The sequence below is a fragment of the Stenotrophomonas sp. PI_27 genome (assembly GCF_027854495.1).
GTDB lineage: Bacteria > Pseudomonadota > Gammaproteobacteria > Xanthomonadales > Xanthomonadaceae > Stenotrophomonas > Stenotrophomonas pavanii.
Map to the genome: position 1 here is coordinate 1 of NZ_JAJNOF010000009.1, position 57,671 is coordinate 57,671.

The window sequence follows — 57,671 nt, forward strand, 5'->3', positions numbered from 1 at the left end:
TGTGCGCAGAACATGCGGGTAGTGCCGGCCGCTGGCCGGCAACCCCATGGCCCAGCATCGTCCCGGGAGATTCACGCGATGCGTGGAGGGGCTCCACGCGCAACCACGGTGCCAACCAAGGTTGGCGGCTACCGAGGGCAGGCGGATCAAGAGTAGAACCACGTCATGCGTGCATGGGTTGTTCCTGCGACAAGCCTAAGCAATAAAAAAACGGCGCCCTGCGGGCGCCGTTTTCCTCAACGCGCGACGCAGGACCTCATCACGCCGCCCGCGACACTCCGTGCAGTTCCTGCTGGCGGAACACCGACACCGCCTCGGTGAGCGTGCCTGCCTGCGACTGCAGCTCGCGTGCGGCGGCGGTCGCTTCCTCCACCAGCGCGGCATTCTGCTGCGTAGCCTGGTCCATCTGCACGACGGTCTGGTTGATCTGCTCGATGCCGATCGACTGCTCCTGCGAGGCCGCGGAGATCTCATGCATCAAGTGGCTGACATTCTCCACGCCGCCGACAATGCCCTGCATGCGCAGGCCGGCATCGGCCACCAGCTGGGCACCCTCGCCGACCTGGCGGCCGGCCTCATCGATCAGCTTCTTGATCTCCTGTGCCGCGGCGGCCGATCGCTGCGCCAGCACGCGCACCTCACTGGCGACCACCGCGAAGCCGCGGCCCTGCTCACCGGCGCGTGCGGCCTCGACCGCTGCGTTGAGTGCGAGGACGTTGGTCTGGAACGCGATGCCATCGATGACGCCGGTGATGTCGCCGATCCGCTTCGAGGCGCCTTCGATCGCCTGCATGGTGTCGACCACCCGCTGCATGGCGACATTGCCGTCGCTGGCGGCGGCCTGGGTAGTGACCGCCAGCTGGCTGGCCTCGCGTGCATGGGCGGCATTCTGGCGCACGGTGGCGGTCAGCTCTTCCATCGACGCCGCGGTCTCCTGCAGATGCGCGGCCTGGCGCTCGCTGCGCTCGGACAATGCGCCGTTGCCGGCGGCAATCTCGCTGGCAGCGGTGCTGATCGACGCCGCGCATTCCTGGATGCGACCGACCATGCGTGCCAACTGGCCGGCGGTGGCGTTGGCATCACGCTGGATCGCGGCGAACGCACCGTGATACTCGCCATGCATGCGCCGATCAAGATCGCCGCTGGCCAGCGCCGAGAGCATCTGCCGCACTTCGTCGACAGTGCTGCCCAGCGTATCCAGCAGCTGGTTGATGCCACCGGTCAGGCCATCGAGAAAGCTGGCGCCCTCGGCTGGCTGCAGGCGCTGGTCAAGGTCGCCAGCGGCGGCGGCGGCGACGATGCCCGCGACGGCATTCTCCAGCTTGAGCTCCTGGGTGCGGTCATGCCACTCCACGGCAAAGCCCAGGCGCGTCCCCTGCGCGTCGAAGACCGGCGTAACGACCTGCGCGAAGTGCACCGGGCCGATCTGCACCTTGCCGTTGTGCGCGACCTGCAGGCCGTTGAGGATCGCGCGGATGCGGTCCGGGTTGGCGTGGAAGCGATGGATGCTGCTGCCGACCAGGCGCTCGGCGTCGAAATCAGGAAAGGCCTGGCGCAACGTCGCCTGCTGGTTGCGCAGCAGTGCCACCACCGAGCGGTTCACGTAGCGGATCACATGCTCATTGTCGGCAATCATCATCGCGGTGCGCGACGCATCCAGCGCCTGGCGGATCTGCGCGTTCTCGGCATGCGACGCGGCTTCCCGTCCCCGCTGGGCCTGCACGTGGCGCGCAGTGTCGGCCAGCGCGTGGGCCAGCGAACCCGGTGCATAGGCGCCGGTATCGGCATGTGCCCCAAGATCGGCACCCGTGGCGATATCGCGTGCGAGTGCGGCAAGCCGACGCGGGCCATGGCCCAGTGCTTCGGTCTGCTGGCGCAGCCGTAGCGCGACCTGGCCGAGGAACAGGGTCAGCCCCGCGAGCATCGCGGCCTGCAGCAGCGTCGGCCACAGCGCAGCACCCGCCTGCGGCGCTACCAGCAGCGCGAGCGTGCCGACGCTGCCGGCCAGCCACACCGGCCAACGATCGCGATGGCCGAGCAGCACCCCCAGCAGCACGGCGATCGGCAACGCCGGCGACAGGCCGACGATGGCGCATGCCAGGGCCAACTGCAGCGCGACCAGGACCGCCAGGCCGTTGCGGGCGATGCTGCGGCCGGCCAATGGACCTGCCAGCCACAGCGCCGGCAGCACCGCAGCCGCCATGCATGTAGCGGCCACGACCTGCGGGCCACGCAGGGCCAACGCCAGGCCTGCGACGGCCAGTGTCGCGCTGCCGATCAACAGTCGACGGTCAGCGCCGCGGGCGAGTTGCTGCAGATGCGGCAGGCGGGCGGCATCGGGGGGACGGGAGGATGCAATGGACATCGGAGGCTCCTGGATCAGCAGACGACAACGACCACGCCGCAGCGCACGCAGCAGGGCGTGACCGGGGCATGTGTCGGGAATTCGAGGAATGCGGCGCGATCAGCGACGCGGAGACGGGACACCGTGGCCACATCCTGTGGGTGACGGTGCAGCAGAGCGGGCATGCGGACTTCCTTGCAGAACCAGACACACGCCGCAGGCCCGACCGGGCCCGCGTGCAGCGGGCGCAAGGGCCCGCAACTGGTGTATCGGCCGCGAACGCGCAGAGTGAAGCGCGTGCTCGCCTGCGCTCAGCCGGCGTTGTCGTTGCTGAAGAAGCGCAGGATCACTTCGGCGACCCGCGCCGGATCTTCCATGTGCAGGTGATGGTTGCCGGGAAACACCGCCAGCCGTCCATCGCGCAGGTGCCGCAGGCGATCGCTGCGCATCGGTTCGGGATAGTAGGGCTGTGCGGGAGTGGCGTAGATCACCTGCGTCGGGCAGGTGATCGCCTGCAGCAGGTTGTCGATCTGGCCCTCGCTGAGGCGGATCGCCGTGGGCAGCATCAACCGTGGATCACTGCACCAGCGATAGCCACCCTCGACGGGCTCCACGCCACGCTCGACCAGCAGCCGTGCGCAGTGTTCGCTGAGCTGGTTGGTCATCATCCGCGCGCGGATCGGCGCGGCGAGGTCGGGGAACACGCGCAGCTGCTTGCGTGCCAGCGCCCGCGTCGCGTTCACGTGTTCGCGCAGGCGATGCGCGGTGTCCTCTTCGGGGCCACGCAGGCCACCGAGTGCTTCGATCGCCACCAGGCGCTCGATGCGATCACTGACGGCGGCGGTGAGGCTGGCGATGCCGGCGCCCATCGAATGGCCGAGCAGGCTGAAGCGGTCCCAACCCAACGCGTCGGCGACGTCGAGTACGTGGCAGATGGCAGCGGCCGTGGTGTAGCTTGCGCCGGCCGGAAGATGGGCGCTGTGGCCGTGGCCAGGCAGGTCGACCGCCACCAGCTGCAACGACGGGAGGTGCGGGGCCAGCGGCACGAAGCTGGCGGCGTTGTCGAGCCAGCCATGCAGGGCCAGCACGCGCGGGCCGTCACCGGCGGTGCGCAGGCCGGCGACGCGTGCGCCCCCGACCTGGAGTTCAAACGGTTGCAGACTCATGCCAGCGAGGACACGGCCAGCCGCGCCAGCGCACGCGCGTGCGCCGGATCGGCGTTGAGGCAAGGAATGTAGCGCATCGTTGCGCCGCGCTCGGCCAGCGTTTCGGTGAAGCCCAGCGCGACCTCCTCCAGCGTTTCCAGGCAGTCGGTGGCGAATCCGGGGCAGACCACATCGATCTGCTTCACGCCGGATTCGGCCAGCGCCCACAGGCTGGGTTCGGCATACGGCTGTAGCCAGCGCTCGCGGCCGAAGCGCGACTGGTAACCCATCTGCCAGTCGTCCTTGCCCAGGCCCAGTGCATGGGCGATGGCCTGCGCGCTGGCCGCGCAGCGCTGCGGATACGGATCACCCGCGTCGGCCAGGCGCTGCGGGATGCCGTGGAAGGAGAACATCAGTTTCTGGCCGCGGCCGTGCTGTTCCCAGTAGCGGCGGATCGAGCCGGCAACGGCCTCGACCCAGCCCGGGTCGACCGAGTAGTCGCGTATCAGGCTGACGGTCACGCCCGGGTTGCGCCGCTGCCAGGCATCGACCCGGTCCTCGACCGAGGCGGTGGTGGTGGTGGAGTACTGCGGGTACAGCGGCAGCACTACGATGCGGCGTGCGCCTTCGGCGGCGAGGCGGTCGAGCTCGCCGGCCAGTGCCGGTTCGCCGTAGCGCATCGCATGGCGGACCTTCAGCGTCGGCAGCAGGGACTGCATCGCCTCCGCCAGTTGACGGGTATGAACCATCAACGGCGACCCGTCCGGTAGCCAGACCTGCGCATACTTGGCCGCGGACCGGCCGCTGCGCAGCGGCAGGATCAGGCCGCGCAGCAGCGGCTGCCACAGCAGCGCCGGAATCGCGACCACACGGGGATCGGACAGGAATTCGGCCAAGTAACGACGTACGGCGGGGGCCGTCGGCGTCTCGGGCGTGCCTAGGTTGACCGCCAGCACGGCGGTATCGGGTGCGTCGAGCATGGGAGCATTGTCGCCGATCCGGCGCCGCGCCGGGATGCAGGGTTCGGATGGCCGGCATAGGCCGCGTCAATGCGGGCAGGCAACGCTCATTGGCGATTCATGACAACGCCACTAATTTCAGTCACTTGCTATATCTTCCTATGGACTGACTTCTGGAGCCTGCCATGCGTCGCCCGATCCAAGCCCTGCTGATCGCCGCCAGCCTGCTGTCCAGCCAGGCCATGGCCGGACCGCAGGAAGACCAGCGCGCCCGCAACGCCGTGCGCGTCCTGGCCGAAATCCAGGAAATCCCTGAACAGGGTATTCCGGACAAATTGCTCGACGAAGGCCGCGCAGTCATCGTCATTCCCGACACGATCAAGGCCGGCCTGGTCATTGGCGGTCGTCGCGGCCACGGGCTGATGTCGGTGCGCATGCCCAATGGCGCGTGGTCGAGCCCGGTGTTCGTCAAGCTGACCGGTGGCAGCATCGGCTTCCAGGCCGGCGTCCAGTCTTCGGACGTGGTGCTGGTGTTCCGCAACGACCGCAGCCTGGACAACCTGGTCAACGGTAAATTCACCCTCGGTGCCGATGCCGGCGTTGCCGCCGGTCCGGTGGGCCGCAATGCCGCGGCGGCCACCGACGGCCAACTGAAGGCCGAGATCTGGTCGTGGTCGCGCGCCCGCGGCCTGTTCGCCGGTGTCGCCCTGGATGGCGCGGTGCTGCAGATCGACGATGCCGCCAACCTGGAGGCCTACGGCAGCAACACCACGCCGCGGATGATCTTCGAAGGGCGGGTTGCCGGTTCGCCGTCGATGGACGTGGTCGCCTTCCGCGATCGCCTGGAGGAGGCCACCTACGCCGCGCGCAACAACCGCAACGGCACTGCTGGCACTGCGCCGCGTCCGGCCCCGGCGGCGGCTCCTGTGCCTGTTCAGGCAGCCCCTGCGGCCCCGGCCGAAGCGACCACTGCGCCGCTGCAGAACGTGCCGCAGACGCCGCCGCCGCAGCAGCAGGGCTTCCAGCCGGTCAACGACGGCGAAATCCGCACGGAAACGCTGGGCGGGAACTGACTTTCGTCACGCGCGCCGGCTAACAGCCGGTGCGCTATGCTCGACAGCCTGATCACTAACGTAACGAGCGTCTTTATGGGCAGTTTCAGCATCTGGCATTGGTTGGTCGTGCTGGCCATCGTCCTGCTGGTGTTCGGCACCAAGCGCCTGACCAGCGGCGCCAAGGACCTCGGTTCGGCGGTCAAGGAATTCAAGAAGGGCATGCGCGACGACGACAAGCCGAACGCGCAGCTGGGCGATGAATCGCGCAGCCAGGACGCCTCGCGCACCGCGCAGGACGAGCACGACCGCAGCCCTCGCTGATCCGGAGCGGTCGCGGTGTTTGATATCGGCTTCAGCGAACTGCTGGTGATCGCGGTGGTCGCCCTGGTGGTGCTCGGTCCCGAGCGCCTGCCCAAGGCGGCCCGCTTCGCCGGCCTGTGGGTACGGCGTGCCCGCAACCAGTGGGATTCGGTGAAACAGGAACTGGAACGCGAACTGCAGGCCGAAGAGATCAAGCGGCAGATGCAGGACGTGCGCCAGGGCATGCAGGACACCGAGAACCAGTTGCGTGCCAGCGGCGAGGCACTGCGTCGCGAAGCCCAGCAGGCGCAGCGGCAGGGCGATGAGCTGGTACAGGAAGTACGCGCACCCGCGCAGGCGGACGTTCCGCCGCACCTGGGCGGGCCTGCCGCGGAGGCACCCGCACAGGAGCCTGCAGCACCCGACGCGACCACCGCCGCTGACGCCGGTGCGGCGGCGCCGACGCAGCGCACGGAGCGCCAGCCATGAGCGAACAGGATTTCGGCGAGAGCTCGCTGGTCGAGCATCTGGTGGAACTGCGCGGCCGTCTGGTGCGCGCCCTGCTCGGTCTGGGCGTGGTGCTGCTGGCGCTGCTGCCGTTCACCCAGAAGCTCTACAACGCCCTGGCCGAACCTCTGGTCTCGCAGCTGCCCAATGGGCAGACGATGATCGCGACCAATCCGGCCGGCGCCTTCTTCGCGCCCTTGAAGCTGACGTTCTTCGTGGCCCTGTTCGTGGCGGTGCCGTGGCTGCTGTACCAGCTGTGGGCCTTCGTCGCCCCGGGGCTGTATGCGCGTGAGAAGCGCCTGGCGGTGCCGCTGCTGGTGTCTTCGGTACTGCTGTTCTACACCGGCTGTGCCTTCGCCTACTTCCTGGTGCTGCCGGCGGTGTTCCATTTCCTGACCACCTTCAGCCCGGACGTGATCGCGATCACCCCGGATGCGAACGCCTACCTGGATTTCGTGCTGGCGATCTTCTTCGCCTTCGGTGGCAGTTTCGAACTGCCGGTGGCGATGGTGATCCTGGTCCTGCTGGGCTGGGTGACGCCGCAGCAGTTCAAGGAAGGCCGCGGCTACGCGATCGTCGGCATCTTCGTGCTGGCAGCGGTGCTGACCCCGCCGGACGTGGTCTCGCAGCTGATGCTGGCGATCCCGATGTGCCTGCTCTACGAGCTGGGCATCCACGCCGCACGCTGGCTGGTGCCGTCATCGGCAGTCAAGAAGCCCGCCGCCTGAAAAGCCAAAAGGGGACGGAGGGGATTAAGTCGTTAGCTGCACACACTGGGCATAAACGACTTAATCCCCTCCGTCCCCTTTTTTCCGTCAGGCGTGGAAGATGTCGCTCGAGGTCGGGGTGGTCGGGATCGGCGGTGCGGCGCGGCTGCCACGGTGTACGAACATCTGCTTCCACGCGGCATAGACCGCGCCGACATACAGCGGCATCAGCACCGTGGTCAGCACCAGCTGCGCGATGAAGGCGGCCGCCAGCGGGCCACCGATCAGCATCGCGATCTGGATCACGATCACGAACAGGATGTAGATGCAGAACGCGGCGATCAGGCCAAGCACGGCGAACACGATCATCGCGCCGATGTTCTCGATGCAGCCCTGCAGGCTCAGGCGCAGCGCGTGCATGCCGCTCTGCTTGTCGAACACCACCAGCGCCGGCTGGGTGAACATTGCCAGCGACAGTGCGACCGCGCTCAGGAACACCAGCAGCATCCACAGCGCGATGCGCTTGGCCGGCAGGTTGGCCACCAGCGCCGCGGCATCGTCCGGCTTGATCTGCTGGCCACTGCGGCTGATCTCTTCCATCTTGGTCATGACCTCGCTGAAGGCGGTGAAGCCTTCGCGGCCGATCATCAGGAACAGCAGCGCGCCCAGCAGCAGCACCGCCAGCACCTGGATCGCCAGCGGCACCAGCAGGTGGCTGACGCGGTGGTCGCGGATCGGCTGCAGCAGGTGCGAGGACAGGCCCGGGCGGCCTTCGTCGATCTCACCCACGGCGTACAGCATGCCGCCGAACATGATCGGCGAGATGGCCAGGGTCATCAGCTGCACGGCCATGCCGGCGGCGCCGGGAATCAGCGTCGACAACAGCGTGACCACCCAGCTCACCAGCAGCCAGGCCAGGCCGATCCGGGCCAGCTGCAGCGGCGCACGCCGGTACAGCGAGAACGTATCCAGCAACCACTGGGCGCCCGCCGAGGCCGGCAGCTTGCGAATCTCTTTCATGGACATCCGGGAAGGACAGGAGGGGCCGGGCGCTTGCCCGTGCCGCCGATTATCCCTGTTTTGCCGCCGGCTGGGCTGAAGACAGCCGCGCCTGGCGAACGAAGCGGCGCAGCAGCTGGCGGGCCAGCGGTGCGGCGCTGACCGCGCGCTCGATGCTGCGGGCGCAGCCGCCATGGCGGCCAATGCAGTCGGCGCGGGCACGCACGTAGCCGCGCATGTGGTGGGTGGCGAACTCGGGGTGGAACTGTACGCCCCAGGCCTGGCGCCCCCAGCGGAAGGCATGGCAGCCATCCAGCGGCGAGCGTGCCAGCACTTCGGCGCCGTCCGGCGCGCGCAGCACGGTCTGCAGGTGGGTGGCGTGGGCGGCAAAGTGCTGCGGCAGGCCCTGGAACAGCGGGTCCTGCGCCGCCTGCGGCTGCAGCTCCAGTTCGATCGTGCCGGACTCGCGCCCGGCCGGGTTGTAGGCCACTTCCCCGCCCAGCGCGTGCGCCAGCAGCTGGTGGCCATAGCAGATGCCGAACACCGGCAGGCCGGCGTGGGCGGTCTGGCGCAGCCATGCGGCGCTGCGCTCACTCCACTCGGCGTGGTCGGTGACGAAGGCGGCCGAGCCAGTCACCAGCACGCCGGCGAAGGCGTGCGGATCGGGCAGTGCGCCGCCGTGTTCGACGTCGACCACCACGGTCTGGTGTTCTTCCAGCCCGGCGGCCACGCGGATCCAGTGCGGAAAGCGCCCGTAGCGGCGCAGCGACGGCACCGGGCGGCCGGTTTCAAGGATCAGGAACGGGGCTGGGTTCATCCGGGGGCGGCAGGACTGACAGGACTTCCTCGATTGTAGTCAGCCCCTGCGCCACCTTTTCAAGCCCGGCCTGGCGCAGGGTTCGCAGCCCTTCAGCCCGCGCGGCACGGGTGAAACTGGCCAGATCCATGTCGGCGCGGATCTGCCCACGCAGCCGCGAGCCCAATGGCAGCAACTCATACAGGCCGATGCGGCCGAGGAATCCGGTGCGCCGGCACTCCAGGCAACCGACCGGACGACAGGGCGTGGCGGCATCTGGATATGCAGCTTGGCTATCAGCCAGCACCGCCCAGTCGGCAGCACCAAGGGTGTGCGGCTGCTTGCAGTGCGGGCACAGCGTGCGCACCAGGCGCTGGGCCAGGATGCCGTTGAGGGTGCTGGCCAGCAGGTAGTGCGGCACGCCCAGGTCGAGCAGGCGGGTGACCGCCGACGGCGCGTCGTTGGTATGCAGCGTAGACAGCACCAGGTGGCCGGTCAGCGAGGCCTGCACCGCCATCTGCGCGGTTTCCAGGTCGCGGATCTCGCCGATCATGATGATGTCCGGGTCCTGCCGCAGCAGCGTGCGCACGCCGCTGGCGAAATCCAGGTCGATGTTGGCCTGCACCTGCATCTGGTTGAACTCGGGCGCGATCATCTCGATCGGGTCCTCCACCGTGCACACGTTCACGTCGGGCGTGGCCAGCCGCTTCAGCGTCGAATACAGGGTGGTGGTCTTGCCCGAGCCGGTCGGGCCGGTGACCAGCACGATGCCGTGCGGGCGTTCGACCAGGGCGTTCCAGCCGGCGGCCTCCTGCGGGCTGAAGCCGAGCTGGTCGATGCTCTTGAAGGCGGCATCCGGGTCGAAGATGCGCATCACGCACTTCTCGCCGAAGGCGGTGGGCATGGTCGACAGGCGCATCTCGACTTCGCGGCCACCCGGCGAGCGGGTCTTGATGCGGCCGTCCTGCGGGCGCCGGCGTTCGGCCAGGTCCATGCGGCCGAGCACCTTGATGCGGCTGACCACGGCGGTCATCACCGCCGGTGGCACCTCGAACACCTTGTGCAGCACGCCATCGATGCGGAAGCGCATGCGCCCCATCTCGCGGCGCGGTTCCAGGTGGATGTCCGAGGCGCGCTGTTCGTAGGCGTACTGCAGCAGCCAGTCGACGATATGCACGATGTGCTGGTCGTCGGCATTGACGTCGCCGGTGCGGCCCAGCTCGACCAGCTGCTCGAAGCTGGGCAGGGTGGTGCTGGCTTCGCCGCGGACATCGCCGCGCGCGCCACGCACCGAGCGGGTCACCCCGTAGAACTCCATGGTGTAGCGGTGCAGGTCGAGCGGATTGACCACCGCCAGCTCGATGCTGCGGCGGGTCAGGTGTTGCAGGTCGCGGCGCCACTCCTGCACCAGCGGCTCGCTGGTGGCCACCAGCACCCGTTCGGCATCCACCGCCAGCGGCAGGAAGCGATGGCGGCGGGCGTAGGCGTGGGAGACCAGCGCGGTGACCGCGGCGACGTCGACCCGGGTCGGATCGATGCGCAGGTAGCGGCTGCCGGTGCGCCGGGCCAGCCATTCGGTCAGGCGTTCCAGGGTCAGTTCGCCACCGTCGTGGGCGGCCAGCTTGAGATTGGACAGCAGCACCAGCGGGTGCACTTCGCTGGCATTGCGGGCGCCCTGTGCGGAAAAACGCATGCGCTCGACGTCGTGCTCGGCGACCAGGCCATCGGCCAGCAGCGCTGCGCAGACCTGTTCGAAATGCAGGCGTCCCCACGGCAGCGGGATGTCGCCTGGCTCGCCGGGCGTGCCCACCGGCAGCCGATGTTCCATCTGCCTGCTCCTCCCGGGTACGGAATGCCCCGCAGGTCGGCCGTTATACTAACGCACCCCCTTGCCGGCCAAGACTCGTACGCATGTCCGCGACCCCGACCGTTCCGATCACCTTCCAGGGCCTGATCCAGACCCTGAACCAGTTCTGGGCCCAGCAGGGCTGCGTGCTCATCCAGCCGCTCGACCTGGAGGTGGGCGCCGGTACCTTCCACCCGGCCACCTTCCTGCGTGCGATCGGTCCGGAACGCTGGAACGCGGCCTACGTGCAGCCCTCGCGCCGCCCGACCGACGGCCGCTACGGCGAGAACCCGAACCGCCTGCAGCGCTACTACCAGTACCAGGTGGCGATGAAGCCGGCGCCGGACAACATCCAGCAGCTGTACCTGGATTCGCTGAAGGCGCTGGGCATCGACCCGCTGGTGCACGACCTGCGTTTCGTCGAGGACAACTGGGAATCGCCGACGCTGGGCGCCTGGGGCCTGGGCTGGGAAGTCTGGCTCAACGGCATGGAAGTGACCCAGTTCACCTACTTCCAGCAGGCCGGTGGCCTGGAGTGCCGCCCGGTGCTGGGCGAGATCACCTACGGCCTCGAACGCCTGTGCATGTACCTGCAGAACTGCGACAACGTCTACGACCTGGTCTGGACCTACGGCCCGGACGGGCAGCCGGTGACCTATGGCGACGTCTACCACCAGAACGAAGTCGAGCAGAGCACCTACAACTTCGAATACGCCGACGTGGACGAAATGTTCCACCGCTTCGATGCCTGCGAGCGTGAAGCGCAGAAGCTGGTCGAGGTAGGCCTGCCGTTGCCGGCCTACGAGCAGGTGATGAAGGCCAGCCACACCTTCAACCTGCTCGATGCACGCCGCGCGATCAGCGTGACCGAGCGCCAGCGCTACATCCTGCGCGTGCGCGCGCTGGCCCAGGCGGTGGCCAAGGCGTACTACGAGCAGCGCGAGAAGCTGGGCTTCCCGGGCGCGAAGAAGGCCTGACGGGCCGTCCGCACCCACCCGCTTTTCATCAACTACCCGGGGCGCCGGACGCGTCGCGCGCTGCGCCCCCACCACAGGATCGAACCGATGAGCCAACTGTCCCCCCTGCTGATCGAACTGGGCACCGAGGAGCTGCCGGTCAAGGCGCTGCCGGGCCTGGCCCAGGCGTTCTTCGACGGTATTGTCGAAGGGCTGCGCACGCGCGGCGTCGCACTGGACCTGGGCGATGCACGCCCGCTGTCGACCCCGCGCCGGCTGGCCGTGCTGCTGCCGGGCGTTGGCCTGGAACAGCCGGAACAGCACAGCGAAGTGCTGGGCCCGTACCTGAACATCGCACTGGACGCCGAAGGCCAGCCGACCAAGGCGTTGCTGGGCTTCGCCGCCAAGGCCGGGATCGACTGGACCGCGCTGGAGAAGACCACCGACAACAAGGGTGAGCGCTTCGTGCACCGTGCGGTGACCCCGGGCGCACGCACCGCCAGCCTGCTGCCGGAGATCCTGCGCGAGGCGATTGCGGCGATGCCGATTCCCAAGCCGATGCGCTGGGGCGACCACACCTGGGGCTTTGCGCGCCCGGCGCACTGGCTGGTGCTGCTGCACGGTACCGAGGTGGTGGAGGCCGAGCTGTTCGGCCTGCAGGCCGGCCGTGTCAGCCGTGGCCATCGCTTCCACCACGACCAGCCCGTGGCGCTGGCCCAGCCGCAGGATTACGTTGAAGCCCTGCGCGCCGCCTTCGTGCTGGTCGACCCGAGCGAGCGCCGTGCGCGCATCGTCGCCGAGGTCGAGGCCGCCGCGGCCAAGGCCGGTGGCAGCGCCCGCATCAGCGAAGACAACCTGGAGCAGGTGGTGAACCTGGTCGAGTGGCCGTCGGCGGTGCTGTGCAGCTTCGAACGCGCCTTCCTGGCAGTGCCGCAGGAAGCACTGATCGAAACGATGGAGATCAACCAGAAGTTCTTCCCGGTGCTGGATGCCGCCGGCACCCTGACCGAGAAGTTCATCGGCATCGCCAACATCGAATCGAAGGACGTGGCCGAGGTGGCCAAGGGCTACGAGCGGGTGATCCGCCCGCGCTTCGCCGATGCCAAGTTCTTCTTCGACGAGGACCTGAAGCAGGGCCTGGCGTCGATGGGCGACGGCCTGAAGACGGTGACCTACCAGGCCAAGCTGGGCAGCGTGGCCGACAAGGTGGCGCGCGTGGCGGTCCTGGCCGAGGTGATCGCGCCGCAGGTCGGCGCCGATCCGGTGCAGGCCAGGCGGGCTGCCGAGCTGGCCAAGAACGACCTGCAGTCGCGCATGGTCAACGAGTTCCCGGAGCTGCAGGGCATCGCGGGCCGCCACTACGCCGTGGCCGGTGGTGAGCCGGAAGAGGTGGCGCTGGCCATCGACGAGGCCTACCAGCCGCGCTTCGGCGGTGATGACATCGCGCTGTCGCCGCTGGGCAAGGTGCTGGCCATCGCCGAACGCGTCGACACGTTGGCCGGTGGTTTCGCCGCGGGTCTGAAGCCGACCGGCAACAAGGACCCGTTCGCGCTGCGCCGCAATGCGTTGGGCCTGGCCCGCACGATCATCGAAAGCGGCTTCGAGCTGGACCTGCGCGCGCTGCTGGCCAGCGCCAACGCCGGCCTGGCCGCGCGCAACGTGCAGGCCGATGTCGGCGAGCTGTACGACTTCATCCTCGACCGCCTGAAGGGCTATTACGGCGACAAGGGCGTGCCGGCCACGCACTTCAACGCGGTGGCCGAACTGAAGCCGGCCTCGCTGTACGACTTCGATCGCCGCCTGGATGCGATCGGCACCTTCGCCGCACTGCCGGAAGCCGAAGCACTGGCTGCGGCCAACAAGCGCATCCGCAACATCCTGCGCAAGGCCGAGGGCGACATTCCGGCGCAGATCGACCCGGCGCTGCTGCAGGAGGACGCCGAGCGCGCGCTGGCCGAAGCGGTCACCGCCGCCATCGACGACACCGGCGCCAGCCTGCAGCACAAGGACTACGTGGCAGTGCTGGCGCGCCTGGCCCGCCTCCGTCCGCAGGTCGACGCGTTCTTCGATGGCGTGATGGTCAATGCCGAGGATCCGGCACTGCGCGGCAATCGCCTTGCGCTGCTGACGATGCTGGGCGAGCGCCTGGGCAAGGTGGCGGCGATCGAGCATCTGTCGAGCTGATGCCCGTATCGGTAGTGCCGGCCGCTGGCCGGCATTGCCACCGCGCATCGCATCGACCTGTGGATTGCCGGCCAGCGGCCGGCGGATGTCCATCGGGGTCATCGCCGGCATCGCGCACGATGCCGGCATCCTCGCCTGCGATTGCGATGATCGCCACAGAGGCGCGTATTTTGACCGCCACTTAACAACCGATCCCCAATGGCGTGATGCATTTCGCATCGTCACCTTCGGTCGGTATGCTGTCCCGCATGCAGCCAAAGAAATACGCCCTGCCGCTGATGGTCCTGTCGCTGGCCGCCACCTCCGTGGCCCACGCGCGCGGCACCATCGACAAGGTGGACATCAAGGGATTGGACAAGGGCGACGACGCCGCAATCATCGAGAACATCCAGGAATCGCTGTCGCTGTACGACACGATCGGCAAGGAACAGGGCGAATCGCGCCTGGAGTACCTGCTGTCGCAGGCCGAGCGGCAGACCCGCCAGGCGCTGGAACCGTTCGGGTACTACAACCCGGTGATCAAGGTCGAGGCGCCGCGCGAGGATGAGCATGTGCGCGTCTTGATCCATGTCGACAAGGGCACCCCGGTGACCGTGCGCCGCGAGCACATCGACATCACCGGGCCGGCGATGTACGACCAGTACCTGCAGGACGACCTGGCCGCCTTCAAGCCGCGCAAGGGCCAGCGCTTCGAGCACACCCAGTACGAAGCCAGCAAGATCACCATCACCCGGCGCCTGGCCGAGCGCGGCTACTTCGACGCCGACTACACCCAGCGCCAGGTGCAGATCACCCGCGCCGACAACGCCGCCGACATCGATCTGACCTGGGACAGCGGCCGCCGCTACAACATGGGCCCGGTGCGCTTCCAGCAGGACTACTTCGTCGACAAGCTGTTCGATCCACTGGTCTACTGGGACCAGGGTAGTTACTACCACGAGGGCAAGCTGGACCGGTTGCGCGAGTCGCTGACCAAGCTGGACTACTTCAGCGTGATCGACATCCAGCCGCGCCCGGACCAGGCCGACGAGAACGGCGAAGTGCCGGTGGATGTGAAGCTGACGCGCGCCAAGCGCACCATCTACACCGCCGGCCTGAGCTACGGCAGCGAGAGCGGCCCGGGTGTGCGCGGTGGCATCGAGCGGCGCTTCCTGAACAACCGCGGCCACAAGATGAACACGCAGCTGGACTATGCGCAGAAGCGCAAGAGCCTGGTCACCAGCTACCGCATTCCGGCCTTCAACTGGCTCGACGGCTGGTACACCTTCGCCGCCAGCGCGTACGACGAGCAGACCGACTACATCGATCTGCGCAACTTCAAGCTGATCGCCAGCCGCAGCGGCGAGATCAACGAGCACTGGACCGCGATCGCCTCGATCAACGCACTGCGCGAGCGCTGGCGCTACGCATCCGGCACCGAATTCACCGATGCCGTCTACAACACCTCGACGCTGGTGTACCCGCAGATGGTTGCCGACTACGTCAACGTCGACGACGAGATGTTCCCGCGCAAGGGCATCAGCGGCGCGGCGACGGTGCGTGCCGGCGTGGAAGGCGCTGGCTCGGATACCAGCTTCGTTCAGGCCAACGCCGTGCTGCGCTGGTACATCCCGGTGGGTGAAAGCAACCGCCTGATCCTGCGCGGTGAAGGCGGCACCACCTGGACCAGTGACCTGGTGGCGATGCCGCCGAGCCTGCGCTACTTCGCCGGCGGTGACCGCAGCATCCGTGGCTACGCCTACCGCGAAGTCGGCCCGCGCACGCCCAAACCCGACAAATACGCGCTGGGCGCCAAGAACCTGGTGATCGGCTCGGCCGAATACGAACACTATTTCAATGGCGGCCCCTGGGGCGCGGCGGTGTTCGTCGATACCGGCAGCGCCTTTGACAACACCATCGACCTGCACACCGGCGTCGGCTTCGGCGTGCGCTGGAAATCGCCGGTGGGCCCGGTGCGCATCGACGTGGCGCATGGCCTGAACAACCCGGATTCGCAGTTCCAGCTGTACCTGAACATCGGAGCGGACCTGTGAGCACGCCCGCACCGACCCCGAGCACGCCGCCGCCGCGCGTGCGCTTCTACCGCCGCCGCCGCTTCTGGGCGTGGTCCGGCGTGGGCGTGATCGGCCTGGTGCTGCTGGCCCTGCTGGCGGTGTACTGGCTGCTGCAGACCGTGGCCGGCCGCGATGTGCTGCTGGCCCAGGTGGTGGCGCGCCTGCCGGTGGGCGCCAGCTTCACCTGGGACAAGGTGGACGGCCCGGTGGCTGGCCCGCTGACCCTGTACAACGTCGACTTCCGCTACGACGACATCCACTTCCACGCCGAGCGCGCGCACCTGGAGCCGGACCTGCGTCCGCTGCTGGGCCGCAAGCTGCTGCTGGACAAGCTGGAGCTGACCAACGCGACGTTGAACCTGGCCAAGAGCGATGAGCCCTTCAAGCTGCCGTCGTGGCCCGATTCGCTGCCGCAGATCGAGATGCCGCTGGCGATCCAGGCCGATGTCATCGCCATCGATGGCTTCCGCATCAGCCAGGCCAACGAGCCGCTGATCGACATCAGCCGCGTGCGTGGCGGCATCGAGATCGCCAACGGCGAGTTCCAGGCGCACAAGCTGGTCGTGGACAGTGACCTGGGCAACTTTACGGCCCAGGGCCGCTATATCCCGGCCAAGGACTACGACACCGACGTGACCGTGACCGCAGTGCTGCCGGCGCCGCGCGGGCGCACCGCCGCTACGGTGGGCCTGGTCGCACGTGGCGACCTGTCGCACATGGAAGTGGCCGTAGCCGGGCGCGCGCCGAAGCCGCTGCAGGCGATGCTGGTATTCGACGGCCGCACCGATCCGACCTGGAATGCCACGGTACGCAGCGACGAACTGGATCTGTCGCTGCTCTCGCCGGCATTGGCGAGCTCGGCGATTGCGCCGTTGTCGCTGGACTTCACCGCCGCCGGCAAGGGCGGCAATGCCAACCTGCGCGGCAGGGTGAAGCAGGGCGATCAGGAACTGGAACTGGCACCGTCGGTGGTGTCGCTGCAGGACCAGGTGCTGAAGGTCTCACCGCTGCTGGTGAAGGGCCTCGGCGGCGAAGCCCGCCTGGAGGGCACCGCTGACTTCAGCCAGGAAGGCCAGCAGAAACTCAATTTCTCCGTGGTCGCACGCGATCTGACCTACGTGCCGGCACCCGACCCGAACACGGCTGGCAGCGCACCGGTGCCGGTCACCCTGAAGGAAGCACGCTTCGGCCTGGCCGGTACCCTGAAGGCCTGGGCGGCGATCGGCCGTGCCGAGATCGAACGCGAGGCGCAGAAGGCGCAGCTGCAGTTCGACGTACGCGGCAATGACCAGGCCGCGTCGATCCACCAGCTGCAGGCGCAGACGCCGGGTGGCCAGCTGCAGGTGGAAGGGCAGGTGGCCTGGGCACCGCAGCTCGACTGGGATGCCAAGGCCACGCTGAAGGATTTCGACCCCGGCTACTTCGTGCCGGGCTGGAACGGCCGCCTGTCCGGCAACCTGGCCTCGAAGGGACGGCAGCTGCCGCCTCCAGCCAACGCTGCACCGGGCACGGCCGGCACGCTGGAAGCCACCGTCGACCTGCCGTCGCTGAAGGGCATCCTGCGCCAGCGCAACCTTGATGCACAGGGCAAGTTCGCACTGCAGGGCGCGCAGGGCCAGGGTGACCTGAAGCTGTCGCTGGGCAGCAGCCGGGTGACCGCGTCGGGCAAGGTCGGCGACCGCCTCGACATCGATGCACGTTTCGAACCGTTGCAGCTGAGTGATCTGCTGCCCGGTGCCGATGGTGGCCTGCGTGGCCAGGTACAGGTGAAGGGGCCGCGCGATGCGCCGGACATCACCGCCGACCTGGTCGGCAACAACCTCAACTGGGACGGCTACGGCGCCGAGAGCGTGAGCATCAAGGGCCACCTGCCGTGGCGCGGCGACAGCGGCGCGCTGGCGGTGCAGGGCCAGCAGGTCAACGCCGGCATGCTGCTGGAGCGCTTGAACGTGGATGCGCAGGGCAGCGTGTCCAACCTGCGCCTGGCTGCGCAGACCCGCAATGAGATGGGCGCGATCGAGCTGCAGGGCAGCGTGCGCCAGCAGGGTGCGCAGTGGCGTGGCGAGCTGGCCTCGCTGCGCGTCGCACCGGTGAAGGGCGATGCCTGGTCGCTGCGTGCACCGGCGGCGTTCGCGATCAACGGCAGCACCTACACCCTGTCCGAAGCCTGCCTGGCCGCCGCCAGCAGCGGCGCGCTGTGCGCACAGGCCAACTGGCCGCGCGAAGGCCTGGTGGTGCGCAGTGACGCGCTGCCGCTGGCGCTGGTGCAGCCGTGGCTGCCGCCACAGTCCGGCCGCCGCATCTATCTGCGCGGCGACGTCAGCCTGGACGCGCAGATCCGCCCGCGTGGCGCGGCCTGGGAAGGCCATGTGGAAGTGCGCTCGAAGGAAGGCGGCGTGCGCTTGGGCGAGAACCGCAACACCGTGGGCGATACCACCCGTGGCGAGCTGGTCCGCTATGACCAGTTCTCGCTGAAGCTCGACATGACCCCGGCCAGCATCAAGGGCTACCTGGGCATGGGCTTCCAGGGCAATGGCTTCGTCGACGCCAAGATGCAGACCGGCTGGGAAGCCAGTGCACCGTTGAACGGTGAGCTCTACCTCAACATGTCGCGGCTGTACTGGCTGGAGCTGTTCTCGCCGGACATCGTGCGCCCGACCGGCCTGATCGAAGGCCACGTCAGCCTGCGCGGTACGCGCGGGCAGCCGTCGCTGGGCGGCGACGCGCAGCTGAGCAACTTCAAGGGCGAATTCCCCGCGCTGGGCCTGACCTTCGACCAGGGCAAGGGTAGTTTCGTGGCCCAGCCCGACGGTTCGGCCAAGATCACCGCGCAGGCCAATTCGGGCCAGGGCACGCTGTACGTGGATGGCGGCCTGTCGTGGTTCGGTGATGCACAGCCGCTGCAGCTGAAGATCCACGGCGAGAACGTGCTGCTGTCCAACACCAGCGAGCTGCGCATCGTCGCCAACCCCAACCTCGACTTCACCCTGGCCAAGGCGGCGATGGAGCTGCGTGGCACCGTGCACGTGCCCGAGGCCGACATCGACCTGGAGCGCCTGGACCGCGGCACCTCGGTGTCCGAAGACGTGGTGGTGCTGGACCCGGCCGATCCGGAAGAGTCGCGCACCTCGCCGCTGGACATGGACCTGACGGTCAGCCTCGGCGACAAGGTGAAGATGACCGGGTTCGGCCTGAAGGGCGCGCTGACCGGCAAGATGCAGGTCTGGGCCAAGCCCGGCCGCGAAATGACCGCCAATGGCGGCCTGGAAGTGAGTGGCCGCTACAAGGCGTATGGGCAGGACCTGACCATCACCCGCGGCAACCTCAACTGGAACTACAACGCGGTGTCCGACCCGCGCATCAACATCCGCGCCGAGCGCCGGATCGGTGATGTCACCGCCGGCATCGACGTGACCGGGCGTGCGCAGCAGCCGCGGGCGGACGTGTGGTCCGATCCGGCGATGTCGCAGTCCGAGGCACTGGCCTATCTGGTGCTGGGACGCAGCCTGACCGGTGCCAGCAGCGACCAGGCGCAGCAGGTCAACGCGGCCTCGGCGGCGCTCTCGGCCGGCAGTGGCCTGCTGGCGTCGCAGCTGGGTGCCAAGCTGGGCCTGGACGATGCCGGCGTGAGCCAGTCGCGCGCGCTGGGCGGCTCGGTGATCGGCGTCGGCAAGTACATCTCGCCCAAGCTGTACGTGGGTTACGGCGTGTCGCTGGTCGGTGCCGGTTCGGTGATCACGCTGAAGTACCTGCTGCGCCGCGGGTTTGATGTGGAAGTGGAATCGAGCACGGTGGAAAACCGTGGGTCGATCAACTGGCGGCGGGAGAAATAGAGCCACGCCATGCGTGGCTGCGGTGATTGCCGGCCAGCGGCCGGCACTACCGTGCGCGTCGCCCCAACCATCGGCCGTTGCCCCATCGGTCCCCAGCGGCTATGGTCCCGGGCTGTTCTGTACTGCCGGAAACGCCGATGTCTGCCCGCAAAGCCCTTCCCACCGCCCTGGCCCTGGGCCTGACCCTCGCCGCCGGTGCCCATGCCGATGAAGGCATGTGGATGCCGACCCAGCTGCCGGACCTGGCCAAGCCGCTGCAGGCGGCAGGCTTCAAGGGCAATCCGGCCGACCTGGCCAATGTCACCGCGCCGCCGCTGAGCGCGGTGGTGCGCGCCGGTGGCGGCACCGGCTCCTTCGTGTCCGCCGACGGCCTGCTGCTGACCAACCACCACGTGGCGATGGGCGTGATCCAGTACAACAGCTCGCCCGAGCACGACCTGATCAACGGCGGCTTCATCGCCAACGGCCGTGCCGACGAGCGCCCGGCCAACCCGGACTTCCGCGTGCTGGTCACCGTCGGCTTCGACAAGGTGACCGACCAGGTGCTGGCGCAGGCGCGGGGCAAGACCGGCCGTGCCTACTTCGATGCCGTGGATGCCGCCAGCAAGCAGATCGTGGCCGAGTGCGAGAAGGACGGCAGCGTGCGCTGCTCGGTGGCCAACATGTACTACGGCACCGACTTCTACCGCATCGCCCAGCTGGAACTGAGCGACGTGCGCCTGGTGTACGCGCCGCCGCGTGCGATCGGCAACTACGGCGATGAGATCGACAACTTCATGTGGCCGCGCCACACCGGCGACTTCACCCTGCTGCGCGCCTACGTGGGCAAGGACGGCAAGCCGGCCCCCTACAGCAAGGACAACGTGCCCTACCAGGCGCCGGCACACCTGCAGATGTCGGTCGAGGGCCCGAAGGAAGGCGACTACGCGATGCTGGCCGGCTACCCGGGCATCACCTACCGCCACCGCACCGCGGCCGAATTCGCCGGCCAGATCGATACCGTGCTGCCGCGCCGCGTGTCGGTGTTCCAGCAGATGATCGACACCATCGAGGCGGCCAGCGCCAAGGACGCGCAGGCCCGCACCCGCTACGCCTCGCAGCTGCAGTCGCTGAAGAACAACCGCAAGCGCGCCGCCGGCGAGCTGGAAGGCCTGCTGCGCAGCGACGCCAAGGCCCAGCGTGCCGCCGACGAGCGCGCCATGCTGGCCGCCACCGACCGCAGGTACCAGGGCGACATCAAGGCGCTGCTGGCCAACCTGTCGCAGGGCGCGGCGGTGGGCGAGCGCGACCTGCTGCTGGAACAGATGGCCGCACAGAGCCAGCTGCTGCGCTCGGCGCTGCTGCTGGAACGCCTGCGCATCGAATCGGCCAAGCCGGACGCACAGCGCGAGAGCGGCTACCAGCAGCGCGACCAGGCGATGATCGAAGGCGTGCTCAAGCAGGTCCAGCGTCGCTACGCGCCCGAGGTCGAGAAGGCCCTGCTGACCACCCTGCTGACCCGCTACCAGCAGCTGCCCGACGCGCAGCGCGTGGCCGAGTTCGACGCGGCCTTCGGCCGTACCCCGCAGCAGCTGGCCACGGCGCTGGACACCCTGTATGCCGGGACCCAGCTGGGCGATGAGGCGCAGCGCCTGTCGCGCTTCGCGGCTGCGCGCGAAGGCAAGGCCCTGGCCGCCGACCCGCTGATCGCCGTGGCCGGCCCGCTGGTAGCCGCGCAGCTGCGCATCGAGAACGAGAGCAAGACCCGCGAAGGCGAGCAGCTGCGCCTGCGACCGGCGTACATGCAGGCGCTGTTCGCCTGGCGTGCCAAGCAGGGCCGCGCGGTGTACCCGGATGCCAACCGCACCCTGCGCATCAGCTACGGCAAGGTCGAGGCGCTGCACCCGCGCGATGGCGTGACCTACTCGCCGGTGACCACCGTGGCCGGCATCGTCGAAAAGAACACCAACGCCTATCCGTTCGATGCGCCCAAGCCGCTGCTGGCGGCGATCGCCAAGGGTGATTTCGGCAGCACCGCCGACCCGGCGCTGAACACTCAGACGGTCAACTTCCTGACCAACCTGGACACCACCGGCGGCAACTCCGGCTCGCCGGTGCTCAACGCCAAGGGTGAACTGATCGGCCTGAACTTCGACAGCAACTGGGAGTCGGTCAGCGCCAGCTGGTGGTTCGACCCGCGCTACAAGCGCGCCGTGCACGTGGACATGCGCTACCTGCGCTGGCTGCTGGCCAAGGTCTACCCGGCACCGGAACTGCTGAAGGAAATGGGCGTGCCGGCCCAGTAAGACGCCGGCCACGACCCACGGTCGTGGCCCGCACCACGTAGACCCCCACCCTGGTGGGGGTGGTTGCCCCCAACGCGCCCGCACCCCCGGCCACGCCTGGCCTACACTGCGGGTTCTTCCGACGGAAACGCGCGCGTGGTCTCCAGCTGGATCCTGCTGCTGGTCTCGGTTGCCTATGCCGCGCTGCTGTTCGGCGTGGCGTGGTGGGGCGACCGTCGGCCGATGTACCCCGACCGGCCGTGGCTGCGGCCGGTGGTCTACAGCCTGGCACTGGCCGTGTACTGCTCGTCGTGGACCTTCTACGGCGCGGTCGGCACCGCCGTGCGCAACGGCGTGGGCTACCTGCCGATCTACATCGGCCCGCTGCTGCTGCTGCTGTTCGGGTGGCGCATCATCGAGCGCCTGGCGCTGATCGCGCGCAGCCAGAACGTGGTCTCCATCGCCGACTTCATCTCCTCGCGCTTCGGCCGCTCGCGGCGGCTGGCGGCGCTGGTGGCGATCATCGCCCTGATCGGCATCATCCCGTACCTGGCCCTGCAGTACAAAGCAGTGGCGATGAGCCTGCAGGTGCTGACCGGCAACACCGGTCCCACCGGCTTCTTCACCGATCCGGCGCTGTACGTGGCCCTGCTGATGGCGCTGTTCGCCACCCTGTTCGGTACCCGCCAGGTCGATGCCACCGAGCACCACCACGGCATGATGCTGGCGATTGCCTTCGAATCGGTGATCAAGCTGCTGGCGATGCTGGCCGTGGGCGTGTTCGCCTACCTGTGGCTGAGCAACCGCACCGACGCGGTGGTGCAGTCAGTGCATACGCTGTTCACTGGCCTGCCGCCGGTGGGCTTCATCTCGCAGACGCTGCTCAGTTTCCTCGCCATCATCTGCCTGCCGCGCCAGTTCCACGTGGCCGTGGTCGAGTGCGGTGACGTACGCGACGTGCGCCGCGCGCGCTGGATGTTCGGCGGCTACCTGGTGCTGATCTCCGGCATGGTGCTGCCGATCGCCACCGCCGGCGTGACCCTGTTCGGCACCGGCGGCAGCGTGGCCGACGACTCGATGGTGCTGGCCCTGCCGCTGGCCGAAGGCCGCAATGCGCTGGCGCTGATCGCCTACGTGGGCGGCTTCTCGGCGGCCACCGGCATGGTCATCGTGTCGTCCATCGCGCTGGCCACCATGGTCAGCAACGACCTGGTGATGCCGGTGCTGCTGCGTCGCAGCGGCGACCACCAGGAGGCGGCCGACGTCGCCTCGCGCGTGCTGTGGATCCGCCGCCTGGCGATCCTGCTGCTGGCGCTGATGGCCTACAGCTACTACCGCACCAGCAGCAATGACAGCACGCTGGCCTCGTACGGTCTGATGGCGTTCGCGGCGGTAGCGCAGTTCGCGCCCGGCCTGATCGGCGGCCTGTACTGGCGCGGTGCCAGCCGGCGCGGCGTCGAGGTGGGCATGCTGCTGGGCTTCGCCACCTGGCTGTACACCCTGCTGCTGCCGGCGATGACCATGGCCGGCTGGGTCGATGCCGCCTGGGTGCAGCACGGCCCGTTCGGCATCGAGTGGCTGCGCCCGCAGCAGCTGTTCGGCATGACCGGTTGGGACCCGCTGACCCACGGCACGTTCTGGTCGCTGCTGGTCAACGCGGCGACGATGATGCTGGTGTCCGCACGCTGGCGACCCGGCGTCGACGAGCGCCTGCGCGCCGCGCCGTTCCTCGACCCGTATGCCGAGCGCCCGTCGGTGGCCGGTGGCTGGCCCGGCCACGTGCACGTGGGCGACCTGCTGGCGCTGGCCTCGCGCGTGGTCGGCGAGCGCCATGCACGGCGCTCGTTCTTCGAGCAGGCACAGTCGCTGGGCCGCGAGCTGCAGTCTTCGGCGCCTGCGGACCGGCCGTGGGTGCAGTTCACCGAACGCCTGCTGGCCGCGTCGATTGGTGCGGCCTCGGCGCGCCTGCTGCTGACCAGCCTGCTGCGTGGTTCGGGCATGGACCTGGGCGAAGTGGTGGCGGTGCTCGACGAAGCCGGGCAGGAGCTGCGCTTCAACCGCGAGATCCTGTCGACCACGCTGGAGAACATCAGCGCCGGGGTCAGCGTGGTCGATCCGGACATGCGCCTGACCGCGTGGAACCGGCGTTACCAGGACATGTTCGGCTACCCCGACGGCATGCTCTATGTGGGCCGCCCGGTCGCCGACCTGATCCGCTACAACGCCGAGCGCGGCGAGCTGGGCGAGGGCGATATCGAAGTGCAGATCAATCGCCGCATCGGCTACATGCGCGCCGGTTCGCCGCATGTGTTCGAGCGCACGCGCAGCGACGGCAAGGTGATCGAGATGCGCGGCCAGGCGCTGCCCGGCGGCGGTTACGTGACCAGCTACAACGACATCACCGACTACAAGCACGCGGAGAAGGCGCTGCTGGAAGCCAACGAAACGCTGGAACAGCGCGTGGCCGAGCGCTCGCATGAGGCCGAGGTCGCGCAGCAGTCGAAGACCCGCTTCCTGGCGGCGATCAGCCACGACGTGCTGCAGCCGCTGAACGCTGCGCGCTTGTTTGCTTCCGCACTCCGCGACAGCGACCACGTGAGTGACGAACAGAAGCACCTGGCCGAACGCGTGGATGCGTCGCTGCGTGCGGCCGAAGAACTGCTCGATGGCCTGCTGGATGTCTCCCGGCTCGACGCCGGTGGCCTGCACCCGGTGATCGGCGAATTCGACGTGAGTGCGTTGATGCGCGAGCTGGCGGCGCAGTACACCCCGGTCGCCGCCGGCCGTGGCCTGCGCCTGGACCTGTTTGCGCGCCCGGCCTGGGTGCGCAGTGACCGCCGCCTGCTGCGGCGCGTGCTGCAGAACTTCCTGGCCAACGCGCTGCGCTATACCCGCCAGGGCCGCATCGTGCTGGCGGTGCGCCAGCGTGGCGATGAAGTGGAGCTGCAGGTCTGGGATACCGGCCCGGGCATTCCCGAGCACCACATGCGGCAGATCTTCGATGAGTTCCATCGCTACCAGCAGCCGTTCGACTGGGGTGAGCAGGGGTTGGGCCTGGGCCTGTCGATCTGCCAGCGCATCTCGCGCCTGCTCGACCATCGCCTCAGCGCGCGCAGCCGGGTCGGCAAGGGCTCGATGTTCTCGATCATCCTGCCGCGGGTGGCAGCGCTGCCGGGCTATACGGACCTGGCCGCGCCGGTACAGGCTGTAGCGGCACCCGTGCGCAGCGACTCCCTGGCGGGCCTGCGCGTGCTCTGCGTGGACAACGACGAGGAGATCCTCGACGGCATGCGTGCGCTGCTCGGTCGCTGGCAGGTACAGGTGATCACTGCCGCCACCGTTGACCAGGCACTGGAGAAGATCGCCGAGCGCCCGCAGGTGATGCTGGTGGATTACCACCTGCACGACCGCATGGATGGCCTGGATGCGCTGGTGGCGTTGCGCGAAGCGGCCGGTTACCCGCTGCCGGGTGCGCTGCTGACCGCCGATGGCCGCGACGAACTGAAGCGGATGGCACGCGAGCGTGGCTACCGCGTGCTGACCAAGCCGATCAAGCCGGCCTCGCTGCGCGCCTTCCTGGGCGCGCTGCGCGATGCTCAGTAGTGCCGGCCGCTGGCCGGCAACCACGACGTGAAACCATGCCAGGCAAGTCGGGCATCTACCAAAGCTTCATCAGCCCGGCAGTAGATCCACGCCCTGCGTGGATGTGACGTCTGGTAGTGCCGGCCGCTGGCCGGCAACCATGCAATCGCTCGCTCTCGGCGTTTTACCCCACGCCGTGCAGGTGCTCGTACAGGATTGTCGCGCCGATGATCACCAGGATCACGCCACCGATGATCTCGGCACGCTTGCCGACCATGCTGCCCAGCACGCGGCCGAGCATGATGCCGACGGTGACCATGGTCAGCGTGCACAGGCCGATGACCGTGGCCATCACGCCGATATGCACGTCCATGAAGGCCAGGCCGATACCTACCGCCATCGCGTCGATGCTGGTGGCGAAACCGGTCAGCGCCAGCTTCCAGAAGCCGTGGTGCTGCGAGGGGTCTTCGTCTTCCTCGGCATTGTCCGGGCGCAGGCCGTTGTAGATCATGTGGATGCCCAGCGCGCAGAGCAGGCCGAAGGCGATCCAGTGGTCGAAGGCTTCGACGTACTGCAGCGCGGCGCGGCCCAACAGCCAGCCGATGATGGGCGTGATCGCCTCGATGACGCCGAAGATGATGCCAGCACGCAGTGCATCGCGGAACACCGGCTTGCGCATGGCCGCACCCTTGCCGATCGCCGCGGCGAAGGCATCGGTGGACATGGCGAAGCCGATCAGGAGGATCGAAATGGGGGACATGGACAGCTGCTGAGGTCGGGCAAGGACGGACGCACGGCCTGCGCTCGCGCCCAACCTGACGTTGCGCGCGCGGGCCGCTGGTCTCGCCAACCATCATGGTTGTCCACGCCACGGCGCACTGGCCGAGTATGTTGACGTGGACGATTCCTGCGAAGGAATCCGGCTACTCCCCAAGGGGACGCGAAGCTTAGCACCGCGATTCGCGCGTGGCGCATTTCCAGCGAAACGCGCAGGCAGGGCTGGTTTGTATAGCGATGGCTATATCGCGAGCGCAGCGGTGTCGGGTAGTGCCGGCCGCTGGCCGGCAGGAGCGTCGGTAGAAGCGTGCCAAGCAAGCTTGGCACCTACCAGGGCGTTTCAAGGCGTTCCAGGTGACTGCCGGCCAGCGGCCGGCACTACCTCAATCTTCTTCCGGCGGCAGCACGATGGCGTCGTCGTCGATCGCCAGCTTGCCGGCCATCAGCACGGCCTGGGTGCGGTTGGTCACGCCGAGCTTGCGCAGAATGGCGGTGACGTGGGCCTTGATCGTCGCTTCGGAGACATTGAGGTCGTAGGCGATCTGCTTGTTCAAGCGACCTGCGCCCAGCATCTGCAGCACCCGGAACTGCTGCGGGGTCAGCTCACGCAGGCGCTGGCCGACTTCGCGTTCTTCGCTGCCGGTGGGCGGCACGTTGTGCGCCTCCGGCGGCGCCCAGGTTTCGCCATCGAGGATGGTGCCGAGTGCATGGCCGATGGTGTCCGAGTCGGCGGACTTGGGAATGAAGCCGAGCGCGCCGTGGTCGAGCGCGCGGCGCATCACCGTGGCTTCCTCGCGCGCGGACACCACCACCACCGGCAGGTGCGGGTGCAGCGAACGCATGTGCACCAGCGCGTTGAAACCCTGTGCACCAGGCATGTTGAGGTCCATCAGGACCAGGTCGGCGTCGTTGTGCTGGTCGGCCAGTGCATACAGCGCTTCCACGCTGTCGGCCTCGAACAGCTGCACGCCGGGGATGACCCGCTGTACCGCCCCGCGCAGGGCTTCGCGGAACAGCGGGTGGTCATCGGCAATCAGGAGGGTGGTCATGGTCGGGGGGAACCGTGGGGGGAAACTGCATGGGGCCAGATCCTCCGGGGGGGCAGAGCCCGTTCCTGGCGGAACGGGATCCAACCCGGGGGTCCGGCCCCGGGTCGTACGTCAGCGCACCTTGCGCTCGTCCACCAGCGACGCCACCACCGACGGGTCGGCCAGGGTCGAGGTGTCGCCCAGCTGGTCCGGCGCGTTCTCGGCGATCTTGCGCAGGATGCGGCGCATGATCTTGCCCGAGCGGGTCTTCGGCAGGCCCGGCGCCCACTGCAGGTGGTCCGGCGTGGCGATCGGGCCGATCTCCTTGCGCACCCAGGCGATCAGCTCCTTGTGCAGTTCATCGCTCGGCGCCTCTTCGGCCACCAGCGTGACGTAGGCGTAGATGCCCTGGCCCTTCACGTCATGCGGGAAGCCCACGACCGCCGCTTCGGCCACCTTCGGATGCGAGACCAGCGCGCTTTCCACTTCGGCAGTGCCGATGCGGTGGCCGGACACGTTGATCACGTCGTCGACGCGGCCGGTGATCCAGTAGTAGCCGTCTTCGTCGCGGCGGCAACCGTCGCCGGTGAAGTAGCTGCCCGGGTAGGTGCGGAAATAGGTGTCGATGAAGCGCTGGTGGTCGCCGTAGACCGTGCGCATCTGGCCCGGCCAGGAATCACGGATGATCAGGTTGCCTTCGGTCGGGCCGTCCTGGATCTCGCCATCGGCATTGACCAGCGCCGGCTGCACGCCGAAGAAGGGCAGGGTGGCCGAACCGGGCTTGAGGTCCATCGCGCCGGCCAGCGGCGAGATCAGGATGCCGCCGGTTTCGGTCTGCCACCAGGTATCGACGATCGGGCAGCGGCTGTCGCCGACCACCTCGTAGTACCAGCGCCAGGCTTCGGGGTTGATCGGCTCGCCGACGCTGCCGAGCAGGCGCAGCGACGCGCGCGACGTCTTCTTCACCGGCTCCTCGCCTTCGCGCATCAGCGCACGGATGGCGGTCGGGGCGGTGTAGAAGATGGTCACCTTGTGCTTGTCGATGACGTTCCAGAAGCGCGAGGTGTCCGGGTAGTTCGGCACGCCTTCGAACATCAGCGAGGTCGCGCCGTTGGCCAGCGGCCCGTACACGATGTAGCTGTGGCCGGTGACCCAGCCGACGTCGGCGGTGCACCAGTAGATATCGTCTTCGCGCAGGTCGAACACCGCTTCATGGGTGTAGGCCGCGTACAGCAGGTAGCCGCCGGTGGTGTGTAGCACACCCTTCGGCTTGCCGGTGGAACCGGAGGTGTAGAGGATGAACAGCGGATCTTCCGCGTTCATGCGTTCCGGTTCGCAGCTGGACGGCTGGCTGTCCACCACATCGTGGAACCAGCGGTCGCGCGGGGCCTGCATGTCTACCGCGCCGCCGGTGTGGCGCACCACCAGCACGGTCTCCACGGTGTTCGTGCCCGGCAGCTTCAGCGCGGCATCGACGTTGGCCTTCAGCGGAATCCTGCGACCACCGCGCAGGCCTTCGTCGGCGGTGATGATCAGCTTGCTCTGGCAGTCGCTGACACGGTCGGCGATCGAGTTCGGCGCGAAGCCACCGAACACCACCGAGTGGATCGCACCGATGCGCGCGCAGGCCAGCATGGCCACCGCGGCGTCGACGATCATCGGCAGGTAGATGGTGACCCGGTCGCCCTTCTTGACGCCGAGGTTGCGCAGCGCGTTGCCGAGGCGGCAGGTGCGCTCGTACAGCTCGCGATAGGTCACATGCTGGGCCGGTGCATCCGGGCCGTCCGGCTCGAACAGCAGGGCGGTCTTGTCGCCGCGCGTTTCCAGCTGCCGATCCAGGCAGTTCACGCTGGCATTGAGCTCGCCATCTTCGAACCACTTGATGTGGAAGTTGGACAGGTCATAGCTGACGTTCTTGATCTTCGTCGGCTTGCGCATCCATTGCAGGCGCTCGGCGGCCTTGCCCCAGAAACCATCCGGGTCGGTCACCGACGCCTGGTACTGCTGTTCGTACGACGTCTTGTCGATGCGTGCCTTGGCGGCGAACTGCGGATCGACGGGGTAGATATCAGCCATGGCACCCTCACTTGCACGTTGACTTTGTATGTGCGGTCGCAGCATCGCAGCGACCGATCCCCCTCAGTTTGCCCCATCCACCCCCGGTCGCGTCACCACCCTGGTTAGACCATGGTCGAAAGTGAGCGCCCAGCAGGGGCGGGTTCGACCAATGGCGAATAGCCGCTGTACATAATCGCCCCGCAGTCTCGGCTCGACCGTGCCCCACGCGCGGCATCACCTTGCCACTTGGGAGAGAGGGCAACATGAGCCACCGTACGTTGAAAGCCGTGCGCACACCTTTGGCGGCCTGCCTGCTGGTCGCCCTGGTCGCACCGGGCATGGCGTTCGCAGAGACCGCCAAAGAGAAAGCACTGGAAGCACGCGTTGCCGAACTGGAACGCCAGGTCCAGCTGCTGCTGTCTTCGCAGCAACAACAACAGACCCAGATCAGCCAGACCCAGCAGGCGGTGACCGAAGTGCGCACGGTGCAGGCCGAGCAGAAGCCGGTCGCGCAGGTGCCGGCCGGCAAGCAGCCGATCCAGGTCACCACCCTCACCCCGGGCGCCGCACCGGGCACCACGGTCAAGATCGGCGGCTTCATCAAGGCCGACTTCCTGGCCACCCAGACCAGCGATGGACAGCTGGCCGACGACGCCACCGGCCGCTCGCTGTACCTGCCTGGCCAGACCCCGGTGGAAGGCGCCGGCGGCAGCGGCAAGCGGTCGGGCACCGACTTCAACGCCCATGCCAAGTTCTCGCGCTTCAACCTGGGCATCGACAACGTGAGCGAATCGGGCAACAAGGCCGGTGCGTTCTTCGAGATGGACTTCTTCGGCAACTCGCTGGGCAACCAGACCGCCACCAACACCTATGGCGTGACCCTGCGCCACGCCTACATGTACTGGAACAACTGGCTGGCCGGCCAGACCTGGTCCAACTTCATGGACGCGGCCGCACTGCCCGAAGCGGTCGACTTCGTCGGCCCCACCGACGGCGTGATCTTCGTGCGCCAGGCCCAGGTGCGCTACACCCAGGGCGGCTTCAGCGTCGCGCTGGAAAACCCGGAAACCACCACCCTCACCGGCAGCCGCAACCCGGTCACCGGTGCCTGGACCAACGCCAGCGCCAACTCCGACCGTGGCAGCCTGCCCGACCTGACCCTGCGCTATGGCTGGAAGGGTGACTGGGGCACCTTCGGTGTCGGTGGCATCGTCCGCCAGTTGAAGGTCGACAACCAGGCCACCGGCGCGAAGGCCGACAAGGTGGCCGGCGGCCTGACCCTGGGCGGCAAGTGGGTGATGGGTGACAGCGACTCGCTGCACTACCAGCTGACCGGCGGCGAAGGCATCGCCCGCTACATCGGCCTGGGCATCACCGCCGACAGCGCCTACGACGTGGCCCGCGATGAGCTCAACCCGACCGGCGTGCTGGCCGGCTATGTCGGCTGGCGGCATGCGTTCTCGCCGAAGCTGCGCACCAACCTGATCTACGCGCGCAGCGACTACGACAACGACAGCATCCTCGGCCCGCTGGTGACCAAGAGCGTGCAGAGCATCCGCGGCAACATCTTCTATTCACCACTGCCCAAGGTCGATATCGGCGCCGAGCTGATGTACGGCCGTCGCGAAGTGGAGAACGGCAACAAGGGTGACATCACCCGGTTGCAGTTCACCACGAAGTACAGCTTCTAAGAGCGTGCCGGCCAGCGGCCGGCACCTACCCAGAACGGAGCCGGTCCCGTGACCGGCACCCACCGAGATTGAGTGCCGACCGGCGGTCGGCACCTACAGAGGGAAAACGTCCCATGTCCAGTACACCCAGCACCGCACATAAAGCGGGCACCCTGACCAAGGGCCACAAGAAGGTCATCTTCGCCTCGAGCCTCGGCACGGTCTTCGAGTGGTATGACTTCTTCCTGTACGGCTCGCTCGCGGCCATCATCGCCAAGCAGTTCTTCAGTGGCGTCAATGAAACCACGGGCATGATCTTCGCCCTGCTGGCGTTCGCCGCCGGCTTCTTCGTGCGCCCGTTCGGCGCGGCCTTCTTCGGCAGCCTCGGCGACCGCATCGGCCGCAAGTACACCTTCCTGGTCACCATCCTGATCATGGGCATCTCGACCTTCCTGGTCGGCGTACTGCCCAACTACGCTTCGATCGGTTTCGCCGCGCCGGTGATCCTGATCATCCTGCGCCTGGCCCAGGGCCTGGCGATGGGCGGCGAGTACGGCGGTGCTGCCACCTACGTGGCCGAGCATGCGCCGGACGACAAGCGCGGCCTGTACACCAGCTTCATCCAGTGCACCGCCACGCTCGGCCTGTTCATGTCGCTGCTGATCATCCTGGCCTGCCGCTACTTCCTGGGCAATGAAGCCTTCGAAGCCTGGGGCTGGCGCATCCCGTTCCTGGTCTCGATCCTGCTGCTGGGCGTGTCGGTATGGATCCGCCTGCAGCTGAGCGAATCGCCGCTGTTCCAGCAGATGAAGTCCGAGGGCAAGGGCTCCAAGACGCCGTTCCGTGACAGCCTGAAGGGCGGCAACCTGAAGCTGATGCTGCTGGTCCTGCTCGGTGCGGCGGCCGGCCAGGCCGTGGTCTGGTACGGCGGCCAGTTCTACGCGTTGTTCTTCCTCAGCAGCATGCTGAAGGTTGATGCCACCACCTCCTACCTGCTGATCGCGGCGGCGCTGGCGCTGGGCGTGCCGTTCTTCATCTTCTTCGGCTGGCTGTCCGACCGTATCGGCCGCAAGAAGATCATCCTGGCCGGCTGCCTGCTGGCAGCTGTTACCTACATCCCGATCTTCAAGGGCCTGACCCACTTCGCCAACCCGGCCATCGAAGAAGCCCGCAGCAGCTCGCCGGCGCTGGTCGTGGCCGATCCGAACACCTGCTCGTTCCAGTTCGATCCGGTGGGCCTGCGCAAGTTCACCAGCTCCTGCGACGTGGCCACCGCCGCGCTGACCAAGGCCGGTGTGCCGTACGACGTGCAGCCCGCCGCCGCCGGTTCGCTGGCGATGGTGAACGTGGGCAGTGCCAGCGTCACCTCGTATGAGGCCGCTGGCCTGACCAAGGAAGAAGGCAAGGCCAAGGCCGATGCGTTCGGTGCGGAACTGAAGACCGCCCTGACCACCGCCGGCTACCCGGCCAAGGCCGACGGCGCCCGCATCAACATCGCCGGCACCATCTTCATGCTGTGGCTGCTGGTGCTGTACGTGACCATGGTCTACGGTCCGATTGCCGCTTATCTGGTCGAACTCTTCCCGACCCGCATCCGCTACACCTCGATGTCGCTGCCGTACCACATCGGCAACGGCTGGTTCGGTGGCTTCCTGCCGGCGATCTCGTTCGCGCTGGTGGCCGGTACCGGCAACCTCTACTACGGCCTGTGGTACCCCATCATCATCGCGCTGATGTCGGTGGTGATCGGCGGCCTGTTCCTGCGTGAGACCAAGGACGTGGATATCACCAAGTAACCGGTGGGTTCCATGCAGTGAAGGAAAGGCCGCGGTGCAGACCGCGGCCTTTCTGTTTATGGGCCGTGCCCACTCGGCCCGCATCCGGTAGTGCCGGCCGCTGGCCGGCAACCTCCTGAATCGCCGCGCACATGAAGCCCTTGCCGGCCAGCGGCCGGCACTACCATTGCGTTGCGCAGCACCCCGTATAGTCGGCCCATGACCACCACTACGCCGGAAGACCTCCCCGCTCTCCTGCACACCCTGCGCAGCGCCTGGCAGTCGCAGCGGCCCACGCTCGACCAGCGCGAAGCCGACCTGCGCCGCCTGCGCGAGGCGCTCAAGCCGCGACTGGACGAAATGGCCCAGGCCATCGCCGAAGACTTCGGCCACCGCGCCCACGTTGAATCGAAGCTGGCCGATGGCATGAGTGTGCTGTCGGCCATCGACCACCTGCGTCGCCACCTGCGGCGCTGGTCGAAGCCGCAGCGGGCATCGGCGGGCTGGAAGTTGTGGCCAGCGCGCGCGCAGCTGCGGCCGACGCCGCTGGGCGTGGTCGGGGTGATCTCGCCCTGGAACTACCCGGTCACGCTGGCGCTGGTGCCGCTGGCCACCGCGATTGCGGCCGGCAACCACGTATTGCTGAAGCCTTCGGAACACACGCCGCGCACCAGTGCGTTCCTGGCCGATCTGCTGGCCAGCGTGTTCCCGCCCGATCGGGTGGCAGTGGTGCAGGGTGGGGCGGACGTGGCGGCTGCGGTGTCTTCGCTGCCGCTGGACCATCTGCTGTTCACCGGCTCGACGGCGGTCGGCCGCAAGGTGATGGCCGCCGCGGCTGAGCATCTGGTACCGGTCACGCTGGAACTGGGCGGCAAGTCGCCGGCCCTCGTCTGCCGTGATTTCCCGCTGGACAAAGCCGCCGCACGGCTGGCCACCGGCAAGTGGTTCAACGCGGGCCAGACCTGCATCGCACCGGATTACGTGCTGATCGATACCGCGCGCCAGCGCGAGTTCGTGCAGGCGCTGCAGCAGCAGGTGCGCGAGCGCTATGGCGACTTCAGCGATGCCGACGACTACACCCGCATCATCAATGAAGGCCAGTACCGGCGCCTGCAGGGCTACCTGGCACAGGCGCGGCAGCGCGGGGTGCCGGTGATTCCGCTGGCGCAGGTGGATGACGCGCGCGCCGACCGCGAGCGCCTGCTGGTGCCGACCGTGGTGCTGGACCCGCCGGACGACCTGGACCTGATGCGCGAGGAGATCTTCGGGCCGATCCTGCCGGTGCGGGCCTACCCGGACCTGGAGGCGGCGCTGGCCGACGTGCTGTCCCGCGACCGGCCGCTGGCGCTGTATCCCTTCAGCCACGACACGGCGACGGTAGAGCGCATCCTCGGCCAGGTGGTGGCCGGCGGGGTGACGGTGAATGACACGCTGCTGCACTTCGCCGCCGATGGATTGCCGTTTGGCGGGGTCGGGGCCAGCGGCATGGGCGCGTACCATGGCCGGGCCGGGTTCGATGCGATGAGCAAGCGGCTGCCGGTGCTGTGGCAGTCGCGCTGGGCCGCCAGCGACCGGCTGCGCCCGCCGTACTCGAAGATTGCGGGGTTGTTGAAGCTGCTGCTTCGGTAGTGCCGGCCGCTGGCCGGCAACTGCGGGGTCTTGCCGACGGTTCATGGGGTTGCCGGCCAGCGGCCGGCACTACCGGTGGGTGCCCACCTGGGGTGGCACGCGTGCCAAGCGCACCCGGGTAGAATGCCCGCATGAAAATCGCCTCGTGGAACGTCAATTCGCTCAATGTCCGCCTGCCGCACCTGGAGCAGTGGCTCAAGGACTTCAGCCCGGACATCGTCGGCATCCAGGAAACCAAGCTGGAGGACCACAAGTTCCCCGATTCGGCGCTGATCGCCGCCGGCTACCGCAGCGTGTTCGCCGGCCAGAAGACCTACAACGGCGTGGCGCTGCTGTCGCGTGAGCCGGCGCAGGACGTGCAGATCGGCATTCCCGGTTTCGAGGACGAGCAGAAGCGCGTCATCGCTGGCACCTTCGGCGACCTGCGGGTGATCAACCTGTACGTGGTCAACGGCCAGGATATCGGCACCGACAAGTACGCGTACAAGCTGCGCTGGCTGGAAGCGGTGCATGCGTGGGTCGCGCAGGAGCTGCAGCGCCACCCGAAGCTGATCGTGATGGGCGACTTCAACATCGCCCCGGACGCCCGCGACGTGCACGACCCGGAGGTGTGGAACGACAACCACATCCTGACCTCCACCGCCGAGCGCGGCGCGCTCACCAAGCTGCTGCAGCTGGGCCTGCACGATGGCTTCCGCCTGCACAACGACGAGGCGGGTACCTTCAGCTGGTGGGATTACCGGGCGGCCGGTTTCCGCCGCAACCTGGGCCTGCGCATCGACCTGACCCTGGTCTCAGAGGCGCTGAAGGGCAGTGCGGTGGCCTCGGGCATCGACCGCGAGCCGCGCACCTGGGAACGCCCGAGCGACCACGCGCCGGCGTGGGTGCAGATCGGTTGAACGAACGGGGCCCGACGATTGCCGGGCCCGTTCTGGAACATCTGCCGGCCAGCGGCCGGCACTACCCTCAGATCACCGTATGCTCTTGCGGGTGAACAGGTTGACGATCGCCAGCAGGATCACCGCACCGATCAGCGAGAACAGGAAGGTGCGAAGGGTGATCGCTTCGTTGATGCCGCCGCCGAACAGCCAGCCGGAAATCAGCGCGCCGACGATGCCGACCACGATGTTGAGGATGATGCCCTGCTGGGCATCGCGCTTCATGATGATGCTGGCCAGCCAGCCTACGATGCCGCCGACGATCAGCCAGATGATGATGCCCATGATCGAACCTCCGGTGGGGAACTGTGACCAGTTGACGCGCACGGCCGTGAACCCGTCGTGCAATTGCGTGACGGGCGCGTGCGCATGAGCCCGCCAGCCACCCTCGACGGCCCGTGGCGCTTCGGTCCGGTGACCGTCTGGCGGCGCCCCCATGTGCCCGGCCAGCGGGGTGAACCGCAGGCGCGGCAGGTGCTGGCGCAGGCCCTCGGGGCTGATCCGGAGACGCTGCCGCTGGTCCGCGATGACAAGGGCCGGCCGGAGCTGAGCGGCCCGTTGGCCCACTACGGCACCGGCTGGAGCCACAGCGGCGAGGTGCTGCTGGTGGCGCTGGGCGAAGGCGTGCGGCTGGGCGTGGACCTGGAGCTGCTGCGGCCGCGGCCGCGCCTGCTGGAGATCGTGCGGCGCTTCTTCCACCCCCAGGAGGTGGCCTGGCTGGAATGCCTGGACGAGGCCGACCGCGAGCACTGGTTCTTCCGCGTGTGGTGCGTCAAGGAGGCCATCCTGAAGGCGCACGGGCAGGGCATCTCGTTCGGCCTGCACCGCCTGCAGCTGGCGCCGGGGGCCGACGGCGCCCTGCACCTGCACTGGTGCGACCCGGAGCTGGGGGAGGCCGCGCGCTGGCACCTGCACGAGTGGCAGGCCAGCGGCCAGTTCCGCGCCGCATTGGCCTGGTATCCGCACTGAAGCGGGGAATCGGCGTGCAAAACCGGCGATAATGCCGGCATGAGCGAACACCCACTTCCCGCCAGCGTGGCCACCACGCTGGAACAGGGCCTGGCCAGCATGGGCCTGGATGCCGCGCTGGCGCCGCCGCTGCTGCGCTACCTGGCCCTGCTGCACCGCTGGAACGGCACCTACAACCTCACCGCCATCCGCGACCCGCAGGAGATGGTCACCCGCCACCTGCTCGACTCGCTGGCGATGCAGCCGTTCGTGGCCGATGGCAGCCTGGCCGACCTCGGCACCGGCCCCGGGTTGCCCGGCATCCCGCTGGCGATCGCCTGCCCGGGCCTGCAGGTCACCCTGGTCGAGAGCAATGGCAAGAAGGCGCGCTTCATGCGCGAGGCCGTGCGCCAGCTCGGCCTGGACAACGCCCGCGTGGCCGAATCGCGCGCCGAGGCGCTGGACGAGGCCGGTCGCTACGACCAGCTGACCGCGCGCGCGATGGACACCCTGGCCGGCATCGTCCGCGTCGGTGGCCACCTGCTGCGCCCCGGCGGCGTGCTGCTGGCCATGAAGGGCGTCTACCCCCATGAGGAGATCGCAGACCTGCCGGCGGGCTGGCAGGTGCGCGAGGTGACCCCGCTGAACGTGCCCGGCCTGGCCGGCGAACGCCACCTGGTCACCGTTACAGGCCCCTGATTCCCGGCGCCAGCCCCTTGTGGAACAACGGGTTGGCGATCCACGATTTCCGCAAGGGGCCGGTTGTACGCATAATGACCGGTCCCAGCACACGTCGACGAGGCACACCCGCATGGCCCGCATCATCGCCATCGCCAACCAGAAGGGTGGCGTCGGCAAGACCACGACCGCCGTCAACCTGGCCGCTTCCCTGGCCAACGCACCCAAGCGCGTGCTGTTGGTCGACCTGGATTCGCAGGGCAACGCGACCATGGGCAGTGGCGTGGACAAACGCGAGCTGGCCGCCTCCACCTGTGACCTGCTGCTGGGCGAGAACAGTGCCGCCGACGTGCGCGTGCAGACCGCCGAGGGGTACGACCTGCTGCCCGGCAACATCGACCTGACCGCCGCCGAGATCCAGCTGATGGGCCAGAGCGAGCGCGAGCAGCGCCTGAAGCGCGCGCTGGCGCCGATCCGCGACGAGTACGACTACATCCTGATCGACTGCCCGCCGGCGCTGTCGCTGCTGACGCTCAACGCGCTGGCCGCCGCCGATTCAGTGATCGTGCCGATGCAGTGCGAGTACTACGCACTGGAAGGCCTGAGCGCGCTGGTGGAAACCATCGAAGCGCTGCGCACCAGCCTGAACCCGGCGCTGGAGATCGAAGGCGTGCTGCGCACCATGTTCGACGTGCGCAACAACCTGGCCAACGCAGTGTCGGCCGAGCTCACCGAGCACTTCGGCGACCGCGTGTTCCGCACCATCGTGCCGCGCAACGTGCGCCTGGCCGAGGCGCCCAGCCATGGCCAGAGCATCGTCGGCTACGACCGCGCCTCGCGCGGTGGCGTGGCCTACCTGGGGCTAGCCGGCGAGATCATCCGCCGCAACAACGAACGCAACAAGGCCGGCAAGGCCGTGGAGATCGTCTGATGACCAGCAGCAAGCCGGCAGCCAAGAAGCGAGGCCTCGGCCGTGGCCTGGACGCGCTGCTGGGCCCGAAAGGCGCGGTCAGCCAGGTGCAGGCCACCACTGCGGTGATCGAGCCGCTGCCGGGTGAAGTGCTGCGCAAGTTGCCGGTCGGCCAGCTGCAGCCGGGCAAGTACCAGCCGCGCCGCGAGATGGACGAGGGCAAGCTGTCCGAGCTGGCCGACTCGATCAAGTCGCAGGGTGTGATCCAGCCGATCCTGGTGCGCCAGCTGCCGGCAGGCAACTACGAAATCGTCGCCGGTGAACGCCGCTGGCGCGCATCGCAGCTGGCCGGGCTGGATGAAGTGCCGGTGGTGGTGCGCGAGCTGGAAGACCGCACCGTCATCGCGATGGCGCTGATCGAGAACATCCAGCGCGAAGACCTCAACCCGCTGGAAGAGGCCGAAGCGCTGCAGCGCCTGATCAGCGAGTTCACCCTGACCCATGCCGAGGCCGCCGAGGCCGTCGGCCGCTCGCGCGCGGCGGTGTCCAACCTGCTGCGCCTGCTGGAGCTGCCGGTGGCGATCCGCCTGCTGCTGGAAACCCGCCGCCTGGAAATGGGCCACGCCCGCGCGCTGCTGACCCTGGCCCCCGAGCTGGCCGGCAAGCTGGCCCAGGAAGCGGCCGATGAAGGCTGGTCGGTGCGCGAGGTCGAGCGCCGTGCGCAGGCCTTCGCCGCCGGCAAGGTGCCGAGCAACCGCCCGGCGGCCACGCCGAGGGTGCAGCAGGCCGACATCGCCTCGCTGGAAACCGAGCTGTCCGAAGCATTGGGCGCCAAGGTGGCGATCAATCATGGCCGCGGTGGCAAGGGCAAGCTGATCATCCACTACACCGACCTGGACACCCTCGACGGCGTGCTGGAAAAGCTGCGTACGCGCCAGGGCTGAGCCCGGCGCCGCGACAGGGGATGCGGCCTGTTCCTGCCGCGTCTGTAGATGACAGGGAACGCACCGCCGCGCGCACCGGGGGATGCACTGCTCTCCGGTCCGTGGCTTCATCCAGGGAGCAGGACATGAGCCACCCATTCGACGACGTCAGCCCGGGCGGCAGCCCGATCCTGGTGCACAGCCGCCAGAAGGACTTCGCGCTCGCCATCGGCGAAGAACAGCACATCGAGGCGATCAGCGCCCACCTCGAACGCCATCTGGGCCCGGTGTCCGGTGTCTTCCACGAGATCATCTCCGACCTGGTGCACATCGACGTGCACGTGGTGCCGGCCAATGACCAGTTCCCGTACCTGCGCCTGGTCACTTCCGGCATGAGCGACCTGCCGATGACCGTGCCCGCCGAAGTCGGTGCGGACGTGCCGCGCTACATGGAACTGATGGTGACCCTGCCGGCGGACTGGCCGATCACGCAGGAGGCTTTCGAGGACGAACGCAACTACTGGCCGGTGCGCCTGCTGAAGGGCATGGCGCGGCTGCCGCACGAGTACGACACCTGGCTGGGCTTCGGCCACACCATTCCCAACGGCCATCCCAGCGAGCCCTATGCGCCGGGCGTGGGCTTCGACGGCGCCATCGTGCTGCCGCCGGTGACTACCCCGGATGACTTCGCCACGCTGGAACTGGACGACGGCAGGACCATCAGCTTCATGACCCTGGTTCCGCTGTATCCGGAAGAGATGGACCTGAAGCTGAAGAAGGGCGCCGAGGCGCTGCTCGACCGCTTCAATGCGAAGAAGATCCAGGACGTGATCGAACCCGGTCGCACCAACGTGGCCAGGAAGCGTTTCGGGCTGTTCTGAGCCTGCGGCGTATCCTCTGCACCTGTCCTCATTGAAATCCAGGCAACTGCAATGACCCTCCTGCTCACCGGCGCTGCCGGCTTCATCGGTGCCTACACCGCCCGCGCCCTGCTGGAGGCCGGCCAGTCGGTGGTCGGCCTGGACAACTTCAACGATTACTACGATCCGCAGATCAAGCGCGACCGCGTGGCCGCGCTGTGCCCGTCGCTGGACCTGCGCACCCTGGACCTGACCGACCGCGAAGGCCTGGCCGCACTGTTCGATGAAGTGAAGCCGAGCGCGGTGATCCACCTGGCCGCGCAGGCCGGCGTGCGCTATTCGCTGGAAAACCCGCACGCCTACGTCGACAGCAACCTGGTCGGCTTTGTCAACATGCTCGAGCTGTGCCGCCACGGTGGCGTGCAGCACCTGGTGTACGCCTCCAGCAGCTCGGTCTACGGCGATTCGGCCACGCCGCCGTTCTCCGAGGACCAGCGCGTGGACCAGCCGCGCTCGCTGTACGCGGCGACCAAGGCCGCCAACGAGCTGATGGCCCATACCTACGCGCAGCTGTACGGCCTGCATGCCACCGGCCTGCGCTTCTTCACCGTCTACGGCCCGTGGGGCCGGCCGGACATGGCGCCGCTGCTGTTTTCGCGCGCGGTGCTGGCCGGGCGCCCGATCGACGTGTTCAACGAAGGCCGCATGCAGCGCGATTTCACACATGTCTCCGACATCGTGTCGGGTATCCTCGGCGCGCTCGCGCATCCGTCCGATGGTCCGGTGCCGCACCGGGTGTTCAACCTCGGCAACCATACGCCGGTCGAGCTGGAGCGCTTCATCAGCGTGATCGAGCAGGCTGCCGGCCGCCCCGCGCAGAAGGTCTACAAGCCCATGCAGCCCGGCGACATGGTGCGCACGATGGCCGATACCCGGCGCGCGCATGACGCTTTCGGCTTCGATGCGGTGACCCCGATCGAAGCAGGGCTGCCGCCGGTGGTGCAGTGGTGCCGCGAGTATTTTGGTGATCGCGCCTGAGGACGGATCCTCACGCTGCCGGGTTCATCTTCGGATAACCTCGGCTGCGGAGAATGCGCGGTCTTTGTCCCCCCTTTGGCCGAGTGCCTTATGAGCCAACCCGAGCTTTCCGTTGTCGTCCCGGTGTTCAACGAGCGCGACAATGTCGCCCCGCTGGTCGCCGAAATCACCGCTGCGCTGCGTGGCCGGCTGCCGTTCGAGATCGTCTACATCGACGATCACTCGCGCGATGACACCCTGGCGGTGCTGCAGGGACTGAAGGCGACCACGCCGGAACTGCGGGTACTGCATCACGTGAACCAGAGCGGGCAGAGCACCGCCGTGCGCACCGGCGTCAAGCATGCGCGGGCGCCGTGGATCGCGACCCTGGATGGCGATGGCCAGAACGATCCGGCCGATATCCCCAAGCTGCTGGCCGCACGCGACGCTGCCGATGTGCAGGTGAAGCTGTTCGCCGGCTGGCGCGTCAACCGCCAGGACAGTGGCAGCAAGCGCTGGGCCAGCCGCTGGGCCAACCGCATCCGCGCCCGCATGCTGCGCGATGACACGCCCGATACCGGCTGTGGCATCAAGCTGTTCGAGCGCAGCGCGTTCCTCGACCTGCCGTACTTCGACCACATGCACCGCTACCTGCCGGCGCTGATGCAGCGCGCCGGCTGGAAGACCACCAGCGTGCCGGTCAACCACCGCCACCGCACCGCTGGCGTGTCGAAGTACAACAACCTCGGCCGCGCGCTGGTCGGCATCCGTGACCTGCGTGGCGTGGCCTGGCTGATCACCCGCAGCAAGCGCACCGCGGTGGAGGAGCGTTGATGGATCTGGAGCTGCATTGGCTCGACCAGCCGCTGACCTGGCTGTACTGGACTGGCCTGCACGTGACCGGCTGGAAGCTGATCGGCTATACCGGCGCGCTGATGTTCGGCGGCCGCTGGCTGGTCCAGTTCGTCGCGTCCAAGCGCGCCGGCAAGCCGGTGATCCCGCGCCTGTTCTGGTACATGAGCGTGCTGGGCAGCCTGATGACGCTGAGCTACTTCCTGTTCTCGGCCAAGCAGGATTCGGTGGGCGTGCTGCAGAACCTGTTCCCGGCGTTCACCGCGCTGTACAGCCTGCACCTGGACATCAAGCACCGCGGCTGGAAGCGCGACAAGGCCAGCCACTGAGGCCTGCGGGGTGCCTGCCCTGGGTAGCGTCGACGGTCAGTCGACTTTCGCGCGGAGCGCGGGCTTTGCTACATGTGGCGGAAGAGCAGCCGACTGACAGTCGGCTCTACCCAGTCGGCTCTACCACGCGCCTTCGGTGCCGGGGTCTCGGCCGGCGGCCGGTTCCCGGTCCTCCCTGCTGCGGGTAGCGTCGACGGTCAGTCGACTTTCGCGCGGAGCGCGGACTTTGCCACGTCTGGCGGAAGAGCAGCCGACTAACAGTCGGCTCTACCCAGTCGGCTCTACCACGCGCCTCCGGCGCTGCAGGCAGGACCTTCGTCCCATGCCACGGGCGGTGGGGGGTGCCATCATCGGGGCCTGCCTTCCCGGGAACCTGTGCTCGTGAAAACCCGTCTTGCCGTCGCCCTGCTGCTCGCCCTGTCCACCCCCGCCGTGGCCCTGGCCGCGCCGTCCGCCACTGCCGCACCGGCCAGCGTGGCCACCGAATCGCCCGCCGACGCCGCCTTCCGCGCGCTGTACGAGAAGGAGTGGAAGTGGCGCCAGCAGGGAGGTGGCGAGGCCAGCGAGGATGAAGACGCGCCCGCCAACGCCACCCGCATGCCTGACGTCGGCCCGGCCGCGCAGCAGGCGCGCCTGAAGGTGTGGGACGAGACCCTGGCCGCGCTGAAGAAGATCGACCCGAAGACCCTGTCGGCTGACAACCAGGTCAACTACGCGATCTACCACGACCAGGTGTTCAACCTGGCCGAGGAAGTGCGCCTGCGCGCCTACGAGATGCCGTTCAACGCCGACTCCTCGTTCTGGTCCAACCTGTCCTTCATGGCGCGGCGCGAGATGAAGACCGTGCAGGACTACCAGAACTACATTGCGCGCCTGAACGATGTGCCGCGCTACTTCGGCCAGCAGACCGAGAACATGCGCGCTGGCCTGAAGCGTGGCTTCAGCGTGCCGCGCGCGGTGCTCGACGGCCGCGAAGTGTCCATCGCCACCGTCGCCGAGCTGAAGGACCCGACCGAATCGCCGCTGTACGCGCCGTTCAAGAAGCTGCCCAACAGCATCCCGGCCGCCGAACAGGCCAGGCTGCAGGCGCAGGCGCGTGCGGCGATCAGCGGCAAGGTAGTGCCGGCGTTCCAGCAGCTGCGCACCTTCTTCGTCAACGAATACGTGCCGCAGGCGCGTACCACCCTGGCCGCCGAAGCGATGCCCGATGGCAAGGCGTACTACCGGCAGCAGATCCACGAATACACCACGCTGGACCTGTCGCCGGACGAGATCCATCGGATCGGCCTGGAGGAAGTCGCTCGCATCCAGAGCGAGATGAACGACATCATCAAGCAGGTGAAGTTCAAGGGCAGCTTCGCCGAGTTCCTGACCTTCCTGCGTACCGATCCGCAGTTCTATGCCAAGACGCCGGAAGAGCTGCTGTCGCGTGCCGCGTGGATTTCCAAGCGGGCGGACGGCCAGCTCGGCAAGTACATGACGTTGCCGCGCGCACGCTTCACCATCGTGCCGGTGCCGCCGGACATCGCACCGTTCTGGACGGCCGGCCGCGGTGGCATGGGTACCTACTGGCTCAACACCTACAACCTGCCATCGCGCCCGCTGTACAACCTGCCGGCGCTGACCCTGCATGAATCCGATCCGGGCCATTCGCTGCAGGGCGCGATCGCCGCCGAGCAGAAGAACCTGCCCGAGTTCCGCCGCAACGCCTACATCTCCGCCTATGGCGAAGGCTGGGCGCTGTACTGCGAGAAGCTGGGCGTGGAGATGGGCATCTACGAAACCCCGTACGAGGATTTCGGCCGCCTGACCTACGAGATGTGGCGCGCGGCGCGCCTGGTGATCGACACCGGCGTTCACAGCAAGGGCTGGAGCCGCGAACAGGCGCTGGCCTACCTGCGTGACCACACCGCGCTGAGCGAGCATGAAGTGACCACCGAAGTGGACCGCTACATTTCCTGGCCGGGCCAGGCGCTGAGCTACAAGCTGGGCGAGATCGCCATCGTGCGCCTGCGTGCGCAGGCCGAGAAGGAGCTGGGCGACAAGTTCGACATCAAGGGGTTCCATGACACCCTGCTCAAGCAGGGCTCGGTGCCGCTGCCGGTGCTGGAACAGCAGATCCAGGCCTATATCGCCGAGCGCAAGAAGGCCTGACCGTTACCGGGTAGTGCCGGCCGCTGGCCGGCAACCCGACCCGGTCACGGGGTCGGATCCCTTTCCTGTGGAAAGGGCTCCGACCCCCTCTCACCTCAACCCACCGCCCGCGGCTTGGCTACCCGCGCCGCGAAGGTCGGCAGCACCAGCAGGGTCAGCACGGTGGCGGTGATCAGTCCGCCGATCACCACCGTCGCCAGCGGCTTCTGCACCTCCGCACCGGAACCGCTGGCAATCGCCATCGGGATGAAGCCGACGATGGCCACCAGCGCCGTGGTCAGCACCGCGCGGATGCGGCTGGAGGCACCGTTGATCGCTGCCTGCAGCGGCAGGTCACCGGCGTCCAGGCGTTCGCGGATCGCCTGCATCAGCACCAGGCCGTTCAACGTGGCCACGCCGGAGACGGCGATGAAGCCAACCGCCGCCGATACCGAGAACGGCATGCCCCGCAGCAGCAGCGCGAGGATGCCGCCAACCAGCGCCAACGGCACGCAGCTGAACACCAGAATGGCTTCCTTGCCGCTGCGCAGGGCCATGAACAGCAGGCTGCCGATCAGCAGGAACACCACCGGCACCACCGTTGCCAGTCGCTTCTCCGCGCGCTGCAGGTTCTCGAACTGGCCACCCCAGGTCAGGTACGCACCCGGCGGCAGCGCCACGTCGGCCACCGCGGCCTGTGCCTCGCCGACGAAGCCGCCCAGGTCGCGGCCACGCACGTTGGCCTGCACCACTACGCGGCGGCTGCCGTTGTTGCGGCTGATCTGGTTCGGTCCTTCACTGACCGTGATGCGCGCCACCGACGACAACGGAATCACCAGCCCAGATGGCGTAGCGATCGGCAGCGACGCCAACTGGTCCGGATCGTTGCGCGAGGCATCGTCCAGGCGCACTACCACATTGAAGCGGCGATCACCCTCGAAGATCTTGCCGGCTGCCGTGCCACCAATGCCGGTGGACAGCGCATCACTCACGTCTGCGGCGGTCAGCCCGTACTGTGCCGCCGCTACGTGGTCGATCGCCACGTTGAGCGTGGGCAGGCCAGAGATCTGTTCCACCCGCACGTCGGCCGCGCCGTTCACCGCACGCAGCTTCAGCGCCACCTGGTCGGCCACCTTCTGCAGCTGGCTGAAGTCATCGCCGAAGATCATCACCGCCAGGTCGGTACGCACGCCGGAAATCAGTTCGTTGAAGCGCAGCTCGATCGGCTGGCTGAACTCGAAGCTGTTGCCCAGCTGCTGCCCGGCCAGTTTCTCGAAGCGCGCCACCAGTGCGTCCTTGGCCAGCGTCGGATCGGGCCAGTCCTTGCGCGGCTTCAGTACGATCACGCTGTCGGAGATGTTGGTCGGCATCGGGTCAATGGCCGCCTCGGCGGTACCGGTGCGCGAGAACACGGTTTCCACTTCCGGCTCTTTGGCGATCGCCTTCTCCAGCGCCAGCTGCATCGCCAGCGACTGCTCCAGCGAAGTCGACGGCACGCGCAGGGCCTGCATCGCCACGTTGCCTTCATCCAGCGTCGGCATGAACTCGCGGCCCAGCAGCGAGAACGCGCCGACGCCCACCACCACCATCATCACCGCACCGGCCAGCACCGTGCGCGGGTGCGCCACGGCCTTGCGCACCACTGGTTCGATGCGCGCACGCAGCACGCGGATCAGCCTGGTTTCGTGCTCGCCGTCGTCAGCATGTGCGTCACCTTCTTTCACCTTGGGCTCGCGCACCAGCAGCGCGGCCATCGCCGGCACGAAGGTGAAGGAGAACAGGAAGGCACCGACCAGGGCCAGCATGAAGGTCGCCGCCATCGGGTGGAACGTCTTGCCCTCCACGCCTTCCAGCGTGAGGATCGGTGCGAACACCAGCAGGATGATCAGCTGGCCGAACGCCGCCGGTCGCGCCATTTTCAGCGCTGCATCGGCGGCCACGCGCAGCCGCTCCATCGCGGTCAGCGCACGACCCAGTTCGGCGCGGCGCTGGCCCAGCATCAGCAGCGTCGACTCGACCACGATCACCGCACCGTCCACCAGGATGCCGAAATCCAGCGCACCCAGGCTCATCAGGTTGCCACTGATGCCGAAGCGGTTCATGCCGATCACTGCGAACAGGAACGACAGCGGAATCACCAGCGCGGTGATCGTCGCCGCACGCAGGTTGCCCAGCAGCAGGAACAGCACCACCACCACCAGCAGCGCGCCCTCGGTGAGGTTCTTGGCCACGGTCTTGATGGTGGAATTGACCAGCACGCTGCGGTCCAGCACCGGTGCCGCCACGATGTCGGCCGGCAGTGACTTGTTCACCTGCTCCAGGCGCGCGGCAGCTGCCTGCGCCACGGTGCGACTGTTGCCACCGGCGATCATCAGCGCGGTACCCAGCACGGCTTCATGGCCGTTGCGGCTGGCCGCGCCCAGCCGCGGCGCGCGGCTCAGTTCCACCGTGGCCACATCGGCCACGCGCACCACCATGCCATTGCGGGTGGCCACCGGTGCCTGCGCCAGGTCGTCGGTGGTCAGCGCCAGGCCATCGGCACGCACCACCAGGCCTTCGCCGGCACGCTGCACGAAGCCGGCGCCGGCCTGCACGTTGGAACGCTGCAGGGCGGTGACCAGGTCGGCCAGGCCGAGGCCATGCGCGGCCAGTCTGGCGCTGTCCGGATGCACGCCGTACTCCTTGACGTAGCCGCCAACCGTATCGACCCCGGCCAGCCCCGAGCTGGAACGCATCTGCGGCGCGATGATCCAGTCCTGCACGGTGCGCAGGTAGGTCGCACGTTCTTCCGGTGTACGCAGCAGGTTGCCTTCCGGCGTGCGGTAGACCTCGCCAGCCTGCCAGCCCGCTTCACCGGGCTTGGCCACCTTGGCCGGATCGAACGCGGTGAAGTCCACCGTCCACATCAGCACCTCGCCAAGCCCGGTGGTGACCGGCGACAGCATCGGCGATGCACCGTCGGGCAGGTCTTCGGACGCCTCGCGCATGCGCTCGGCCACCTGCTGGCGGGCGAAGTAGATGTCGGTGGCATCGGTGAAGATCGCGGTGACCTGCGAGAAGCCATTGCGCGACAGCGAACGCGTGGTGGTCAGGCCGGGAATGCCGGCCAGCGCGGTTTCCAGCGGATAGGTCACCTGCCGCTCGATCTGCTCCGGGGTCAGCGCCGGTGCCACCGTGTTGATCTGCACCTGGCGGTTGGTGATGTCCGGCACCGCGTCGATCGGCAGCTTGCCCAGCTGGAACAGGCCCACGGCGGCGATCAGCGCGGCCATGAACACCACCAGCCAGCGGTGGCGCACCGCTGTTTCAATGATCAGCTTGAACATGGTCGCCTCCTCAGTGGCCGTGCTCGGCTTCGCCCTTGGCCAGCTCGGCCTTGAGCAGGAAGGCATTGGCACCGACGATGCGCTCGCTGCCGGTCAGCCCACCGAGGATCTCTATGCGGTCACCGGCACGGCGCCCGGCCAGGACCGGCTGTGCCTTGAAGCCACCTTCGACGGCGACGAACACCGCGCTGCTGCCATCGACGTTCTGCACCGCATCGGCCGGCACGCTGAGCGAGCCATCCTGGCCCTCGGTGACGACCACGGCCGAAACCGGCGAACCGGCCGGCGGCAGCGCCGCATCCACCGGCGTGGCGCGGATCACCGCGACGCCGCCCTGCTGGCGCACATCGGCGGCCGAACCGGTGACGGTGGCGGTGAAGCTGCCACCCGGCGCGCTCACTTCCAGTGTCATGCCCGGCGTGACCTGTGCCGCCAGCGCTGGCGGTGCGGTGAACACCAGCTCGTTCATCGTCGGGTCGGCGACATCGGCCACCGCGCTGCCGGCGGCGACCACGCCACCCGGGGTGACCTGCACGTTGCCGACGATGCCGGCCACCGGACTGGTGATGCGCACACGGCCGCTGCTGTCCGGCGAACCGTTGGCGGCGGCCTGGGCCTGCGCGGCGGCGGCCTGGGCCTGTGCCGCCAGCGAACGTGCGCGCGAGGCTTCCATTTCCTGGCGGGCGACCACGCCCTGCTCGACCAATGCCTTGTCGCGGCCATAGGCCAGGCGCGCAGCCTCGGCTTCGGCCGATGCGGCCAGCGCATTGGCGCGGAACACCGCGGCTTCGCCACTGACTACGATGGCCAGTGCCTGGTTCTGCTTCACCGCGGTGCCCGGCGCGACCAGCACGCGTTCGACGCGGCCGGTCACGGTCGAAGCCACCGAGGCACGTGCACCGACCGACGGTTCGACGCGGCCGGACAGGCGCGTGGAACCACCGCCACCACGACCGACCGCGACCACTTCGATACCGGACGCCTTGATCTGCTCGGGGGTCAACTGCACGACACCCTCATCCGCATCGGCGGGCGCCTTTGCGGATTCGGCCTTGGCTTCCTTGCTGTCGGACGCGTGGCCATGGCCGTCGTCGGTGCCGGCCTTGGCCGCAGCCGGGTCTTCATTTGCAGGCGTCTGCGCATTGCCAGCGCAGCCGGCCAGCAGCACGGCCAGCAGCGCGCCGCCGATCAGCGGGAAAGTACGGGAGAGAGTCATGGGGCCTCCACAAAGGGTGCGCGCCCTTCCAGGCGGGCAAGATCGATTTCCGCGGCGACGCGGGACAGGCGCGCATCCACGGCGGTGCCGCGGGCGGCGATGAGGGCGCTGCGCGTGCTGCGCAGTTCCAGCTGCGAGATGCGTCCGGCGTCGAAGCCAATGCGAGCCAGGCGATACGCCTCCTCGGCGGCGACCACGCTTTCATCGGCGGCGCGGGTACGGCTGCTGGCGGCCTTCAACCCGGCCACCGCGGAGAGGCGCTCGGCCTCGCTGTCGCGGCGCTGCTGGTCCAGGCGTGCTTCGGCTGCGCGCTGGTCGGCGTTGGCGGCGCGGATGCCCCCGCGGTTGCGGTCGAACAGCGGGATGCTGAGGCTGACCCCGAGGTTGTAGGCACGCTCGCCCCCCTCGCGAAAGCGGGTCTGCGCGGCGGTGACGCTCAGATCGGGCAGGGCGCGCTTGCGCTCCACGTCGACCAGCTTGCCCGCCGCATCGGCCTCGGCTTCCGCGATGCGCACCGCCAGTGCGGTATCGATGGCACCGCGTGGCAGCGGCGGCGCGCGGTCGAGCAGGCTGTCGTTGATCGATTGCACCGGCGCATCCAGCAGCGCGGTGCCGGCCAGGCGGGCCAGCGCGGCATCGCGGAAGGCCTGCGCCTCATCCAGCGCGGCGCTGGCATTGGCCACTTCGCTCTGCGCCTGCACCGCACGCAGCTGCGGTTCGCGGCCCTGCTTGACCAACGCGTTGACCGCGTTGGCGTCATCGCGGGTGAGGCTCAGTGCCTCTTCGGCCAGGGTGTAGCGGCGCAGTGCACTTTCCGCCTGTGCATAGACCACCGCCAGCTGGCTGGCCACGTCGCTGCGGCTCTGCGTGCCTCGCAGGTTGGCCGCCTGTGCCTCGGCGCGGGCCGCACGGACGCGCGCGCCTCGCTGGCCCCAGACCTCCAGCGGCTGGGACAGGGTAAGCACGCTGTCGGCCTTGCCCATGCCGCCATAGGAGCCGGTGCCCCAGGCGTTCTCGGCCGACCAGGACAGGGAAGGGTTGGGCAGTGCGCGGGCCTGGTCGGCGCGCGCATCGGCGGCCTCGGCCAGCGCCGCACCGACGCGGGTGCCGGGCAGCTGGTCCAGGCGTTCAAGCAGGGTGTCATAGGAAGGGGCGGCTTGCGCCATCACCGCTGCCGCTGGGGCCAGGCCCAGCAACACGGCGACGACCCGCCCGGCCGCACGCAGCGGCCGAGGTGTCAGGATCGACATAGGGGGATTCCGGTTGTGAGTGAAACGGGAGCCCGCAATCGCGGGACGCGCTCAACTCACGCCCGGGGGGGACGCGTCAATTCATCCTGGGCGACCGCATAGGTCGCCGCGTCGCCGGCATTCATCCAGCGCGCCGGCAGCGGCGCACCGAAGGCGGCGAGGGTGCTGGCCGGCAGGCTCAGGTTGGAGTGGTGGCAGTGGTTGTGGCTGCAGGCACCGGTGTGCTTGCCGTCACTGTCACCCTCGGCATCATCGGCGTTGCTTTCCACGTGCACCGCAGTGGTGTCGTGCGGTTCAACCGCGCAGGCCAGCACGTCGGCCACCGGCACGACCACGAATGCCGCCATCAGCAGCATCAGCAGGGTCGAGCGGAGGTGGCGGGCGATCCGGCGCATGGACGGGAGGCTAGCAAGCGGTTTTCGACGGATACAATATCAATGGCCGCTTCGGGAATTCGTCGGAATCTCCCGTTCAGCTGGGCCGGGCGCGGGGTCGGATCCCTTTCCTCCGGAAAGAGCTCTGACCCCACCACATCGTTCGGGTGCGCCGCGCACCTGTGCTCCGGTAAGTGTCGACCTTGGTCGACACGCTTTTCGACCCCACCGCGTTGCCGGCCAGCGGCCGGCACTACCCGTGTCACGGCAGCTTCGCGATCACTTTGATCTCGAACTGGAACCCATACAGCCAGGTCACGCCGATACCGGTCAGGGTCGGGTGCGGCGCCTCGCCCCAATACTCCGGCACGATTGCCCAGGCCTTCTCAAAGTTCTTCTCTGGATCGACCAGGAACACGGTCACGTCGATCACGTCATCGAACGTGCAGCCCGCAGCAGCCAACACGGCGTTGAGATTCTCGAAGGCGCGGCGCACCTGGGTTTCGAAGTCCGGCTCGGGCGAACCGTCCTCGCGGCTGCCGACCTGGCCGGAGACGAACAGGAAACCGTTGGATCGGATCGCCGGCGAGTAGCGGTTGCGCTCGTACAGGGCCTGGCGGCCGGTGGGGAAAACGACATCACGCTGTGACATGGGGAAGATCCCGTGGGAGAGAACGCCATCCTCCGCGCCAGTTCTGTCTGGATAAACCGCGATGATCAGCCTAGATTGATTGTCAATTCCAAACAATCATGGCCCGCCATGGACCGTTTCGAGGCGATGCGGGCGTTTGCCCGGGTCGTGGAAACCGGCAGCTTCACCCGCGCCGCGCACACGCTGCAGATCAGCCGCACCACGGTCACCCAGCTGGTGCAGCAGCTGGAGGCACACCTGCGGCTGCGCCTGCTCAACCGCACCACGCGCCGGGTCAGCGTCACCGCCGATGGCGCGGCCTACTACCCGCGCATCGTCCGCCTGCTGGCCGAGCTGGAAGAGGTGGAGGGCGGGCTGGGTGACGCAGCCAGCCAGCCGCGCGGCCGCCTGCGCGTGGATGTGCCCGGACCCTATGCGCGGCTGCGGCTGGTGCCGGCGCTGCCGGACTTCCAGGCGCGCTACCCGGACATCCAGCTGGACGTCGGCGTCAGCGACCGCGAAGTCGATGTCATCGCCGACAACGTCGACTGTGTGATCCGGGGTGGCACCCCGACCGACCCGGCACTGGTGGCGCGGCCGCTGGCGGCGCTGCCGATCGGTTTCCACGCCAGCCCCGGTTATGTGCAGCGTTTCGGCCTGCCGACCGATCCGCGCGCGCTGCAAGGGCCCGATCACCACATGGTCGGCTTCCTCAGCCCGCGCAGTGGCCGGGCGCGGGTGTTCAGCGCGCAGCGCGGCGATGAACGCGTCGAGGTGCAGGGCCGCTATACGGTCGGCTTCGATGACGGAAACGCCTATCTGGCCGCAGCGCTGGCGGGCCTGGGCGTGGTGGCGCTGCCCAGCTACATGGCCGACCCGCACGTGGCGCGTGGCGAGTTGCTGCCGGTACTGGAGGACTGGCAACTGCCGTCGATGCCGATGCACGTGATGTTCCCGCCGAACCGGCACATGAGCCAGCGGTTGCGGGTGTTCATTGATTGGGTGGTGGAAGCGCTGGGGTGAGTGCATCGGTCGCGTGCGAAAATCGGCGTGCACGTGCTGGAGAACGCACACCCTGATGAGCCGCATCGTCGCACTGGATACCGAAACCACCGGCATCTCCCACCGCCTGGGGCACCGGGTGATCGAAATCGGTGCCGTCGAACTGATCGATGGCCAGCTCAGCGGCCGCCAGTTCCACACCTACCTGCAGCCGCAGCGCAGGGTCGACTGGGGCGCACAGCGCGTGCATGGCATCAGTGATGCGATGCTGGTGGGCAAGCCACTGTTTTCCAGCAAGGCCGCCGAACTGCTGGACTTCCTGCGCGGCAGCGAGATGGTCGCGCACAACGCCACCTTCGATGTGGGCTTCCTGGACAACGAGCTGCGTCTGTCCGGTATCCCCGGCACGCTGGCCCAGCACTGCCGCATCACCTGCAGCCTGAAGCTGGCGCGCGGGCGCTGGCCGGGCCAGGGCAACAAGCTGGATGATGTGCTGCAGCGCCTGCGCATTCCCAGCCAGCGCGGCCTGCACGGCGCGCTCAAGGATGCCCATCTGCTGGCGCAGGTGATTCCGCACCTGCGCTGAGGTCTGGCCGCTGTTACACCGGCCTCAACCAGCGCTCGATCATTGCCACCCCACGTGCCACCCCGTCCTCATGGCTCATCGCCGCGCCCAGGGCCGCCGCGCGTGCGCGTGTTGCGTCGGTTTCAGCGAAGGTGATGGCTGCCGCCAGCGTTGCTGCATCCAGTCGCTTCGGTGACAACGGTGCCGGTGCCACGCCCAACCGATGCAGGCGATCGGCCCAGAAGAACTGATCCGCGGCGAACGGCATCACCAGCGAGGGAATGCCGGCGCGGCAGGCCGAATGCGTGGTGCCGCTGCCACCATGGTGGATGGCGAGTGCGCAATGCGGGAACAGTGCTTCGTGTGGCGTCGGGCCGAGCACGAACACATCTGCTGGCAGCGCGCCCGTCGGCAGCCCGGCCCACCCTGGAAACAGCAGCACCCGGCGCGGTGCCAGCGCCTGCAGCAGGGCCGGCAGCACGCGCTCGCGATCAAACCCGGTCATGCTGCCAAAGCCCAGGTACACCGGCGGCGGCCCGGCATCGAGGAAGGCCTGCAGATCGACCGGGGGCGTCCAGGGCGCATCAGGTAGCCGCCACTGGCCACAGACGATGTGGTCGGCCGGCCAGTCCGCCGGTGGCGGCAGCAGCTGCGGCGAGATGCCATAGAGCATCGGCAGGCCGGACCACAACGCGCGGCGCGGCGATTGCCCCAGTTGCTGGCGTGCCGCGTTGATCGGCCGGCGGAACTGGCGCCAGATCAGGCCGTTGACCAGCCCATAGCTGGCGCGGTTCAACCAGCCCGGCGAGCGTCCCGGTGGCAGGAACGGAGAGCGGAAGGCCCGCGTCGGGGTCAGCGGGATCATGCCGGTGCCGATGACCGGCAATCCGCGGCGTTCGCCCACGCTCATGCCGACGAAGGCCGCCAAGCCACCGGTCAGAATCGCATCGCAGCCTTCTGCGGCCGCATCGGCCTGGCGCATCCAGCCGCTGACATGCTGCAGCGCCATCCGTGCCAGACCGGAACTGGCGGCGGCAACACCGTTGCCACGCGACACCAGGGCGACCACTTCGTCATGGATGTCACCTTCAAGGGCTGCGTGGGGCACATCCAGCGCCTGCGCACTGCCCAGGGTGCCGCCATCGGCCAGCAGTGTCACCGCGTGGCCTGCGCCGATCAGCCCATGGCAGAGCATGGCCAGCGGACGCGTATCGCCTTCGGTTCCGTAGGTCAGGGCCAGCAGCCGCATGGAAAGCTCCGCAGTGATCCGGGCCAGTATGCCGGTTGGCGGAGTCCCCCCGGCCCTGCCGGTTCAGTCCCCGCCTGTGGGTAACTTGCGCAAGTGCTTGAACCCGTGCATAATGCGCGGCTCGCTGTGTCCGGTTTTCTACCGGGCGGCGCCCCCGGGAGCACGTCCCCGGCCGCCCAACGCCAGCGTAACCCTTTGATTCTCTTGACGTGTGGTGGGCAACCATCGAGGCCGCCGTCGCCCGGGCTACGGGCTGACAACTACTACTATCGAGGTGCGCAATGTCCCGCGTATGCCAGGTTTCCGGCAAGCGAGTGCAGACGGGTAACAACGTCTCGCACGCCAACAACAAGACCCGTCGTCGTTTCCTGCCGAATCTGCACGAGCGCCGTTTCTGGGTGGCCAGCGAGAACCGCTGGGTCAAGCTTCGTGTTTCCGCGCATGCACTGCGCACCATCGACAAGAACGGCATTGATTCCGTTCTGGCTGAGCTGCGTGCGCGCGGCGAAAAGGTCTGAGGAGTAAAGCATCATGGCAGGCAAGCGCGATAAGGTCCGTATGATTTCCTCGGCCGGTACCGGCCACTTCTACACGACCGACAAGAACAAGAAGAACACCCCGGGGAAGATGGAATTCCTGAAGTACGATCCGGTCGTGCGCAAGCACGTCCTGTACAAGGAAGGCAAGATCAAGTAATCCGCACGGATTGCTGGTCCCCGCGAAGAAACCCGCCCTTGTGGCGGGTTTTTTCATGCCTGGCATCCTGATGCGGGTGCCGAACGTTCGGGCATTGCCTGCATGGCGCTCAACGGCCGCCGCCATGCCGACGCGGTGCGGCATTGAGCCGTCCTGTAGGGCCGAGCCCACGCTCGGCTGCTGTGCCGCCGGACCGGAAGGCCGTCGAGCGCGGCTCGACTCCACAAGGGCCGGTGGGCAGAATGGCCCATCACCTCCCGACGGGCGACACGATGCTGTTCGAGTGGTTGCTGGGTTCCTACCTGCTGCTGATCGACTGGCTGATCCGGCTGGTCGCGCTGTGCTGGATTCCCACCCGCACCACGCCGGGGGCCGCGCGCAGCTGGCTGCTGCTGGTCGGCTTCGTGCCGCTGCTGGGCCTGCCGCTGTACCTGCTGTTCGGCCACCCGTGGCTGTCGCGCGAGCGCATCCGCCGCCAGGCCGAGGCCTCGCAAGTCATCCGCGAAGAACAGGCGCTGCAGCATCGCCTGCGCTGGACACCGCAGCCGGACACCGCCAGCGCCGAGATCGTGCCGCTGGTGCAGCGCCAGGGCGACTTCATGCCGGTGCACGGCAACGCGGTCGACCTGCTGACCGACTACGACGAATCGCTGCACACGCTGATCGCCGACATCGACCAGGCCGAAGACCGCGTGCACCTGCTGTACTACCTGATGTTCGACGACGCAGTGGGCGAGGCGGTGGTCGAGGCGCTGCAGCGTGCAGCGGCGCGTGGCGTGCAATGCCGTGTGCTGCTCGATGCGGTAGGCGCCAAGCGCGGCCTGCGCGCCTATCGCAAGCGCCTGGAAGCGCGCGACATCGAGGTGCGCGCGATGCTGCCCGGTGGCCTGCGCTGGCGCCGCAGCGGGCGCATGGACCTGCGCAACCATCGCAAGATCGCGGTGATCGACAACGAAGTGGCCTATGTCGGTTCGCAGAACCTGGCCGGCCCGCAGTTCGTGCCCGGCCACCCGAACCGCGAGCTGGTGGCGCGCGTGCGTGGCCCGGCCGTGGCGCATCTGGAAGCGGTGTTCGCCAGCGACTGGTACATGGAAACCGGCCAGCGCCTGGACGTGATCGCCGATGTGCCCGAGTGCAGTGACGACATCGCCACCCAGCTGCTGCCCAGCGGTCCCGCCTATCCCTACAGCAACGCACGCGATGCGGTGGCGGCGCTGATCCACCTGGCGCGGCGCCGGCTGGTGATGGTCACCCCGTACTTCGTGCCTGACGAGGCCACGCTGAGCGCGCTGCGCATCGCGGCCTTGTCCGGCGTGCAGGTGCAGCTGATTCTGTCGGCCAGCAACAACCAGCGGCTGACCTCGTGGGCGCAGGAGGCGTACTACGACGAGCTGCTGCGCTGCGGCGTGCGCATCGCGCTGTACGAGCCGCAGTTCCTGCACGCCAAGCACATGAGCGTGGACGAGGACATCGCCGTGCTCGGCTCGATCAACATGGACATCCGCTCGTTCGCGCTGAATGCCGAGATCGGCCTGGTCTGCTACGACCGCGCGCTGGTGCAGCAGCTGTGCGCGATCGAGGATGGCTACCTGCGCGAGTCGCGGCAGCTGGACCTGCAGCAGTGGCGCAGCCGCCCCACGTGGCGGCGCAGCCGCGAAGGCATTGCACGCCTGGCCGATGCTTTGATGTGAGCGGAGCGCGCAACCGGCGGGGTAGATGCAAGCGGCAGGGGGGGGTGCAACCGATGGGGTGGATGCAACCGGCGGGGTAGAGTCGACTGTTAGTCGACTATCGCGCGCAGCGCGGGATTTTTATCGCAAGAGCAGTCGACTAACAGTCGACTCTACCCTGTCGTTTCCGACGTTTCCGACGTTTCCGTCATTACAGCGGTCGTTCCCGCCCGCTTCGGCAACCCGGCCCGTCATCGCCGATGGCCTACAATCGGCGCATGGCTGATTCACCGCGTAATGGCGAACTGGACCTGGCGATCATCGGCGGTGGTGCGGCCGGGGTGCTGGTGGCGATCCAGGTGCTGCGCCAGGCCCAGGCGCCGCTGGCGATTGCCATCTTCGAACCCGCCTCGCAGCTGGCGCAGGGCATCGCCTATGCCACGCCGTGGCCGGAGCACCTGCTGAACGTGCCGGCGGCGAAGATGAGTGCGTTTGCCGACCAGCCTGGCGATTTCCTCGACTACCTGATGGCCGCCAACGCCTACCCGGGCGAGGCGCGCGAGGTGCTGGGCGAGCGCTACGTGTGCCGCCACTACTTTGCGGCCTACCTGCAGCAGCGCCTGCAGGAGGCCGCCGCGGCCAGCCCGGCGCAGCTGCAGGTGATCGCGCAGCCGGTGCTGGGCCTGCAGCCGGATGACCACGGCTACCAGCTGGCACTCGGCGATGGACAGACGCTGCATGCCGCGCAGGTGGCACTGGCCACCGGCAACAGCATGCGGCCGCTGCCGGTAGCCGGTGCCGAGGCACTGCCCGCCGACGATGTGATCGAGGCCTGGGACTACGACGGCGTGCGCACCCTGGCCGGTGAGCAGGCCGTGGCCATCGTCGGCTCCGGCCTGAGCATGGCCGACACCGTGCTGGCGCTGGTTGCAGCCGGCCACACCGGCCCGCTGCATGTGATCTCGCGCCATGGCCTGCTGCCGTTGCCGCATGCGCATGGCGGCCTGCCCACGTTCGACCCGGCTGCGCTGCTGCCGATGAGCCTGCGCCAGCGCCTGCGCGCGTTGCGCGGGTTCGCGCGCCAGGCGCAGGCCGACGGCCTGCCGTGGCAGGGCGTGATGGACCGCATCCGTCCGCACGGGCAGGCGCTGTGGTGCAGCCTCGACGCGGCCGACCAGCGCCGCTTCCTGCGCCATGTGGTGCGCTACTGGGACGTACACCGCCACCGCATCGCCGAAGAGGTCGACGCACAGCTGCAGGCGCTGATCGAAAGCGGCCAACTGCGTATTCACCGGTCCCGCCTGCAACGCATCGGCCGCGAAGGCGATGCCCTGCGGCTGTCGGGTCGCGATTCCTCCGGCAAGGATCAGCAGTGGACGATCAGCGGGGTGATCAACGCCACCGGTGTGGAAACCCGCGCCAGCGCGCTGCGCAATCCGCTGCTGCAGCAGCTGCAGGCCGATGGCCTGGCCCGCCCCGGCCCGCATGGGCTGGGCCTGGACAGCACGGTGCCGGGCGACCGCCTGCGTGCGGCCGGTGGCCAGTTGCAGGCACGGCTGGGCGTACTTGGCAGCCTGCGCATCGGCAGCCTGTGGGAAAGCCTGGCGGTGCCTGAACTGCGTCAGCAGGCGCAGGC

45 protein-coding genes and 1 riboswitch (1 of these 46 running past the window's edge) are annotated in these 57,671 nt (G+C 68.1%); of the genes, 29 read left to right on the top strand and 16 right to left on the bottom strand.

Translation table 11 applies throughout. From position 1 onward, the window contains the following. Positions 1–259 precede the first annotated feature (259 nt). From LRM18_RS12755 to hemH, 3 genes are all read right to left on the bottom strand, one after another. Entirely contained in the window at positions 260–2,365 is a 2,106-nt protein-coding gene (locus LRM18_RS12755) for a methyl-accepting chemotaxis protein (protein WP_270954761.1), read from the bottom strand. A 290-nt stretch (positions 2,366–2,655) separates the two neighbouring features. After that, positions 2,656–3,510 carry an alpha/beta hydrolase gene (locus LRM18_RS12760; RefSeq protein ID WP_053504770.1) on the bottom strand — a complete coding sequence of 285 codons (855 nt, stop codon included), beginning with the start codon at positions 3,508–3,510 and terminating at the stop codon, positions 2,656–2,658. After that, a complete protein-coding gene (hemH, locus tag LRM18_RS12765) occupies positions 3,507–4,469 on the bottom strand; it encodes a ferrochelatase (RefSeq protein WP_270954762.1) in 963 nt (320 codons plus the stop codon). Before hemH ends, LRM18_RS12760 begins: the two co-directional genes overlap by 4 nt. A gap of 164 nt (positions 4,470–4,633) precedes the next feature. On the opposite strand from hemH, the gene LRM18_RS12770 reads away from it, so the two are divergent. The 4 genes from LRM18_RS12770 to tatC all read left to right on the top strand — a co-directional run bounded on the left by LRM18_RS12770 (position 4,634) and on the right by tatC (position 7,038). Then, positions 4,634–5,521 carry a YSC84-related protein gene (locus LRM18_RS12770; protein ID WP_049471086.1) on the top strand — a complete coding sequence of 296 codons (888 nt, stop codon included), beginning with the start codon at positions 4,634–4,636 and terminating at the stop codon, positions 5,519–5,521. 75 nt (positions 5,522–5,596) lie between these two features. After that, the gene (gene tatA / locus LRM18_RS12775; protein WP_049471087.1) at positions 5,597–5,824 is read left to right on the top strand and encodes a Sec-independent protein translocase subunit TatA; all 228 of its coding nucleotides are present in this window, start codon (positions 5,597–5,599) and stop codon (positions 5,822–5,824) included. A 15-nt stretch (positions 5,825–5,839) separates the two neighbouring features. Further along, positions 5,840–6,292 carry a Sec-independent protein translocase protein TatB gene (gene tatB, locus LRM18_RS12780; protein ID WP_049471089.1) on the top strand — a complete coding sequence of 151 codons (453 nt, stop codon included), beginning with the start codon at positions 5,840–5,842 and terminating at the stop codon, positions 6,290–6,292. Further along, entirely contained in the window at positions 6,289–7,038 is a 750-nt protein-coding gene (gene tatC, locus LRM18_RS12785) for a twin-arginine translocase subunit TatC (RefSeq protein WP_005420449.1), read from the top strand. Before tatB ends, tatC begins: the two co-directional genes overlap by 4 nt. Positions 7,039–7,125: 87 nt before the next feature. Here tatC and LRM18_RS12790 read toward each other — a convergent pair whose 3' ends face one another. The 3 genes from LRM18_RS12790 to LRM18_RS12800 are packed head-to-tail and all read right to left on the bottom strand — an operon-like array spanning position 7,126 to position 10,640. After that, positions 7,126–8,037 carry a BPSS1780 family membrane protein gene (locus tag LRM18_RS12790; protein ID WP_049471093.1) on the bottom strand — a complete coding sequence of 304 codons (912 nt, stop codon included), beginning with the start codon at positions 8,035–8,037 and terminating at the stop codon, positions 7,126–7,128. A gap of 49 nt (positions 8,038–8,086) precedes the next feature. Then, positions 8,087–8,833 carry a glutamine amidotransferase gene (locus tag LRM18_RS12795; protein ID WP_049471095.1) on the bottom strand — a complete coding sequence of 249 codons (747 nt, stop codon included), beginning with the start codon at positions 8,831–8,833 and terminating at the stop codon, positions 8,087–8,089. Further along, entirely contained in the window at positions 8,805–10,640 is a 1,836-nt protein-coding gene (locus LRM18_RS12800) for a GspE/PulE family protein (RefSeq protein WP_270954763.1), read from the bottom strand. Before LRM18_RS12800 ends, LRM18_RS12795 begins: the two co-directional genes overlap by 29 nt. An 83-nt stretch (positions 10,641–10,723) precedes the next feature. Between LRM18_RS12800 and glyQ the strand changes: the two genes are divergently transcribed. The 6 genes from glyQ (at position 10,724) to LRM18_RS12830 (ending at position 25,552) form a co-directional block, all read left to right on the top strand. Continuing rightward, the gene (glyQ, locus tag LRM18_RS12805) at positions 10,724–11,635 is read left to right on the top strand and encodes a glycine--tRNA ligase subunit alpha (protein ID WP_014648902.1); all 912 of its coding nucleotides are present in this window, start codon (positions 10,724–10,726) and stop codon (positions 11,633–11,635) included. An 87-nt stretch (positions 11,636–11,722) separates the two neighbouring features. Continuing rightward, positions 11,723–13,798: a glycine--tRNA ligase subunit beta gene (glyS, locus tag LRM18_RS12810; protein ID WP_270954764.1), complete on the top strand. Its 2,076-nt coding sequence runs from the start codon at positions 11,723–11,725 to the stop codon at positions 13,796–13,798. A gap of 236 nt (positions 13,799–14,034) precedes the next feature. After that, positions 14,035–15,831, top strand: coding sequence for an autotransporter assembly complex family protein (locus tag LRM18_RS12815; protein ID WP_064239536.1), 1,797 nt, complete (start codon positions 14,035–14,037; stop codon positions 15,829–15,831). Next, positions 15,828–19,685, top strand: coding sequence for a translocation/assembly module TamB domain-containing protein (locus LRM18_RS12820; protein ID WP_270954765.1), 3,858 nt, complete (start codon positions 15,828–15,830; stop codon positions 19,683–19,685). The genes LRM18_RS12815 and LRM18_RS12820 overlap by 4 nt, the downstream gene beginning before the upstream one ends. A 137-nt stretch (positions 19,686–19,822) precedes the next feature. After that, positions 19,823–21,970 carry a S46 family peptidase gene (locus LRM18_RS12825; RefSeq protein WP_064239534.1) on the top strand — a complete coding sequence of 716 codons (2,148 nt, stop codon included), beginning with the start codon at positions 19,823–19,825 and terminating at the stop codon, positions 21,968–21,970. Between the two features lie 135 nt (positions 21,971–22,105). Further along, a complete protein-coding gene (locus tag LRM18_RS12830; protein ID WP_057494425.1) occupies positions 22,106–25,552 on the top strand; it encodes a PAS domain-containing hybrid sensor histidine kinase/response regulator in 3,447 nt (1,148 codons plus the stop codon). 163 nt (positions 25,553–25,715) lie between these two features. Here LRM18_RS12830 and LRM18_RS12835 read toward each other — a convergent pair whose 3' ends face one another. The 3 genes from LRM18_RS12835 to acs form a co-directional block, all read right to left on the bottom strand. Then, positions 25,716–26,291: a manganese efflux pump MntP family protein gene (locus LRM18_RS12835; protein WP_270954766.1), complete on the bottom strand. Its 576-nt coding sequence runs from the start codon at positions 26,289–26,291 to the stop codon at positions 25,716–25,718. 88 nt (positions 26,292–26,379) lie between these two features. Beyond that, positions 26,380–26,469: riboswitch (yybP-ykoY riboswitch) on the bottom strand. A 222-nt stretch (positions 26,470–26,691) separates the two neighbouring features. Next, positions 26,692–27,357 carry a response regulator transcription factor gene (locus LRM18_RS12840; protein WP_006477308.1) on the bottom strand — a complete coding sequence of 222 codons (666 nt, stop codon included), beginning with the start codon at positions 27,355–27,357 and terminating at the stop codon, positions 26,692–26,694. A 111-nt stretch (positions 27,358–27,468) separates the two neighbouring features. After that, positions 27,469–29,412 carry an acetate--CoA ligase gene (gene acs / locus LRM18_RS12845; protein ID WP_154331415.1) on the bottom strand — a complete coding sequence of 648 codons (1,944 nt, stop codon included), beginning with the start codon at positions 29,410–29,412 and terminating at the stop codon, positions 27,469–27,471. Positions 29,413–29,657: 245 nt separating this feature from the next. Between acs and LRM18_RS12850 the strand changes: the two genes are divergently transcribed. From LRM18_RS12850 to xth, 4 genes are all read left to right on the top strand, one after another. Beyond that, a complete protein-coding gene (locus tag LRM18_RS12850) occupies positions 29,658–31,085 on the top strand; it encodes a DcaP family trimeric outer membrane transporter (RefSeq protein WP_049471111.1) in 1,428 nt (475 codons plus the stop codon). A 113-nt stretch (positions 31,086–31,198) separates the two neighbouring features. Next, positions 31,199–32,860 (top strand): MFS transporter, encoded by a 1,662-nt coding sequence (locus LRM18_RS12855; RefSeq protein WP_057494016.1) that lies wholly within the window; start codon positions 31,199–31,201, stop codon positions 32,858–32,860. Positions 32,861–33,058: 198 nt separating this feature from the next. Continuing rightward, positions 33,059–34,468 carry a coniferyl aldehyde dehydrogenase gene (locus LRM18_RS12860; RefSeq protein WP_270954767.1) on the top strand — a complete coding sequence of 470 codons (1,410 nt, stop codon included), beginning with the start codon at positions 33,059–33,061 and terminating at the stop codon, positions 34,466–34,468. A 131-nt stretch (positions 34,469–34,599) separates the two neighbouring features. Further along, the gene (xth, locus tag LRM18_RS12865) at positions 34,600–35,367 is read left to right on the top strand and encodes an exodeoxyribonuclease III (RefSeq protein WP_130768304.1); all 768 of its coding nucleotides are present in this window, start codon (positions 34,600–34,602) and stop codon (positions 35,365–35,367) included. 72 nt (positions 35,368–35,439) lie between these two features. Here the strand turns inward: xth and LRM18_RS12870 are convergent, their stop codons facing one another. After that, positions 35,440–35,691, bottom strand: a complete 252-nt coding sequence (locus tag LRM18_RS12870; protein ID WP_014648887.1) for a GlsB/YeaQ/YmgE family stress response membrane protein — start codon at positions 35,689–35,691, stop codon at positions 35,440–35,442. An 84-nt stretch (positions 35,692–35,775) separates the two neighbouring features. Between LRM18_RS12870 and LRM18_RS12875 the strand changes: the two genes are divergently transcribed. From LRM18_RS12875 to LRM18_RS12915, 9 genes are all read left to right on the top strand, one after another. Next, the gene (locus LRM18_RS12875) at positions 35,776–36,375 is read left to right on the top strand and encodes a 4'-phosphopantetheinyl transferase superfamily protein (RefSeq protein WP_270954768.1); all 600 of its coding nucleotides are present in this window, start codon (positions 35,776–35,778) and stop codon (positions 36,373–36,375) included. A gap of 39 nt (positions 36,376–36,414) precedes the next feature. After that, positions 36,415–37,053: a 16S rRNA (guanine(527)-N(7))-methyltransferase RsmG gene (gene rsmG, locus LRM18_RS12880; protein WP_270954769.1), complete on the top strand. Its 639-nt coding sequence runs from the start codon at positions 36,415–36,417 to the stop codon at positions 37,051–37,053. A gap of 112 nt (positions 37,054–37,165) precedes the next feature. Beyond that, positions 37,166–37,963, top strand: coding sequence for a ParA family protein (locus LRM18_RS12885; protein WP_014648884.1), 798 nt, complete (start codon positions 37,166–37,168; stop codon positions 37,961–37,963). Next, positions 37,963–38,886, top strand: a complete 924-nt coding sequence (locus tag LRM18_RS12890) for a ParB/RepB/Spo0J family partition protein (RefSeq protein WP_206632281.1) — start codon at positions 37,963–37,965, stop codon at positions 38,884–38,886. The genes LRM18_RS12885 and LRM18_RS12890 overlap by 1 nt, the downstream gene beginning before the upstream one ends. Positions 38,887–39,011: 125 nt before the next feature. Next, complete coding sequence (locus tag LRM18_RS12895) at positions 39,012–39,746, top strand: suppressor of fused domain protein (RefSeq protein WP_270954770.1); 735 nt, start codon at positions 39,012–39,014, stop codon at positions 39,744–39,746. 51 nt (positions 39,747–39,797) lie between these two features. Continuing rightward, complete coding sequence (locus LRM18_RS12900) at positions 39,798–40,763, top strand: NAD-dependent epimerase/dehydratase family protein (RefSeq protein WP_049471125.1); 966 nt, start codon at positions 39,798–39,800, stop codon at positions 40,761–40,763. Positions 40,764–40,853: 90 nt separating this feature from the next. After that, positions 40,854–41,576, top strand: a complete 723-nt coding sequence (locus LRM18_RS12905; RefSeq protein WP_154331405.1) for a glycosyltransferase family 2 protein — start codon at positions 40,854–40,856, stop codon at positions 41,574–41,576. Next, a complete protein-coding gene (locus LRM18_RS12910; RefSeq protein ID WP_014648879.1) occupies positions 41,576–41,923 on the top strand; it encodes a lipid-A-disaccharide synthase N-terminal domain-containing protein in 348 nt (115 codons plus the stop codon). Before LRM18_RS12905 ends, LRM18_RS12910 begins: the two co-directional genes overlap by 1 nt. 381 nt (positions 41,924–42,304) lie before the next feature. After that, positions 42,305–44,077 carry a DUF885 family protein gene (locus LRM18_RS12915; RefSeq protein WP_103282746.1) on the top strand — a complete coding sequence of 591 codons (1,773 nt, stop codon included), beginning with the start codon at positions 42,305–42,307 and terminating at the stop codon, positions 44,075–44,077. 95 nt (positions 44,078–44,172) lie between these two features. Here the strand turns inward: LRM18_RS12915 and LRM18_RS12920 are convergent, their stop codons facing one another. The 5 genes from LRM18_RS12920 to LRM18_RS12940 all read right to left on the bottom strand — a co-directional run bounded on the left by LRM18_RS12920 (position 44,173) and on the right by LRM18_RS12940 (position 50,874). Further along, complete coding sequence (locus LRM18_RS12920) at positions 44,173–47,382, bottom strand: CusA/CzcA family heavy metal efflux RND transporter (RefSeq protein ID WP_270954771.1); 3,210 nt, start codon at positions 47,380–47,382, stop codon at positions 44,173–44,175. A gap of 10 nt (positions 47,383–47,392) precedes the next feature. Continuing rightward, positions 47,393–48,598: an efflux RND transporter periplasmic adaptor subunit gene (locus tag LRM18_RS12925; RefSeq protein ID WP_103282744.1), complete on the bottom strand. Its 1,206-nt coding sequence runs from the start codon at positions 48,596–48,598 to the stop codon at positions 47,393–47,395. Beyond that, the gene (locus tag LRM18_RS12930; RefSeq protein WP_270954772.1) at positions 48,595–49,848 is read right to left on the bottom strand and encodes a TolC family protein; all 1,254 of its coding nucleotides are present in this window, start codon (positions 49,846–49,848) and stop codon (positions 48,595–48,597) included. The genes LRM18_RS12925 and LRM18_RS12930 overlap by 4 nt, the downstream gene beginning before the upstream one ends. Before the next feature lie 56 nt (positions 49,849–49,904). Next, positions 49,905–50,243: a hypothetical protein gene (locus LRM18_RS12935; RefSeq protein ID WP_057494028.1), complete on the bottom strand. Its 339-nt coding sequence runs from the start codon at positions 50,241–50,243 to the stop codon at positions 49,905–49,907. A 241-nt stretch (positions 50,244–50,484) separates the two neighbouring features. Next, on the bottom strand, positions 50,485–50,874 hold the full coding sequence (locus tag LRM18_RS12940) for a RidA family protein (protein WP_053504789.1): 390 nt from the start codon (positions 50,872–50,874) through the stop codon (positions 50,485–50,487). A gap of 108 nt (positions 50,875–50,982) precedes the next feature. On the opposite strand from LRM18_RS12940, the gene LRM18_RS12945 reads away from it, so the two are divergent. Together LRM18_RS12945 and dnaQ are read left to right on the top strand one after the other, a co-directional pair. Beyond that, entirely contained in the window at positions 50,983–51,876 is an 894-nt protein-coding gene (locus LRM18_RS12945; RefSeq protein ID WP_270954773.1) for a LysR family transcriptional regulator, read from the top strand. Positions 51,877–51,931: 55 nt separating this feature from the next. Beyond that, entirely contained in the window at positions 51,932–52,441 is a 510-nt protein-coding gene (dnaQ, locus tag LRM18_RS12950; protein WP_058979216.1) for a DNA polymerase III subunit epsilon, read from the top strand. Positions 52,442–52,454: 13 nt separating this feature from the next. Here dnaQ and LRM18_RS12955 read toward each other — a convergent pair whose 3' ends face one another. Beyond that, complete coding sequence (locus LRM18_RS12955; RefSeq protein ID WP_270954774.1) at positions 52,455–53,669, bottom strand: glycosyltransferase; 1,215 nt, start codon at positions 53,667–53,669, stop codon at positions 52,455–52,457. Positions 53,670–53,950: 281 nt separating this feature from the next. On the opposite strand from LRM18_RS12955, the gene rpmB reads away from it, so the two are divergent. From rpmB to LRM18_RS12975, 4 genes are all read left to right on the top strand, one after another. Continuing rightward, entirely contained in the window at positions 53,951–54,187 is a 237-nt protein-coding gene (gene rpmB / locus LRM18_RS12960) for a 50S ribosomal protein L28 (protein WP_005411638.1), read from the top strand. 10 nt (positions 54,188–54,197) lie between these two features. Further along, entirely contained in the window at positions 54,198–54,365 is a 168-nt protein-coding gene (gene rpmG / locus LRM18_RS12965) for a 50S ribosomal protein L33 (protein ID WP_169411268.1), read from the top strand. Between the two features lie 272 nt (positions 54,366–54,637). Then, positions 54,638–56,056: a cardiolipin synthase gene (cls, locus tag LRM18_RS12970; protein ID WP_057494033.1), complete on the top strand. Its 1,419-nt coding sequence runs from the start codon at positions 54,638–54,640 to the stop codon at positions 56,054–56,056. Positions 56,057–56,295: 239 nt separating this feature from the next. Next, a protein-coding gene (locus LRM18_RS12975; RefSeq protein ID WP_270954775.1) for an FAD/NAD(P)-binding protein crosses the window boundary here: on the top strand, positions 56,296–57,671 show its 5' portion. Its footprint extends 46 nt past the window's final position; only the first 1,376 of its 1,422 coding nucleotides appear in the window; it begins with the start codon at positions 56,296–56,298; its stop codon lies beyond the right edge, outside the window.

Coding starts and splice junctions, on each gene's coding strand:
- LRM18_RS12855 (WP_057494016.1), top strand. CDS start 31,199: ATGTCCAGTACACCCAGCACCGCACATAAAGCGGGCACCCTGACCAAG.
- LRM18_RS12815 (WP_064239536.1), top strand. CDS start 14,035: ATGCTGTCCCGCATGCAGCCAAAGAAATACGCCCTGCCGCTGATGGTC.
- LRM18_RS12910 (WP_014648879.1), top strand. CDS start 41,576: ATGGATCTGGAGCTGCATTGGCTCGACCAGCCGCTGACCTGGCTGTAC.
- LRM18_RS12940 (WP_053504789.1), bottom strand. CDS start 50,874: ATGTCACAGCGTGATGTCGTTTTCCCCACCGGCCGCCAGGCCCTGTAC.
- LRM18_RS12755 (WP_270954761.1), bottom strand. CDS start 2,365: ATGTCCATTGCATCCTCCCGTCCCCCCGATGCCGCCCGCCTGCCGCAT.
- LRM18_RS12875 (WP_270954768.1), top strand. CDS start 35,776: ATGAGCCCGCCAGCCACCCTCGACGGCCCGTGGCGCTTCGGTCCGGTG.
- LRM18_RS12870 (WP_014648887.1), bottom strand. CDS start 35,691: ATGGGCATCATCATCTGGCTGATCGTCGGCGGCATCGTAGGCTGGCTG.
- LRM18_RS12930 (WP_270954772.1), bottom strand. CDS start 49,848: ATGTCGATCCTGACACCTCGGCCGCTGCGTGCGGCCGGGCGGGTCGTC.
- LRM18_RS12795 (WP_049471095.1), bottom strand. CDS start 8,833: ATGAACCCAGCCCCGTTCCTGATCCTTGAAACCGGCCGCCCGGTGCCG.
- tatC (WP_005420449.1), top strand. CDS start 6,289: ATGAGCGAACAGGATTTCGGCGAGAGCTCGCTGGTCGAGCATCTGGTG.
- LRM18_RS12860 (WP_270954767.1), top strand. CDS start 33,059: ATGACCACCACTACGCCGGAAGACCTCCCCGCTCTCCTGCACACCCTG.
- cls (WP_057494033.1), top strand. CDS start 54,638: ATGCTGTTCGAGTGGTTGCTGGGTTCCTACCTGCTGCTGATCGACTGG.
- LRM18_RS12835 (WP_270954766.1), bottom strand. CDS start 26,291: ATGTCCCCCATTTCGATCCTCCTGATCGGCTTCGCCATGTCCACCGAT.
- dnaQ (WP_058979216.1), top strand. CDS start 51,932: ATGAGCCGCATCGTCGCACTGGATACCGAAACCACCGGCATCTCCCAC.
- LRM18_RS12770 (WP_049471086.1), top strand. CDS start 4,634: ATGCGTCGCCCGATCCAAGCCCTGCTGATCGCCGCCAGCCTGCTGTCC.
- rpmB (WP_005411638.1), top strand. CDS start 53,951: ATGTCCCGCGTATGCCAGGTTTCCGGCAAGCGAGTGCAGACGGGTAAC.
- rsmG (WP_270954769.1), top strand. CDS start 36,415: ATGAGCGAACACCCACTTCCCGCCAGCGTGGCCACCACGCTGGAACAG.
- glyQ (WP_014648902.1), top strand. CDS start 10,724: ATGTCCGCGACCCCGACCGTTCCGATCACCTTCCAGGGCCTGATCCAG.
- LRM18_RS12885 (WP_014648884.1), top strand. CDS start 37,166: ATGGCCCGCATCATCGCCATCGCCAACCAGAAGGGTGGCGTCGGCAAG.
- LRM18_RS12850 (WP_049471111.1), top strand. CDS start 29,658: ATGAGCCACCGTACGTTGAAAGCCGTGCGCACACCTTTGGCGGCCTGC.
- LRM18_RS12790 (WP_049471093.1), bottom strand. CDS start 8,037: ATGAAAGAGATTCGCAAGCTGCCGGCCTCGGCGGGCGCCCAGTGGTTG.
- LRM18_RS12925 (WP_103282744.1), bottom strand. CDS start 48,598: ATGACTCTCTCCCGTACTTTCCCGCTGATCGGCGGCGCGCTGCTGGCC.
- LRM18_RS12760 (WP_053504770.1), bottom strand. CDS start 3,510: ATGAGTCTGCAACCGTTTGAACTCCAGGTCGGGGGCGCACGCGTCGCC.
- LRM18_RS12935 (WP_057494028.1), bottom strand. CDS start 50,243: ATGCGCCGGATCGCCCGCCACCTCCGCTCGACCCTGCTGATGCTGCTG.
- hemH (WP_270954762.1), bottom strand. CDS start 4,469: ATGCTCGACGCACCCGATACCGCCGTGCTGGCGGTCAACCTAGGCACG.
- LRM18_RS12825 (WP_064239534.1), top strand. CDS start 19,823: ATGTCTGCCCGCAAAGCCCTTCCCACCGCCCTGGCCCTGGGCCTGACC.
- LRM18_RS12840 (WP_006477308.1), bottom strand. CDS start 27,357: ATGACCACCCTCCTGATTGCCGATGACCACCCGCTGTTCCGCGAAGCC.
- LRM18_RS12955 (WP_270954774.1), bottom strand. CDS start 53,669: ATGCGGCTGCTGGCCCTGACCTACGGAACCGAAGGCGATACGCGTCCG.
- tatA (WP_049471087.1), top strand. CDS start 5,597: ATGGGCAGTTTCAGCATCTGGCATTGGTTGGTCGTGCTGGCCATCGTC.
- LRM18_RS12905 (WP_154331405.1), top strand. CDS start 40,854: ATGAGCCAACCCGAGCTTTCCGTTGTCGTCCCGGTGTTCAACGAGCGC.
- LRM18_RS12945 (WP_270954773.1), top strand. CDS start 50,983: ATGGACCGTTTCGAGGCGATGCGGGCGTTTGCCCGGGTCGTGGAAACC.
- LRM18_RS12900 (WP_049471125.1), top strand. CDS start 39,798: ATGACCCTCCTGCTCACCGGCGCTGCCGGCTTCATCGGTGCCTACACC.
- LRM18_RS12895 (WP_270954770.1), top strand. CDS start 39,012: ATGAGCCACCCATTCGACGACGTCAGCCCGGGCGGCAGCCCGATCCTG.
- LRM18_RS12890 (WP_206632281.1), top strand. CDS start 37,963: ATGACCAGCAGCAAGCCGGCAGCCAAGAAGCGAGGCCTCGGCCGTGGC.
- LRM18_RS12800 (WP_270954763.1), bottom strand. CDS start 10,640: ATGGAACATCGGCTGCCGGTGGGCACGCCCGGCGAGCCAGGCGACATC.
- LRM18_RS12920 (WP_270954771.1), bottom strand. CDS start 47,382: ATGTTCAAGCTGATCATTGAAACAGCGGTGCGCCACCGCTGGCTGGTG.
- acs (WP_154331415.1), bottom strand. CDS start 29,412: ATGGCTGATATCTACCCCGTCGATCCGCAGTTCGCCGCCAAGGCACGC.
- glyS (WP_270954764.1), top strand. CDS start 11,723: ATGAGCCAACTGTCCCCCCTGCTGATCGAACTGGGCACCGAGGAGCTG.
- xth (WP_130768304.1), top strand. CDS start 34,600: ATGAAAATCGCCTCGTGGAACGTCAATTCGCTCAATGTCCGCCTGCCG.